Origin of the sequence: Mesorhizobium sp. B2-4-3, from assembly GCF_006442815.1 — a bacterium.
Taxonomy (GTDB): Bacteria; Pseudomonadota; Alphaproteobacteria; order Rhizobiales; family Rhizobiaceae; genus Mesorhizobium.
Window position 1 is genome coordinate 57672 of the sequence record NZ_VFVL01000017.1, and the last position, 56749, is coordinate 114420.

General features: G+C 64.9%; 52 protein-coding genes (2 of these 52 only partly in view). 33 read left to right on the plus strand and 19 right to left on the minus strand.

Annotated features, from left to right (window positions below):
* On the minus strand, positions 1-659 hold the 5' end (the start) of the coding sequence (locus FJ956_RS17295) for a TIGR03808 family TAT-translocated repetitive protein (RefSeq protein ID WP_140676837.1). 718 nt of this gene lie to the left of the window's left edge; the window shows 659 of its 1377 coding nt (coding positions 1-659); its start codon is at positions 657-659; the stop codon falls past the left edge of the window.
* A gap of 106 nt (positions 660-765) precedes the next feature.
* Between FJ956_RS17295 and greA the strand changes: the two genes are divergently transcribed.
* Positions 766-1248 carry a transcription elongation factor GreA gene (greA, locus tag FJ956_RS17300; protein WP_140676840.1) on the plus strand — a complete coding sequence of 161 codons (483 nt, stop codon included), beginning with the start codon at positions 766-768 and terminating at the stop codon, positions 1246-1248.
* Here the strand turns inward: greA and FJ956_RS17305 are convergent.
* From FJ956_RS17305 to FJ956_RS17315, 3 genes are read right to left on the minus strand one after another with little or no spacing between them, the layout of a single operon-like run.
* Complete coding sequence (locus FJ956_RS17305; protein ID WP_246672057.1) at positions 1245-1487, minus strand: AbrB/MazE/SpoVT family DNA-binding domain-containing protein; 243 nt, start codon at positions 1485-1487, stop codon at positions 1245-1247. The genes greA and FJ956_RS17305 overlap by 4 nt on opposite strands.
* A 60-nt stretch (positions 1488-1547) precedes the next feature.
* A complete protein-coding gene (gene scpA / locus FJ956_RS17310) occupies positions 1548-3671 on the minus strand; it encodes a methylmalonyl-CoA mutase (RefSeq protein WP_140676843.1) in 2124 nt (707 codons plus the stop codon).
* Entirely contained in the window at positions 3668-5110 is a 1443-nt protein-coding gene (locus tag FJ956_RS17315; RefSeq protein WP_140676846.1) for a methylmalonyl-CoA mutase subunit beta, read from the minus strand. Before FJ956_RS17315 ends, scpA begins: the two co-directional genes overlap by 4 nt.
* 252 nt (positions 5111-5362) lie before the next feature.
* On the opposite strand from FJ956_RS17315, the gene FJ956_RS17320 reads away from it, so the two are divergent.
* The 7 genes from FJ956_RS17320 (at position 5363) to FJ956_RS17350 (ending at position 13923) form a co-directional block, all read left to right on the plus strand.
* Positions 5363-6886: a helicase HerA-like C-terminal domain-containing protein gene (locus FJ956_RS17320; protein ID WP_140676849.1), complete on the plus strand. Its 1524-nt coding sequence runs from the start codon at positions 5363-5365 to the stop codon at positions 6884-6886.
* A 395-nt stretch (positions 6887-7281) separates the two neighbouring features.
* Positions 7282-7704, plus strand: coding sequence for an AraC family transcriptional regulator (locus tag FJ956_RS17325; protein ID WP_246672058.1), 423 nt, complete (start codon positions 7282-7284; stop codon positions 7702-7704).
* A 197-nt stretch (positions 7705-7901) separates the two neighbouring features.
* Entirely contained in the window at positions 7902-8357 is a 456-nt protein-coding gene (locus FJ956_RS17330; RefSeq protein WP_140676855.1) for a hypothetical protein, read from the plus strand.
* Positions 8354-12079, plus strand: a complete 3726-nt coding sequence (locus FJ956_RS17335; RefSeq protein ID WP_140676858.1) for a YadA-like family protein — start codon at positions 8354-8356, stop codon at positions 12077-12079. Before FJ956_RS17330 ends, FJ956_RS17335 begins: the two co-directional genes overlap by 4 nt.
* Before the next feature lie 8 nt (positions 12080-12087).
* The gene (locus FJ956_RS17340) at positions 12088-12660 is read left to right on the plus strand and encodes an invasion associated locus B family protein (RefSeq protein WP_140676861.1); all 573 of its coding nucleotides are present in this window, start codon (positions 12088-12090) and stop codon (positions 12658-12660) included.
* A 12-nt stretch (positions 12661-12672) separates the two neighbouring features.
* Complete coding sequence (locus FJ956_RS17345; RefSeq protein ID WP_140676864.1) at positions 12673-13398, plus strand: hypothetical protein; 726 nt, start codon at positions 12673-12675, stop codon at positions 13396-13398.
* A 51-nt stretch (positions 13399-13449) separates the two neighbouring features.
* Positions 13450-13923 (plus strand): DUF4189 domain-containing protein, encoded by a 474-nt coding sequence (locus tag FJ956_RS17350; RefSeq protein WP_140676867.1) that lies wholly within the window; start codon positions 13450-13452, stop codon positions 13921-13923.
* A gap of 69 nt (positions 13924-13992) precedes the next feature.
* On the opposite strand, the gene FJ956_RS17355 is transcribed toward FJ956_RS17350, so the two are convergent.
* Positions 13993-14643 (minus strand): LysE family translocator, encoded by a 651-nt coding sequence (locus FJ956_RS17355; RefSeq protein ID WP_140676870.1) that lies wholly within the window; start codon positions 14641-14643, stop codon positions 13993-13995.
* Positions 14644-14707: 64 nt separating this feature from the next.
* A complete protein-coding gene (locus FJ956_RS17360; protein ID WP_140676873.1) occupies positions 14708-15331 on the minus strand; it encodes an FMN-binding negative transcriptional regulator in 624 nt (207 codons plus the stop codon).
* Positions 15332-15408: 77 nt separating this feature from the next.
* Between FJ956_RS17360 and FJ956_RS17365 the strand changes: the two genes are divergently transcribed.
* On the plus strand, positions 15409-16836 hold the full coding sequence (locus tag FJ956_RS17365) for a PLP-dependent aminotransferase family protein (RefSeq protein WP_140676876.1): 1428 nt from the start codon (positions 15409-15411) through the stop codon (positions 16834-16836).
* A 13-nt stretch (positions 16837-16849) separates the two neighbouring features.
* Here FJ956_RS17365 and FJ956_RS17370 read toward each other — a convergent pair whose 3' ends face one another.
* Positions 16850-17671 (minus strand): L,D-transpeptidase, encoded by an 822-nt coding sequence (locus tag FJ956_RS17370; protein ID WP_140676879.1) that lies wholly within the window; start codon positions 17669-17671, stop codon positions 16850-16852.
* 172 nt (positions 17672-17843) lie between these two features.
* A complete protein-coding gene (locus FJ956_RS17375; RefSeq protein ID WP_140676882.1) occupies positions 17844-18509 on the minus strand; it encodes a haloacid dehalogenase type II in 666 nt (221 codons plus the stop codon).
* 151 nt (positions 18510-18660) lie between these two features.
* Here FJ956_RS17375 and FJ956_RS17380 point away from each other — a divergent pair, with 151 nt between their 5' ends.
* The 4 genes from FJ956_RS17380 (at position 18661) to FJ956_RS17395 (ending at position 21990) form a co-directional block, all read left to right on the plus strand.
* Positions 18661-19539, plus strand: a complete 879-nt coding sequence (locus FJ956_RS17380; protein WP_140676885.1) for a branched-chain amino acid aminotransferase — start codon at positions 18661-18663, stop codon at positions 19537-19539.
* A 210-nt stretch (positions 19540-19749) separates the two neighbouring features.
* Positions 19750-20352, plus strand: coding sequence for a superoxide dismutase (locus FJ956_RS17385; RefSeq protein WP_140676888.1), 603 nt, complete (start codon positions 19750-19752; stop codon positions 20350-20352).
* Positions 20353-20596: 244 nt separating this feature from the next.
* On the plus strand, positions 20597-21034 hold the full coding sequence (locus FJ956_RS17390; protein ID WP_140676891.1) for a cytochrome c: 438 nt from the start codon (positions 20597-20599) through the stop codon (positions 21032-21034).
* A gap of 8 nt (positions 21035-21042) precedes the next feature.
* The gene (locus FJ956_RS17395) at positions 21043-21990 is read left to right on the plus strand and encodes a cytochrome c (protein ID WP_140676894.1); all 948 of its coding nucleotides are present in this window, start codon (positions 21043-21045) and stop codon (positions 21988-21990) included.
* A gap of 11 nt (positions 21991-22001) precedes the next feature.
* Here the strand turns inward: FJ956_RS17395 and FJ956_RS17400 are convergent, their stop codons facing one another.
* The 3 genes from FJ956_RS17400 to FJ956_RS17410 all read right to left on the minus strand — a co-directional run bounded on the left by FJ956_RS17400 (position 22002) and on the right by FJ956_RS17410 (position 25609).
* Positions 22002-22811, minus strand: coding sequence for an LON peptidase substrate-binding domain-containing protein (locus FJ956_RS17400; protein WP_140676897.1), 810 nt, complete (start codon positions 22809-22811; stop codon positions 22002-22004).
* Between the two features lie 201 nt (positions 22812-23012).
* Positions 23013-23402: an SET domain-containing protein-lysine N-methyltransferase gene (locus tag FJ956_RS17405; protein ID WP_140676900.1), complete on the minus strand. Its 390-nt coding sequence runs from the start codon at positions 23400-23402 to the stop codon at positions 23013-23015.
* Positions 23403-23497: 95 nt separating this feature from the next.
* Positions 23498-25609: a S9 family peptidase gene (locus FJ956_RS17410; RefSeq protein WP_140676903.1), complete on the minus strand. Its 2112-nt coding sequence runs from the start codon at positions 25607-25609 to the stop codon at positions 23498-23500.
* A gap of 133 nt (positions 25610-25742) precedes the next feature.
* Between FJ956_RS17410 and FJ956_RS17415 the strand changes: the two genes are divergently transcribed.
* Positions 25743-26087, plus strand: coding sequence for an SH3 domain-containing protein (locus tag FJ956_RS17415; RefSeq protein WP_181170187.1), 345 nt, complete (start codon positions 25743-25745; stop codon positions 26085-26087).
* 412 nt (positions 26088-26499) lie between these two features.
* Positions 26500-26925, plus strand: coding sequence for a MucR family transcriptional regulator (locus FJ956_RS17420; RefSeq protein ID WP_027164827.1), 426 nt, complete (start codon positions 26500-26502; stop codon positions 26923-26925).
* A gap of 80 nt (positions 26926-27005) precedes the next feature.
* Here FJ956_RS17420 and FJ956_RS17425 read toward each other — a convergent pair whose 3' ends face one another.
* Together FJ956_RS17425 and FJ956_RS17430 are read right to left on the minus strand one after the other, a co-directional pair.
* Entirely contained in the window at positions 27006-27434 is a 429-nt protein-coding gene (locus tag FJ956_RS17425; protein ID WP_140676909.1) for a SufE family protein, read from the minus strand.
* Positions 27435-27606: 172 nt separating this feature from the next.
* A complete protein-coding gene (locus tag FJ956_RS17430) occupies positions 27607-28002 on the minus strand; it encodes a DUF5330 domain-containing protein (protein ID WP_140676912.1) in 396 nt (131 codons plus the stop codon).
* Positions 28003-28557: 555 nt separating this feature from the next.
* Between FJ956_RS17430 and FJ956_RS17435 the strand changes: the two genes are divergently transcribed.
* The 3 genes from FJ956_RS17435 (at position 28558) to FJ956_RS17445 (ending at position 31481) form a co-directional block, all read left to right on the plus strand.
* Entirely contained in the window at positions 28558-30294 is a 1737-nt protein-coding gene (locus tag FJ956_RS17435; protein ID WP_140676980.1) for a PAS domain-containing sensor histidine kinase, read from the plus strand.
* Complete coding sequence (locus tag FJ956_RS17440; protein ID WP_140676915.1) at positions 30269-31060, plus strand: peptidoglycan-binding protein; 792 nt, start codon at positions 30269-30271, stop codon at positions 31058-31060. The genes FJ956_RS17435 and FJ956_RS17440 overlap by 26 nt, the downstream gene beginning before the upstream one ends.
* Before the next feature lie 73 nt (positions 31061-31133).
* A complete protein-coding gene (locus FJ956_RS17445; protein ID WP_140676918.1) occupies positions 31134-31481 on the plus strand; it encodes a DUF1491 family protein in 348 nt (115 codons plus the stop codon).
* 5 nt (positions 31482-31486) lie between these two features.
* On the opposite strand, the gene FJ956_RS17450 is transcribed toward FJ956_RS17445, so the two are convergent.
* The 5 genes from FJ956_RS17450 to FJ956_RS17475 all read right to left on the minus strand — a co-directional run bounded on the left by FJ956_RS17450 (position 31487) and on the right by FJ956_RS17475 (position 37155).
* Positions 31487-32494 carry a DUF2336 domain-containing protein gene (locus tag FJ956_RS17450; RefSeq protein ID WP_140676982.1) on the minus strand — a complete coding sequence of 336 codons (1008 nt, stop codon included), beginning with the start codon at positions 32492-32494 and terminating at the stop codon, positions 31487-31489.
* Positions 32495-32889: 395 nt separating this feature from the next.
* A complete protein-coding gene (locus FJ956_RS17460) occupies positions 32890-33438 on the minus strand; it encodes a DUF1254 domain-containing protein (protein WP_140676923.1) in 549 nt (182 codons plus the stop codon).
* Complete coding sequence (locus tag FJ956_RS17465; RefSeq protein ID WP_140643545.1) at positions 33431-34015, minus strand: DUF1214 domain-containing protein; 585 nt, start codon at positions 34013-34015, stop codon at positions 33431-33433. Before FJ956_RS17465 ends, FJ956_RS17460 begins: the two co-directional genes overlap by 8 nt.
* 178 nt (positions 34016-34193) lie before the next feature.
* Positions 34194-36350 (minus strand): penicillin-binding protein 1A, encoded by a 2157-nt coding sequence (locus FJ956_RS17470; protein ID WP_140676925.1) that lies wholly within the window; start codon positions 36348-36350, stop codon positions 34194-34196.
* A 166-nt stretch (positions 36351-36516) separates the two neighbouring features.
* Positions 36517-37155, minus strand: a complete 639-nt coding sequence (locus tag FJ956_RS17475; RefSeq protein ID WP_140676927.1) for a TetR/AcrR family transcriptional regulator — start codon at positions 37153-37155, stop codon at positions 36517-36519.
* 111 nt (positions 37156-37266) lie between these two features.
* Here FJ956_RS17475 and FJ956_RS17480 point away from each other — a divergent pair, with 111 nt between their 5' ends.
* The 3 genes from FJ956_RS17480 to FJ956_RS17490 all read left to right on the plus strand — a co-directional run bounded on the left by FJ956_RS17480 (position 37267) and on the right by FJ956_RS17490 (position 41790).
* Positions 37267-39678, plus strand: a complete 2412-nt coding sequence (locus tag FJ956_RS17480; protein WP_140676929.1) for an FAD-dependent oxidoreductase — start codon at positions 37267-37269, stop codon at positions 39676-39678.
* Between the two features lie 12 nt (positions 39679-39690).
* The gene (locus FJ956_RS17485; protein ID WP_140676931.1) at positions 39691-41244 is read left to right on the plus strand and encodes a trimethylamine methyltransferase family protein; all 1554 of its coding nucleotides are present in this window, start codon (positions 39691-39693) and stop codon (positions 41242-41244) included.
* Positions 41245-41382: 138 nt separating this feature from the next.
* Positions 41383-41790: a DUF3168 domain-containing protein gene (locus FJ956_RS17490; protein WP_140676933.1), complete on the plus strand. Its 408-nt coding sequence runs from the start codon at positions 41383-41385 to the stop codon at positions 41788-41790.
* An 80-nt stretch (positions 41791-41870) separates the two neighbouring features.
* On the opposite strand, the gene FJ956_RS17495 is transcribed toward FJ956_RS17490, so the two are convergent.
* Positions 41871-42257: an ester cyclase gene (locus FJ956_RS17495; protein WP_140676935.1), complete on the minus strand. Its 387-nt coding sequence runs from the start codon at positions 42255-42257 to the stop codon at positions 41871-41873.
* Positions 42258-42511: 254 nt separating this feature from the next.
* On the opposite strand from FJ956_RS17495, the gene FJ956_RS17500 reads away from it, so the two are divergent.
* The 12 genes from FJ956_RS17500 to FJ956_RS17555 all read left to right on the plus strand — a co-directional run.
* Positions 42512-42811: a hypothetical protein gene (locus FJ956_RS17500; RefSeq protein WP_140676937.1), complete on the plus strand. Its 300-nt coding sequence runs from the start codon at positions 42512-42514 to the stop codon at positions 42809-42811.
* A gap of 64 nt (positions 42812-42875) precedes the next feature.
* Positions 42876-43541, plus strand: coding sequence for a response regulator transcription factor (locus FJ956_RS17505; protein WP_027164846.1), 666 nt, complete (start codon positions 42876-42878; stop codon positions 43539-43541).
* Positions 43542-43563: 22 nt separating this feature from the next.
* The gene (locus tag FJ956_RS17510) at positions 43564-44952 is read left to right on the plus strand and encodes an ATP-binding protein (RefSeq protein ID WP_181170188.1); all 1389 of its coding nucleotides are present in this window, start codon (positions 43564-43566) and stop codon (positions 44950-44952) included.
* Positions 44953-45080: 128 nt separating this feature from the next.
* The gene (locus FJ956_RS17515; protein ID WP_140643565.1) at positions 45081-45518 is read left to right on the plus strand and encodes a hypothetical protein; all 438 of its coding nucleotides are present in this window, start codon (positions 45081-45083) and stop codon (positions 45516-45518) included.
* Positions 45519-45735: 217 nt separating this feature from the next.
* Complete coding sequence (gene ccmI, locus FJ956_RS17520) at positions 45736-46872, plus strand: c-type cytochrome biogenesis protein CcmI (RefSeq protein WP_140676941.1); 1137 nt, start codon at positions 45736-45738, stop codon at positions 46870-46872.
* 4 nt (positions 46873-46876) lie between these two features.
* The gene (ccmE, locus tag FJ956_RS17525; protein ID WP_140676943.1) at positions 46877-47317 is read left to right on the plus strand and encodes a cytochrome c maturation protein CcmE; all 441 of its coding nucleotides are present in this window, start codon (positions 46877-46879) and stop codon (positions 47315-47317) included.
* 65 nt (positions 47318-47382) lie between these two features.
* Entirely contained in the window at positions 47383-49368 is a 1986-nt protein-coding gene (locus FJ956_RS17530; protein WP_140676945.1) for a heme lyase CcmF/NrfE family subunit, read from the plus strand.
* Complete coding sequence (locus FJ956_RS17535; RefSeq protein ID WP_140676947.1) at positions 49365-49829, plus strand: cytochrome c-type biogenesis protein; 465 nt, start codon at positions 49365-49367, stop codon at positions 49827-49829. The genes FJ956_RS17530 and FJ956_RS17535 overlap by 4 nt, the downstream gene beginning before the upstream one ends.
* Before the next feature lie 407 nt (positions 49830-50236).
* A complete protein-coding gene (locus FJ956_RS17540; protein ID WP_140676949.1) occupies positions 50237-51793 on the plus strand; it encodes a Do family serine endopeptidase in 1557 nt (518 codons plus the stop codon).
* 311 nt (positions 51794-52104) lie between these two features.
* Complete coding sequence (locus tag FJ956_RS17545; RefSeq protein WP_140676951.1) at positions 52105-52779, plus strand: response regulator transcription factor; 675 nt, start codon at positions 52105-52107, stop codon at positions 52777-52779.
* 7 nt (positions 52780-52786) lie between these two features.
* A complete protein-coding gene (locus FJ956_RS17550) occupies positions 52787-54268 on the plus strand; it encodes a HAMP domain-containing sensor histidine kinase (protein WP_140676953.1) in 1482 nt (493 codons plus the stop codon).
* 12 nt (positions 54269-54280) lie between these two features.
* Positions 54281-56749: the 5' portion of a bifunctional [glutamine synthetase] adenylyltransferase/[glutamine synthetase]-adenylyl-L-tyrosine phosphorylase gene (locus FJ956_RS17555; protein ID WP_140676955.1), read on the plus strand. 498 nt of this gene lie beyond the right edge of the window; only the first 2469 of its 2967 coding nucleotides appear in the window; the start codon lies at positions 54281-54283; its stop codon lies beyond the right edge, outside the window.

The following is a 56749-nucleotide window of genomic DNA, read 5'->3' on the forward strand; positions in this document are numbered from 1 at the left end:
TCCTCCGCCGCCTGCCAGCGATGCACCAGGATACCGCCATTGGCGCAGTCCGAAACGCTATTGCCCGAAATCTCCAGACCCCCGGCCTCGACCGAATAGATGCCGGCGTCTGCGGCGCCAGAAATATCGCAGCGGCCGACACGGCCGACGGCATGCTCGAGCGCCAGCCCGTTCTTGCCGCTGCCGGTCACCTGGCAATTGTCGATGACGAGATGGCCGACTCGGCGCAAATCGAGCAGCCCCTGCGTGTAGTCGGCCAGCCAGCGATTGGCGCCGTCGAGCACCAGGCCGCTGAGCTCGATATGCTCGGCCTGTTCGGCCATCATCAGGTGGCCGTTGCCGCCATAGACGATGCGCGTCGCGCCGGGCACGCCCGACAGGCGCACGCGCGCGGGCAGCTTGAGGTTCGAGACGAGATAGGTGCCGGGCGGCAGGAACACCGGCTGGTCGCGATCGCTGGCCTCGGCCAGCATCTTGGCGAAGACCTTGCTCTGGTCGTCGACCGCGCCCGGCTGCACGCCGATCTCCGTGGCGTTGATCGAGCCGCGCATAGCGGCCATTTCGATGCCGGGCAGCGATTTCGCCAATGCCTTGCCGGCGAAGAGGCCGGCGGCGGCGAAGCCGGCGGTCCGGGCAAGCAGCGTTCGTCTGTTCAACATCGGCACAGGTCCTGGCGTTTCGCCCTGTCTGTCGCAGGAATCGTGCCAAGCCGGGCTCATCGGCAAACCGCTTGTGCAGTCGCCTCGCCAAGCCTAAGTTCACCGCATGAGCAGAGCTTTCACGCGCGAAGAAGACAGCGAAAACGCCATTGCCGGCGTCGGCGAACGCCCGGTCAGCACGCACCGCAATCTTGTGACGGAGCGCGGCCTGGCGATGATCGAGGACAACCTCGCCGATCTGCGCGACCTGATGGCGAAGGCCGAAAGGAAAGGCGACCGCGAGCGCCTCGCTGTCGTGTCGCGCGACCTGCGCTACTGGACCGCGCGGCGCGAAAGCGCGGAGCTTTCGGTGCCGGAGCCGGGCAGCGACGTGGTGCGCTTCGGCATGGGCGTCACGCTGGAAGGCGACGATGGCAAGAAGGTGCATTGGCGCATCGTCGGCGAGGACGAGGCCGATCCTTCGAAGGGCAGCATTTCCCATGTCTCGCCGATGGCGGTGGCCCTCTTCGGCAAGAAGGTCGGCGAGATCGTCGCCGTCAACGGCAAGGAATGGGAAATCGTCAAGCTCTCGGACAAGGCCGAGAGCTAGCAGCCGAGCCTACTTGCCAGCTGCTGTAACCCAGCTTCGTATTTGTCCATGACATCGCGAGCGGCGTTCATTTGCCGTTTGCGGTTGTCGTGGCGGATTGGCCTTAGAATGAGGCCGTCCTCGGTTTCGATGATCTGGAGCTCATCGCCGACTTGAAGATCCAAGCTGTCAAGCATTTCGCGTGGCAGCAGCAGGGCCCCCGATCCGTCCTCAAGCCCGTGGATGGTTGTCTTGAACACGATCGCGCCATGGTTGTATCTATTTCCATAGAACAACCTTTCTGCCAAATCAGCAAGCCCTCACTGATCGGCCAGCAACCGATCCATCAGCCGGTTCGCCGCTTCCGGTATCACCGTCCCCGGCGGGAAGATTTCCGCCGCGCCTGCCGCCAGCACCGCGTCATAATCCTGCGGCGGGATGACGCCGCCGGCGACGATCAGCATGTCGGCATGGCCGCGCTTCTTCAGCGCTTCCTTGAGCTCGGGGATCAGCGTCAGGTGCCCGGCGGCTAAAGAGGAGGCGCCGATGATGTCGACATCGTGCTGCACCGCCAGCTTGGCGATCTCGTCCGGCGTCTGGAACATCGGCCCGACGGTCACGTCGAAGCCCAGATCGGCGAACGCGCTGGCGATCACCTTTTGGCCCCGGTCGTGGCCGTCCTGGCCCATCTTGGCGACCAGGATGCGCGGCTTGCCGCCGGATTTCTTCTCGAACGCCTCGATCTTCTCCTGCAGCGGGCCGAGTGCCGGGTTGTCGCCGAGCGCGTCGCGATAGACGCCGGAGATCGTCTGCACCGCCGCCGTGTGGCGGCCGAAAACCTTTTCCAGCGCCAGCGAAATCTCACCCACGGTGGCGTTGGCGCGCGCGGCGCGGATCGCGAACTCGAGCAGGTTCTCGCCGCCCTCGGCCGCACGGGTCAGCGCTGCCAGCGCGTCTTCCAGCGCCGCGACGTCGCGCGTGCCTTTGAGCCGCTGCAGCTTCGCCAATTGCCTGGCCTTCACCTCGGCATTGTCGATCTTCAGCACATCGACTTGGATATCTGCTTCAGGCCGGTGCGCGTTGACGCCGACCAGAATTTGCTCGCCGGAATCGATGCGCGCCTGGGTGCGGGCGGCCGCTTCCTCGATGCGCAGCTTGGGAATGCCTTGCTCGATCGCCGCCGCCATGCCGCCGAGGCTTTCGACCTCCTCGATATGGGCCAGCGCGCGCGCCGCCAGATCATGCGTCAGCCGCTCGACATAGGCCGAGCCGCCCCACGGATCGATCATGCGCGTGGTGCCGGATTCCTTCTGCAGGATGAGCTGCGTGTTGCGGGCGATCCGCGCCGAATGGTCGGTCGGCAGCGCCATCGCCTCGTCGAAGGAATTGGTGTGCAGCGACTGGGTATGTCCCTGCGTCGCCGCCATCGCCTCGATCATGGTGCGGGTGATGTTGTTGTAGGGGTCCTGCGCCGTCAGCGACCAGCCCGAGGTCTGGCAATGAGTGCGCAGCGACAGCGAGCGCTCGTCCTTCGGCGCAAAATTCTTCTTCATCAGGCTCGACCACAGCAGCCGCGCGGCCCTGAGCTTGGCGACCTCCATGAAGAAGTTCATGCCGATCGCCCAGAAGAAGGAGAGGCGCGGCGCGAAACGGTCGATGTCGAGACCGCCCGCAACGCCGGCGCGCGCGTACTCGATGCCGTCGGCGATCGTATAGGCAAGCTCGAGGTCGGCCGTCGCGCCGGCCTCCTGCATGTGATAGCCGGAGATCGAGATCGAGTTGAATTTCGGCATATGCCTGGAGGTGTAGGCAAAAATGTCCGACACGATCCGCATCGAAGGTTTCGGCGGATAGATGTAGGTGTTGCGGACCATGAACTCCTTCAGAATGTCGTTCTGAATGGTGCCAGTGAGATCCTTCTGCGCGACGCCCTGTTCCTCCGCCGCCACGATATACAGCGCCATGATCGGCAGCACCGCGCCGTTCATGGTCATCGACACCGTCATTTCGTTGAGCGGAATGCCGTCGAAGAGCTGGCGCATGTCGAGGATGGAATCGATCGCCACGCCCGCCATGCCGACATCGCCGGCGACGCGCGGATGATCGCTGTCATAACCACGATGCGTGGCGAGATCGAAGGCCACCGACAGGCCTTTCTGACCGGCGGCGAGGTTGCGCCGGTAGAAGGCGTTGGATTCCTCCGCCGTCGAGAACCCGGCATACTGCCGGATCGTCCAGGGCTGCTGGACATACATTGTGGGGTAGGGGCCGCGCACGAAGGGCGGCAGGCCCGGATACGTGTCTAGATTGGCGAGCCCCTTGAGGTCGCCTTGGCCGTAAAGATGCTTCACGGCGATGCCTTCCGGCGTCATCCGCTGGCCTTTGAGCTCGACCGGCGCGCGACGCGGCGCCGACCAGCCGATCCGGCTGAAATCCGGGATCATGATCCGGCTCCGATCGACTGATCGATGCGCACCGGAAACAGCGGCTCGCAGGTCGCGACACCCTCCGTCAGCGCCGGACGCCGCTCCCCCGGCAGCGTCTCGATCGGCCGCTCCGCCTGCGCGCGGTAAAGCGTCGTGCCGACAATGCCGCGTTCGCCCGACCGGTAGGCGCCGTTGCGCTTGGCGGCGGCCGTCTGCACGCGGTTCTGGATATAGCCCTGCTGCAGGCTGGCGAGCACGCCGCCCTCGGCCTCGATGCGCTGGAATTCTTCCCAGGCAGCAGTGCAGAGATCGTCGGTCAGCGCTTCGACCGCGCCCGAACCGCTGGCGGGGTCGGCGACATAGCCGATATGGCTCTCCTCGGCCATGATCAGTTGGGCGTTGCGGGCGACGCGGCGGGCAAAGCCGGCCGGCAAGCCATGCGCGATCGTGTGCGGCAGGATCGAGATGGAATCGGCGCCGCCGGTTGCCGCCGCGAAAGCCGCGATCGCCGTGCGCAGGATATTGGTCTCCGGGTCGGCCATCGTCATCATGCGATACGAGGTCTCGGCGTGGATGCTGGCGGTCGAGGCCGGGATCGAGCAGGCTTCCTGGACCCGCGCCCAGAGCTTGCGCAACGCCCGCACCTTGGCCATCGACAGGAACTGGTCCTGGTCGACGCTGAGCGCGAAGCCGATATGCGGCGCCGCATAGACCAGCGGCTGGCGCGCCTTCTCGAACATCCTGAGATAGGACACGACGGAGGCCATCATCGTGCCGAGCTCCTGCGCCTCGGTGGCGCCGGCATTGTGGAAGACGCGGCCGTCGGCCTCGAGCAGCACGCCCGGCACGCCCATCGAGAAGAAATGCGCCAGCGACTGCGGCATCGATTCCTGCAGCGCCTCGATCGAGGTGCGCAGCCGCCCGGTTCCGGCGAAGATCGCCGCCGGGTCGATGCCGAAGGAAAGGTTGAGCTTGGCCGGATCGGAGCGGCGCCGGGTCAGGAAGGCGAGCAGCCAGTCGGCCACGGCGCGGCTCCAGGGATGCGCGTCGATGCGCACCTGCACGCGGTTGAGCGGCACGCCGTCGAGCACCCGTTCCAACGCTTCCGCGGTGCGCGGCAGGCCGTAGCCGAAGGCATTCGGCGCGCCCTCGAAGACCAGCGACAGGCCGGTGGCGCCTTGGGCGATGTCTTCCAGGGCTTGCGCGCCGGCCCGGGCAATGTCCGGATCGTCGACGCGCTGGCTGACGATCCAGGGCGCGGTCGGATTCGTGCGCGGCAATGGCTCGGCGGTCGCCGAGCGTTGTCTGAGCGGCTCGACGCGGATGCCGTCATCGGTGCGGGAGACGAGCTTTTCCTCGAAGGAACCGCCGGCAAGCGCCTTTTCCGCCAGCGCCTGCCAACGCTTGGCGTCCGGGTTCGGAAGGTCGACATCCCTGGTCAAGGCGCCGGCGCCCATCGCTCTCCTCGCTTCTCGGCCGCATCAGGCGGGTCCAGCCAATCTAAGGTCAGGAACCGGATATCACAATGCGTCATCCGGCCTTGTTCTCTCCCGGCCAGCCAATCGATTGCCAAACATGCGCGCAATCCGCAAGCGCCAAAGGCTAAATTCGCTGCGCCCCAAAATCGATGCCGGGCATTGCCGCATGCGACGAGCGTTACTATACCTCCGAATGAGGCCTTTGAGCGGAACAGATTGCGGAGACCGGATATGGTTGACGAGACCAGCATCTTCATTGGCGCCAGCCGCAAGCCCGGCGATTCCTATCAGCGCGCCGAAGAGCTGCTGCTGCGCTACGGCAACCGCCACGGCCTCGTGACCGGGGCCACGGGCACCGGCAAGACCGTCAGTCTGCAGATCCTGGCCGAGGGCTTTTCCAATGCCGGCGTGCCTGTCTTCTGCGCCGACATCAAGGGCGACCTTTCCGGCATATCCATGATGGGCGAGGCCAAGGATTTCCTGGTCAAGCGCGCCGAGCAGGTGAAGCTCGATCCTTACCAGTTCCAGGAATTCCCGGTCATCTTCTGGGATCTGTTCGGCGAGCAGGGCCATCCGATCCGCGCCACCATTTCCGAGATGGGGCCGCTGCTTTTGTCGCGGCTGATGAACCTCACGGAAGCGCAGGAAGGCGTCATGAACATCGCCTTCCGCATTGCCGACGAGGAAGGCCTGTTGCTGCTCGATCTCAAGGACCTGCAGGCGCTGCTCGCCAACATGGCCGACCGCGCCGACCAGCTCAGCGCGCGTTACGGCAATGTCACCAAGCCTTCGGTCGGGGCCATCCAGCGCACGCTGCTCGTGCTGGAGAGCCAAGGTGCGGCAAACTTCTTCGGCGAGCCGGCGCTGCGCATCGCCGACATCATGCGCACGACGCGCGACGGCCGCGGCGCGATCAACGTTCTGGCCGCCGACAAGCTGATGATGAACCCAAGGCTCTACGCCACCTTCCTGCTGTGGCTGATGTCGGAACTGTTCGAGGAACTGCCCGAGGTCGGCGATCTCGACCGGCCGAAGCTGGTGTTCTTCTTCGACGAGGCGCATCTTTTGTTCGAGGACGCGCCGAAGGTGCTGATCGACCGCGTCGAGCAGGTGGTGCGGCTGATCCGCTCCAAGGGCGTCGGCGTCTATTTCGTCACCCAGAACCCGCTGGATATTCCCGAGAAAGTGCTCGCCCAGCTCGGCAATCGCGTCCAGCATGCGCTGCGCGCCTATACGCCGCGCGAGCAGCAGGCGGTGCGCACGGCCGCCGAGACCTTCCGGCCCAACCCCGATTTCGATTGCGCCACCGCCATCACCCAGCTCGCCACCGGCGAGGCGCTGGTCTCGATGCTGGAGGACAAGGGCGTGCCGGCCATGGTCCAGCGCACGTTGATCCGGCCGCCGTCCTCGCGGCTCGGACCGATCACGCCCGACGAGCGCCGCAAGATCATCGCCGAGAGCCCGGTCGCCGGCCAGTACGACGAGGCCGTCGATCGCGAATCGGCCTTCGAAATCCTGCAGAAGAAGACCAAGGAGGCGCAGGACGCCGAGGCGCAGGCAAAGCAGCAGAACAGCGGCGGCTCGCGCTGGACCATTCCCGGTTTCGACGATGTTTTGGGAACCGGCAACCGGCGGTCCTCCAACCGCCAGACCGTGGCCGAAGCCGCGATCAAGTCGGTGGTGCGCTCGGTCGGCTCCTCCGTCGGCCGCGCGATCGTTCGCGGGATTTTGGGAAGCCTGGCGCGAGGGCGCTGAAGCGGAGAGGCGGCACCGCGCCGAGCGCGATGCGAATCACGCCCCGCAACCTTTGATATCGGGCGAGACCCGCTTGCCGTCGGGCGAATCCGTCACGGAAATGCGCCGCTCCGGAAAGCTATCCTCGTTACCTCGCGACGATCAAATCTTACCCGTCGACGAGTGAGCCGCATGAGCGGCAGCTAAAACTTTTCGCAAGGGAACTTTTCCCGGCAGAACCGCAATTTCATGAAATACCGGACGCGCCAAATCATGGCCTTTGACGGGCTGTTGCCGGGGGGCAAACGCGATAGCGCCGACAGCACGTGCGATCACGAATCATTGTGGCCAGGGAACCAAAAACGCCCGCTCAGGTTGGGCCAAAGCTGCGGAGGGCTGAGCATCAGGAGTCCAAGTTGCGGCGCGATGACGATCTGCAAGCTTGGTATTCGGAAATTCCTGCTGAAAGGCGGCCACTGCTGAACGCGAAAGGCGGGCTGTCGATCGGCCACACTCGCCTAGTGGCGCAATTCTTGAGCGAGAACTTCTCGCGCAAGCTTTCGCTCGCCGAGATGGCGGCTGTGTGCGGGCTGTCGCCCTACCATTTCGCCCGTGCTTTCTCCAGGACGTTCGGCGTGACGCCGCATCAATATGTTCTGGTTCTCCGCCTCGACCTTGCCGCAAAGCTGCTTGCCGAGAGCCGCATGTCGATCACGGACATTGCCGATCTGAGCGGATTTTCGAGCCAAAGCCACTTCACCACCATGATGAGGAAGTACCGCCATGTGACGCCTCAGCAGGTGCGGACAGGGCAACGCAGCTCTCGATCCGGGGAGTAAGTCAATACTAATTTAGTAATAGACAAACTGAACGTTTGCTAATTAAAGTTATTGCTGAAGTAACTCACCGTTAACTACTGGTATTTCACGCAGTATTTTTAAATAGAACAGCAATTTATTGGAATACCTGAGTCGAAAAACATGGCTTCTTGAGGCGGTTCCGGCTTTCCCGGATTCTGATTTGGCTGCGGGGGCATATGAGCGACGACACGGCCATCGGCCGAAGCCTTTCCGAGGAGATCGGCTACTGGCTGGAGTCGGCATCCAGGACGCTTGAGAAGCGCTATGGAAATGGCGTGCCCCTGGCCAAGCAGGACATGCTGCTGGCCCATTATCTCTACGGCCTCACGGCCGTTGTTCACGCGCATGGCGCTCCTGCCGCTCATCTGGCGGCGGTGCGATCCTATCTCGAGCGGCTGATCCCGCCGGAGCGGGTTGCGGCGGCGCTCCAGGCTGTGCCCGAGGCGGCTGACGCCTGGCTTGAAAACACGCTCGATCGCGTCGAGGCGATCGGGGAAAAACAGGGCCATGCGCTGCTCGCGCGCGGCGCCGACGTGATCGTCCCATTTTCGAGCAGACACTCATCAGTGGCAGGGTCGGCGGAACCTGCCGTGATCGAGCGCGACCCACCAAAGGAGGCATTCTCGCAATGAACTTCAGGCAACGACGTATCACCCATCGCGGGTCGGCCCGATTTGCTGGAAACTGGGTCTCCGGCGCCGGCGACAGCCGCTCGCTCCGTCGCCGCCTGATGGCGGCGCTGCGCCTGGCGCATCGTGTGCTCGGCATGCGCCGGAAAGGTCTGGGGCTTGGTGCGCTTGGCGCCGGCAACATCCTTGCGGCGGCGCTGGGTGCGATTGTATTGGCAGGCATCGCTACGCCGGCATTCGCACAGGTTTTCGGCGGCGGCGGCACGGCAAACGGCGTGCGTGGTATCGCGTTTGGATCCGGAGCCGTGCAAAATGGAGCCGATTCCATTGCCGAGGGCACCAATGCCAGCGCGGGCAGCCAGAATGCCGTCGCGATCGGCTTTGGAACGATCGCCTCCGCGATAAATTCCATCTATCTTGGCTCGCGCACCGCCCCTGGAACAGGCGTCACCGCTCAGAGCGCCATCGGCATCGGCACGGATGTGACAGCGTCCCAGGTCGACGCCATTGCGATGGGGCGTTCGTCTGTTTCGTCGGCACAGTATGCGATCGCCATCGGCCTGAACGCGAAAGCCACGGGCACCGGCGGCGCGATGGCGCTGGGCCAAGGCACGATCTCAAGCGGCGTCAATTCCGTCGCGCTCGGCGTCACGGCCAGTGCCACCGGGGCTGGCGCCAACGCCTTGGGCACCTTCTCCGTTGCTTCGGGAGGGAATGCCACTGCCCTCGGCACCAGTTCCTCGGCCAGCGGCAACTATGCCACGGCCGCCGGCTGGGGATCTGTCGCCAACGCGATCCGGTCGACGGCCTTGGGCGTCAGTGCGCAAGCCACCGGGACTGATAACACCGCCGTCGGCTCAAACGCTCAGGCGACCGGTACGAGCGGTTCGGTAGCGCTAGGCGTATCGGCCACGGCGACCTTTACCAACGCTGTGGCGCTCGGCTTTGCGTCAAATGCGACCGGTCTGTCATCTTCCGCCCTCGGCCAGGGATCTCAGGCCACTGCGGATTTTGCGACGGCAGTGGGTCGCGGCACGCAGGCCGCGGCGCTGAACGCCACCGCTCTGGGTAACCGGTCGCAGGCTCTGGCAGCCTCGAGCCTGGCGATGGGCGATACCGCGAATGCAAGTGCTGCCAGCGCCATCGCCGTTGGAACCAATGCCAGGGCGGATTCCGCCGAGGCCGTCGCCATGGGCACCAATGCGGTTGCCACCGGTGGCAAGGCCGTCTCCATCGGCTCCGGCAACACCGCCTACGGCAACGGCGCGGTTTCGATCGGCGATCCGAGCTATGCCAGCGGCACCGGCGCCTTCACCGGCGGCGCCAACAACATCGCCAACAGCGACGGCACGGCAACCGCCACGGCCGGGAACATGGCCGCGGGTGCCGTCGCCATCGGCAACAACAACAAGGCGATCGGGCAGGGCTCGGTGGCGCTGGGCAACGGCTCCACCGCTGGTGCCGCCGGTCTCGCCGGCAATGTCGCCCTGGGCGACGGCGCGACCGCGGCGGCGAAATCCGGCGACGTCGCGCTGGGCTCCGGCTCGGTGACCGTGGCAGCCGTCGGCACGAGCGGCACGACGATCGGCGGCACGGCCTACAGCTTCGCTGGAACGACTCCGACATCCACGGTCAGCATCGGCGCTCCGGGCGCGGAGCGGACCCTCACCAATCTCGCGGCGGGCCGGCTCAGCAACGCCTCGACCGACGCCATCAATGGCTCTCAGCTCTTCGCGACAAATCAGCAGGTGACGCAGAACACGACCGATATCGCCAACATCGGAAATACGATCACCGACATCAACACCGGCGGCGGCATCAAGTACTTCCACGCCAATTCGACGCTTGCCGATTCCCAGGCTCTGGGGACGGATTCGGTCGCGATCGGCCCCAATGCCGTGGCCAACAACGCCGGCGATGTGGCGATCGGCCTGAACTCCGTATCCGGCACCACGACGGTCGTCGGCGGCACGACGATAGGCGGTGTGAACTACACCTTTGCCGGCGGAACCCCGGCGGGCGCGTTCTCGGTCGGCTCGGTCGGCGCGGAGCGCCAGATCCAGAACGTCGCGGCCGGGCGGTTGAGCAACTCCTCGACCGACGCGGTCAACGGCTCGCAGCTCTTCGCCACCAATCAGCAGGTGACGCAGAACACCACCGACATCGCCGCCAACACCGCCGATATCGCCGCCAACACCGCCGACATCACCACTCTCGGCAACACGATCAACAATTTTGCCGGCGACACCTCGACGGTCTACACCGACGCCAATGGCGACGGCATCCGCTACGTGCGCACCAATGACAGCACGCTGCCGGTCACCGACGCCTTCGCGCAAGGGGTTGGTTCCTCGGCGCTCGGCTACCAGGCGACGGCGTCCGCCGCCAATTCGCTGGCTCTCGGCCGAGGCACCGCGGTCACCATCGCCGACGGTGTGGCGCTCGGCTCCGGCTCGGTTTCGGACCGTGCGGTCGCGCCCGCATCGGGATCGATCCTCTCCGGCACCGGCCTCATTCCCTACAACACCGCGGACATGACCCTGCTCGGCGCCGTCTCGGTGGGCACCTCCACCGCCTATCGCCAGATCATCAACGTGGCCGACGGCACTCAGGACCAGGACGCCGTCACGCTCCGTCAGTTGAAGGGCGCGCTGAGCTCCTTCGCGGTGACGGGGACCATGTACTTCCACGCCAACTCGACCGCGTCGGACTCGCTGGCGGCCGGCGCGGAGTCGGTCGCGATCGGTCCGCGCACGACCGTCAATGGCGACAACGGCATCGGCATGGGCAACGGTGCCATCGTCCAGCAGACGGCGCCTGGCGGCATTGCGATCGGCCAGAACGCGACCTCCAACCAGGCCGACAGCATCGCCTTCGGCACCGGCTCGACGGCGAACGGCGCCCAGTCCATGGCGCTCGGCGCCGGCGCCAAGGCCAATGAGCCGGGCAGCGTCGCGCTCGGCGCCGGTTCGACGACCGCCGCTGCGGTCGCCACCGCCGGCACGACGATCAACGGCGTCAACTACACCTTTGCCGGAACCGCTCCGACGAGCACGGTGAGCGTGGGCGATGTCGGCAAGGAGCGCACCGTCACCAATGTGGCGGCGGGGCGGATCAGCCAGACTTCGACCGACGCCATCAACGGCAGCCAGCTCTTCGCGACCAACCAGGCCGTCGAAGCGATGCAGGGAAGCGTCGGCGACCTCAACGAGTTCGCGGTCCAGTACGACAAGAACGGTGACGGCAGCAAATCCAACTCGCTGACGCTCGTCGGCGGCGACGTGAATGCGCCCGTCGTCATCCACAATGTCGGCGCCGGCGTGGCCGACACCGATGCAGTCAACGTGCTACAGTTCAACAATGGGCTGGCGACAACGCTCGACAACTCCAAGACCTACACCAACCAGGTGGCGGCCACCACGCTGCAGCAGGCCAATGCCTACACCGACTCCAAGCTCAGCCAGCTCAACATGGATATGGGCGAGGCTCGGGGCGAGGCGCGCCAGGCTGCCGCGATCGGCCTCGCGGCCGCCTCGCTGCGCTACGACGACCGACCGGGCAAGCTAAGCGTGGCGGCCGGCGGCGGCTACTGGCGCGGCGAAGGCGCAGTTGCGTTCGGCGCCGGTTACACCAGCGAGGACGGCCGGGCGAGAGCGAACGTCTCGGGCACGACGGCCGGCGGGCACTGGGGTGTCGGCGCGGGCGTCAGCTTTACCCTGAACTGAGTCTGTTGATGACCAGGCAGACGGTCCTTGCCGTAATATCCGGGACTTGCCTCCTTCTGTCCGGCCCGCACGCGGCCGGGCAGGAGGCGGCCCAGCCTGCCTATCGGATAAAACCTTCCGACGTCGCGGTGCCGGCGGACGTGAAGCTTGGCCAATATCAGCGGACCACGCGCCCGTTCGAGAACTGGACGCTGATCTGCGACGAGAACCTGCAGGCCAGGAAGAAGGTCTGCAACATCAGTCAGTCCTTCATCGATCAAGGCCAGGCGCTGGTCTTCAGCTGGTCGCTGGCGGCCGACGAGAAAGGCAAGCCCTTCATGATCTTGCGAACCCCGAGCGCGGCAGGTGAGGGCAGCAAGCTTTCGCTGAGACTTGCCGGCCGCAAGCAGCCGGTCGACGTTCAACTGCAGGGTTGCGACGCGTCGGTCTGCGTCGGCTACGTGCCCGTCGGCCCGGTGCTTCGCGAGCAGATCGGCAAAGAGACCACGGTGCAGGTTTCCTATTCGCTGCCGTCGGGAGCGACCGTGAGCCTCGATGCCCCGTTCAAGGGACTCAAGACCGCGCTGTCGACCATCAACTAGAAAGACTTTGAGATGACACGCCAATCCATCGAGGACAGAATCCTGACGCACGCCCAGCCGGTCGCGCTGCCGGAGCCGCCGGCAAGTCCGCCGCCACGGCGTTCGCCAGGCTGGCGCCTGGTGCGAAACACGGCGCTGCTCGGCGCGTTCGCGGTCTTGGTCGCGGCGGCGGTGGTCCTGTCGTTCCGTCTCTATCCCGCGCTTGGGACATTCGTCGCGGGCACGGCCTCCGCGCAAGCGCAGGCGCCCATGCAGGGCAAGCCGGCGGAAGCCGTGCCCGCGCCGGCCGACGTCTCGGCAAGCAAGAATCCGTTTCAGGCGCATGTCGCGCAGGCGGGCGTCCGCACCTGCGCCAATCTCTTTGCCACGCTGGGGCAGGCTCTGACCGCCGGATCGACCTATGCGGTCCAGACGCAATGGGACAAAACCTCGCCCGACACCCACGCCGTGCAGGCAGTCGCCGGGATGAGCTACAACCTGCCGGACTACAAGACGCAGGCCGCGGGCGTCGTTTTTGCCTCGCCCGTCGGCCAGAGCTGCGAGGGCGGCTTCGTGCGCGTGGCGCCGTTCCCGCGCTCTTGCCAGGAAGTCGCCGGAACGCTCCCGAAGGGCAGCCTTCCGGCGGACAATCTTTCGAACACGATGCTTTTCAACCTGGCCGACAATGGCGGCCAGGCGCTGCTGGTCCCAACCGGCAACACTTGCATCGTCGTCTCGGTCGCGCGCATGGGCGGCTAGCGGCCACCGGGGCATGGATCATTTGAAAGCTGCAACTGGGAGCCACGAAAAATGCCGATAGACCGTCGTCTCTCATTCCCGCTGCTGGCGGCCTTGATCGGATTTACGATCGCGAGCCAAGCCGCGGACCTTGTGGCGCCGCCGCCGGCGCAGACCGGCGAGGAAAAGGGCATCTGGGGCGCCATTGCCTATTCGCCGGGCGACGGCCGTCACGGTTTCTTCTGGGGCGCCGACAAGCGGCAGGAAGCGGAAGACATCGCGCTCAAGCATTGCGAGAATGCGGACGGCAAGGGCTGCCGGGTGGTCGAGGTGTTCCGCAATCATCGCCATTGGGACGACGATGACGGCACCGGCTTTCCCTATGAGCACTGCGCGGCGCTCTCGGTCGGCAAGAGCCGTGGCGCGGCGACGCCGTTCTGGAGCGCAGCGTCGGCCACGACCCGCCGCGAAGCCGAGGAGAAGGCGACAGCCCAGTGCGGAGGCGAGAACAAGGAGTGCAAGATCCGCGAATGGGTCTGCACCTGACAGGGGGCAGCCGCTGGATATTCCGTCGTGTCCGGATGTCGGCGAGCGACGCGGCGTGTGGCCTGGCAATCAGAGCGCAGGGCGCTTGGCGATGGCAAGGCCGATGCCGAGCGCGATCATCGCGCCGCCTGACGCCTCGCGCAGGCGCCGTATCACATTGGTGCGCCCGGCAGCACCCTCCCTGATGCGGCTCGCCGCAAAAGCGACCACGACATCGGCCAGTGTGTTGAGCGTCACCGATATGAAGCCAAGGACCATGAATTGCAGGGCGACGTGGCCGGCGCCCAGGTTCACGAATTGCGGAATGAAGGCCAGGAAGAAGGCGGCCGTCTTCGGGTTCAAGGCTTCGACCAGCACACCTTCGCGAAACGCCCGGCCAGCGCCGACGGCAGGCGCCGGAGTCCCGCCTTGCAGCATCGTCTTTGCCTCGCGGCGCGCGGACTGGAAGGTGCGGAAGCCCAGCCAGACGAGGTAGACCGCGCCGATCAGCTTCAGGGCCGTGAACAGCTCCGCGCTGGCGAGCACGATGGCTGAAACACCCAGGCTGCCGGCAAGCACGTGGACCATGCCGCCGAGGCCCGTCCCGAAACTCGAGGCAATGCCTTCGGCGCGGCCTCCGGCGAGCGTGCACGCGGCGACATAGAAAATGCCTGGTCCGGGCGTGATGGCAAGTAGGAATGCAGCGGCGAAGTACAAGGCGAACTGGGTCAAATCCGGCATGATGGACTCTCTTGAAAGTGCAGGGCCGGGTTTCACACCGGCCAGTGTTCAGACCGGCCAGTCTTCAGACCGGAATGAGCGGAGCGACCTCGCGGTCGGACGGCCGCTCGCTCGATGACAGGCCGGACACGACGCCGGCGCGATCGGCCGCGTTGCGGTTCTGGCTCATCTTGCGCTTGCCTTCTAGCTTCGTGATCGGCATGCGCAGACCGACAATGCCCTTCAGCTGCGACTGGATGAAATCCGCCGGTGCGTCCGACACAGTCCAGGGTGCGGCGCGCTCGCCCTCGTGCAGGTTGGTCAGGCGGGTCACCACCTCGAGCAGCCTGTCGGCATCCTCGAAGAACTCGATCGGCCCATGGGCGTGGACGGCGACATAGTTCCAGGTCGGCACCACCTTCCCGGTCTCCTGCTTGGTCTGATACCAGGCCGGCGTCACATAGGCGTCCGGGCCCATGAACATCGCCAGGCCGTCGCCCACCGGCGGCATGCGCCATTGCGGGTTTGCCTTCGCGACATGGCCGTAGATCACGCCATGCTGGCCCTCGTTCTCGTCGAGGAAAAGCGGCAGAGGCGTCGCCAGCGGGCCATCGGCCGTGGCGGTGACCAGGATTGCCAGCCGCGCGGCGCGTAGCGTGGCCATCAGGCTCTCTTGATCGTCGTCGCGGAATGCAGGCGGAATGTACATGATGAAAACTCCTTGCGCTGCACAGCAAGATGCCGGAAGTCTGGCTTGCTTGGAATATCCAGTTCTGAAGGTTTTTGATGGTCCAGTTGGAGCAGGACGGCGTCGCGCGGCGGATCATCGCGGCGATCAAGGAGCAGATCCACAGCGGCGCCTATCGGCCAGGCGATCGCCTGCCGTCGACGCGGGCTTTTGCGACCGAGTGGGGCGCCTCGCGAACCACGGTGACTGCGGCCTACAGCCAGCTCGATGCCGAGGGCTACCTGATCATCAGGCAAGGGGCGCGCGCCATCGTTGCTCCGGGGTTGGAGAGGGCGTCGGGAGAGGCGCCCGTCGCAGCCGCTTCGCCACGCAACCTCTCGGCATTCGCACGACGGTTGCTGGCCTTGCCTGCGCCTACGGAAGGGCAACCAGCCAAGCTTGCGGATTTCCGCTATGGCGAGCTTTCCGGGGCGGACTTCCCGGTGCTGGCCTGGCGGCGGGCGTCGAACAAGGCGATCCTGCGGCGCGGCGCGCGGCTGCGCTACGGCGATCCTCAGGGGTCTTCTGTTCTACGCAATGCGCTTCAGGCCTATCTCTGGCGGGCTCGCGGCATTAGTTGCACGCCGGACCAGATCGTCATCGTCAACGGCTCGCAGCAGGGGTTGGACCTCTGCGCGCGGCTGTTGCTCGACCCCGGTGACCCCTTTGTGATCGAGAACCCCGGCTATCTATTGGCACGCCACGCCTTCGTGGCGGCCGGAGGCGTCGCCGTGCCCGTTGCCGTCGACGCGGATGGGCTAAGGACGGATGCGCTGCCGCCGGCCCGTCTCGCCTACGTGACGCCTTCGCACCAGTTTCCGCTCGGCGGCGTGCTTTCGGCGACGCGGCGGCGTTCGCTGCTGGCCTGGGCCGCCGGCACGGGGGCCTTTATTGTCGAAGACGATTATGACGGCGAATACCGTCACGACATCAGCCCGATCCCGCCTCTGCAGGCGCTCGACGCGGATAGCGTCATCTATGTCGGAACGCTGTCCAAGACGCTCTCGCCGACCTTGAGGCTCGGCTATCTCGTCGTTCCCTTGAGCCTGCGCCGGGCGTTCGGCGAGGCCAAGCGCCTGACCGACCGGCATGCTCCGATGCTGGAACAGGACGTGCTGGCCGAGTTGCTGGCGAGCGGCGCCTACGAGCGCCACGTGCGCAGCATTCGCAGGAAGAACGCCGAGCGCAGGGGCATCCTGCTGCAGGCTTTGACTGAACATCTGGGGCCAGGGGTCACGGTCGCGGGAGCAGATACCGGCCTGCATGTCGTTGCTTGGATGAACGGTATCGACGCTGGACGCGAACCGGCGATCATCGCCGCGGCGCGCACCGCCGGTATCGGCCTCTATCCGGTGTCGCCGCTCTACGATCCGAGCGGGCCTCGGCCGGAAACGGCCGGCTTCATTCTTGGCTATGCGGGGCTCGACGCGGATGCGTTGCGGCGCGGCGTTGCGGTGCTGGCGACGATACTCGCCGAGCACCGCTGACGAAACCAACCGCTTAGAAAATCTCGTTGGTGAGCCGCTTCACCGGACCGAGCAGGATCGAGCCCGTCGGCACGCCATTGTCGATCGGGATGGCCTTGCGCTCCGGCATGTCCTCTTCCGGCGCGCCGATATTGGCCGTCACGACGACGGGGGTCTTGGTCGGCACGCGGTCGTAGAGGTCGATGATGTCCTGGTTGATCAGGCGCACGCAGCCCGACGACACCGACTTGCCGATCGACCACCATTCCGGCGAGCCGTGTAGGCGGTAGAGCGTGTCCTGGTTACCCTGGAAGAGATAGAGCGCACGCGCCCCGAGCGGGTTCTTCAGGCCACCCGACATGCCGCCATTCTTGGCGCTGAATTGCGTCAGTTCCGGCTGGCGGGCCACCATCTCGTCCGGCGGCGTCCATTTCGGCCATTTCTGCTTCCACTGCACGACCGCGTCGCCCGACCATTCGAAGCCGGCGCGGCCGAGGCCGACGCCGTAGCGGATCGCCTGGCCGCCCTCGCGCACCAGATAGAGGAAGTGGCCGGTGGTATCGACGACGATGGTGCCCGGGCGCTGCCCGGTCGGATCGGGAACGATCTGACGCAAGAATTTGTGATCGATCTTGTTGACCGGGATGGCCGGCAGGTCGAAGCCATTGTCCGACATCGCGCCATACATCGTCTCGTAGTCGCCGAGCGGCGGCTCGACATAGGCCGGCGGTGGCGGCTGGACGGGTGCTGGGGCCGGACCGGTGGTGGTGCACGCGGACACGGCGGCCGAAGCAGCGCCAAGGGCTGTAAAATTGAGGAAGCCACGGCGGCTGAGGCGGAAGGAAGCGTCTGACATGGTTGCCTTTTCTAGGTCTCAATTCGCAAGAAAACATGAATCCGCGGGCACGTCGCCGACGGCATTCATAACAGTCGGCGGCGATAGGCGGTTCCAATTCTGGCCTGAGGGTGGACAGAAAAAGGCGAAGCTGTGACCGCGCCACAGCTGTTGCGCTGCAGCAACAGCGGCGTCAGACCTCTGCCAGGAGACCTTCGAGCGAAGGCAGGATCAGTCCCGGCGGGAGATCGCGGTACTCGTCCGGCTGGTTGGTCCGGTTGATCCAGACCGTGCGAAAACCGAATCTCGTCGCGCCGGCGATGTCCCAGCGGTTGGACGACTGGAACGAGACCGCGCCCGGGTAAAGCCGCCAGCCGGTGACCACCATGTCGTACACCGACGGGTCGGTCTTGAAGCGTTTGACCTGGTCGACCGAGAAAACGTCGTCGAGGATCTGGTCGAGCGCCGCGGATTTGACCGCCGCGTCGAGCATTTCCGGCGAGCCGTTGGAGAGGATCGCGAGCTTCGCGCCCGAGGCCTTGAGCGCTTTGAGCACGGCGGGCACTTCCGGATAGCAGTCGAGCCGCCAATAGGCTTCGAGCAGCTTCGTCCGCAGCCCCGGATCGGCCGAGGGAACCTTGCGCAACGCAAAGTCGAGCGCCTGCTCGGTCAATTGCCAGAAATCGGCGTAAGCGCCCCCCATCAGCGTCCGCACCCAGGAATATTCGAGTTGCTTGGCGCGCCAGATTTCGGAGAGAAGCTGGCCGTCCGGCCCGATCTCGCCGGCATGCCGGCGCACGGCGGCGTGCACGTCGAACAACGTGCCATAGGCGTCGAAGACGTAAGCCGCATGGTGCATGTCTCAAGTTTTGCGGCGCGCAGGCTTGCCGCGCAAGCATTGATTGCGGCCAAGTGCCTCTGGCCTCAACGATTTTTGGCCATGTCGGTTGACGTCAACCGTCAAAGCATCGTCCTATGGCGGCCTGAAATCACTCATTTGGACGGCGAGCATGACACTGGCGGCGGCGGCGCAGACCGCGACTTGGACCTATGTGGACGGCGACTGGTACGAGGGCAACGTCGCCATTCTCGGACCGCGCAGCCACGCCATGTGGCTGGGCACCAGCGTCTTCGACGGCGGCCGCTGGTTCGAAGGCGTGGCGCCCGATCTCGAGCTTCATTCCGCCCGCGTCAACGCCTCGGCGACGGCGCTTGGCCTGAAACCCTCCATGACCGCCGAGGAGATCGTCGGCCTGACCTGGGATGGGCTGAAGAAATTCGACGGCAAGACGGCGGTCTATATCAGGCCGATGTATTGGGCCGAGCATGGCGGCTATATGGGCGTGCCGGCCGATCCGGCCTCGACCCGCTTCTGTCTTTGCCTCTACGAATCGCCGATGATTCCGCCGTCCGGCTTTTCGGTCGGCGTCTCGCCGTTCCGGCGCCCGACCATCGAGACCATGCCGACCAACGCCAAGGCCGGCTGCCTTTACCCCAACAACGGTCGCGCCATCCTGGAGGCCAAGAACCGCGGCTTCGACAATGCGCTGGTGCTCGACATGCTGGGCAATGTCGCCGAGACCGGAACCTCCAACATCTTCCTGGTCAAGGACGGCCACGTGATGACGCCGGCCCCGAACGGCACGTTCCTCTCCGGCATCACCCGCTCGCGCACCATCAACCTGCTCGGCGACTACGGTTTCAGGACCACCGAAAAGACGCTGTCGGTTCGCGATTTCCTTGAGGCCGACGAGATCTTCTCGACCGGCAACCACTCGAAAGTGGTGCCCGTCACCCGCATCGAAAACCGCGATCTGCAGCCCGGACCGGTGGCCAAGAAGGCGCGCGAGCTCTATTGGGAATGGGCGCATTCGACGTCCGCCGCCTGAGCCGCCGGAGCGTTTCACCGCTTCACGCAAACGGCGAACAGCTCCGCCTCGTTATTTTTGCGCAATTCCGGGCGGAAAACCGTTTCGCACTTTTCCCGGAATTGCTCTAAAAAGTCGCTCGGCGCTCCATTCCGGAGTTGCCCCGATCCATTCCAGACCTATCTTAGCCCGGTAGTATCACCGGACTTTTTCCTCGAGGGAGTACCATCCATGGCTTTTGAGTTGCCCGCTTTGCCTTACGACTACGAGGCCCTGCAGCCTTACATGTCGAAGGAGACGCTGGAGTATCACCACGACAAGCACCACAAGGCCTATGTCGACAACGGCAACAAGCTGGCGGCCGAGGCCGGAATGGGCGACCTGTCGGTCGAGGAGGTCGTGAAGCAGTCCTTCGGCAAGAATGCCGGGCTCTTCAACAACGCGGCCCAGCATTACAACCACATCCATTTCTGGAAGTGGATGAAGAAGGGCGGCGGCGGCAATAAGCTGCCGAGCGCGCTGCAGAAGGCGGTCGACAGCGATCTCGGCGGCTACGACAAGTTCAAGGCCGATTTCATCGCCGCCGGCACCACCCAGTTCGGCTCCGGCTGGGCCTGGGTTTCGGTCAAGAACGGCAAGCTGGAAATCTCCAAGACCCCGAACGGCGAGAACCCGCTGGTCCATGGCGGCTCGCCGATCCTCGGCGTCGACGTGTGGGAGCACTCCTACTACATCGACTACCGCAACGCGCGGCCGAAATACCTCGAAGCCTTCGTCGACAGCCTGATCAACTGGGACCACGTCCTGGAGATGTACGAGAAAGCCAAAGGTTGAGCGATTTTGAAGAAAAGCCCCGGCACGCCGGGGCTTTTCTTTTTCGGCAGGACAAGCCCGGCAAAATCGTCACGGCGAAGGGAATAATCCCGCCGCGGCGCCCGTTAGCGTTCAGAGCAATTCCAGGAGAAGTGTGGAACGGTTTTCCGTCCGGAATTGCCCCAACCAGGAGATAGAGCATTTCACCGTGAACGGTGAAATGCCTCAGTCGCGTACCCTCTTCCTTCACCGTGGAGCCAATTGAATGAGAAAGCTTGTCATCGCCATCTCCTTGCTCGCCTTCGCCGGTTCGGCCGCTTATGCCGATCCGATCAAGGATCGCCAGGCCCTGATGAAGGAGCGCGGCAAGCTCGCCGGGCAGATCTCGAAGGTCGTCAAGGGCGAGGAGCCTTTTGACGCCGCCGCGGTGCTGACGGCATTGCAGGCCCTGGAGGCCAATGCCGAGAAGTTCGACGCCGACAAGCTGTTCCCGGCCGGCTCCGACAAGGGCGACACCACGGCCGCGCCGAAGATCTGGGAAGACATGGCGGGCTTCAAGGCGACCGGAGACAAGTTCCTGGCCGACGCCAAGGCCGCGGTCGCTTCCCCGCCGTCCGATGTCGACGCGCTGAAGGCGCAACTCAACACGCTGGGCGGCGATTGCGGCACCTGCCACCAGACCTACCGGATCAAGAAGAGCTGATCGCCTAAATGGCCTGGCTGAAGAAGCTTGTCGGCGCCTTCATCGTGCTAGGCGGCGCCGCGGCTGCCGCCGGCTGGGTCCTGTCGGCGCCGGCCAGGCTTGACGCCGCGACCATCGCCGAACTCGGCCCCGGCGACGCCGCCAAGGGCAAGCGCATCTTCTACGCGGGGGGGTGCACCTCCTGCCACGCCAAGCCTGGCGCCCAGGGCGACGCCCGCCTCGAGCTCGTCGGCGGTCTGGAACTCAAGACGCCGTTCGGTACCTTCGTGCCGCCCAACATCTCGCAGGACCGGAAGGATGGCATCGGCGCCTGGAGCGAGGAGGACTTCGCCAACGCCATGCTGAAGGGCGTCTCGCCCTCGGGCGAGCATTTCTACCCGGCCTTTCCCTATGCCTCCTACGCGCGCATGAAGCCGGCCGACATCGCCGACCTCTACGCCTTCATGAAGACGCTGCCGGCGGTTGCCGGCAAGGCGCCGGACCACAAGCTTTCCTTCCCCTTCACCGTCCGTCGCGGCATTGGCCTCTGGAAGCTTGTCTATCTCAGCCCCGAGCCGGTGATCGTGCTGCCAGAGGGCGCGCCGGACAAAGTTCTCGCCGGCCGCTACCTGGTCGAGGGACCTGGCCATTGCGGCGAATGCCACACGCCGCGCGATTTCGCCGGCGGCATCAGGAAAGGCGAGTGGCTGGCCGGCGCCGTGGCGGCCGAAGGCTCGGGCGTCGTGCCCAATATCACCCCTGACGGGAAGAGCATCAAGGACTGGTCCGAAGCCGACATCGCCAACTACCTCGAGACCGGTTTTACACCCGAGTTCGATTCCGTCGGCGGCGCCATGGTCGATGTGCAGCGCAACATGACGCAACTGACCGCCGACGACCGCGCTGCGATCGCCGCCTACCTCAAGGCCGTCCCGCCGCACCCGAACGGCTATCCGGCGCGCAAGCCGGCGAGTTGAGGACACCCGGCTTATTGCCCGGGCTGGGCGGTATTTATCAGATCGAGCACCTTTTCCAACCGTGCCACGACATCGCTGGTTTCCAGGATCTGCTGCTTCTCATCAATGCCTATCGACAGCAATTGGGCGACTGAATCCGCCAACAGGCCGGGATTTTCGGTGGAAGGAAGGCCGAAGCGGACTCGCTGACGCACTGGCAGTGGGGAAAGGTCGATGTTGGCGTGGATTCGGTATGCCTCAAGAACCGTGTGGGAAAGTGAGGTAGCTTCTTCCGACTGGCTACACTGCTCTTCAATCGGCTCTATCTCGGCAGCCAGGAATTCGCCGTCGATCAGGCGTGTGATGGCTGTGCGTTGAAGGCCGGACACGGTGACCTTGAGAACGCCATCCATTTGTGTCTGGCTATTTATCACGCTCGCCGTAACGCCTATCGGATAGAGAGATTGAGTGCCGGGGTCGTCTTCGGCGCCATGCCTCTGGGCGACTACCATAACCCGACGATCGCCGGCCATGGCGCGTTCAACGGCGCGCCGGGTTTTGTCGCGCGCCACGAAGACCGGCGCGACCGTTTGCGGGAACAGCACAAAATCCCGCATGGGAAAAACGGGGACTTCTGTTTGCGTAGGCCCTGAAGGGATCACACCTGGCGGCACTCCCGGCGCCATTCCCTGAATCCTTGCGGCCAGCACGTTCCAGTCGCGGAGACCAAGAATCTTGGCGATCAACTCCAGGCTGTCGCTGTGGGAAAGAGAAACGGATCTTGCGGCCAGCGCTTCGCTTAGTGTTCGCGCCATAGCCTTGGCGTCGCGGAAATCGCGCATGAAATCATCCTCTGCATAAACGAACGGAAAGCGTCAGGGGCTTGCGTTGCTGACCCGTTCGTTCGGGCAAAGGGGAGCCGAAATTGGCTCGATACATTCACCGTACCCAGGAGGGTGCAAGCAGCAGGTTGTATCCACCGCTCGGGAAGGTGCGCCGAAGGTCTGGTGCTTGTCAATCCTGACCTCGAATTTCAGCGCTCTCTACGGGTGGCGATCGCCCAGAAAATCGAAGCCGTCTTCGAAGAAGTGGTTGTAGTTGCAGGTCAGTTCTTCGCCTGGCGCGATGTCGCGTAGCGCGTAGGTCTCCTCGGGCGAGGAGACGTCGCAGTTCGGGTCGTCGTCGTGGTTCATGTAGCGCGCGTCGTCAGCCTCGAAGACGATGAAGCTCGGATCGTGCCGGTCCGGATAGGAATAGCGGTCGAGATAGGATTTCACCGGGCCGATCTGGGCCTCGTAGGTGTCGACCGGGATCCGGCGGTCGAACCTTGGGTCGAGCTTCCAGACCAGCGTGCCCTTGGCGATGTGGCTCCTGGCGAAGACGCCGATGCCCTGAATGGCGGATTTGTCGAGATACGTGTCGACGAGCAGCATGAGGATCCTTGCGGGTGAATGGTCGCGGCCGGAGAAGCCATGTCGAAAAGGGCGGCACTGGGTAACGCGCGCCCTTGCCGATTGCGAGCGGAAAATCAGGCCTTGCCGGTCACTTTCAAGGCATAGGCGTAAATGTAGGCGATCTCCTCCAGCCGCGAGAAGCGACCCGACGCGCCGGCATGGCCGGACTCCATGTTGATCTTGAACAGCACCGGGTTGCCGCCTGCCTTGCGGTCGCGCAGCCGCGCCACCCATTTCGCCGGCTCCCAATAGGTGACGCGCGGGTCGGTCAGGCCCGCCAGCGCCAGGATCGGCGGATAGTCGTGCGCCGCGACATTGTCATAGGGCGAATAGGCCGCGATCGTCCCGTAGTCGGCGGCTGAGGCGATCGGGTTGCCCCATTCCGGCCACTCCGGCGGCGTCAGCGGCAGGCTGGCGTCGAGCATGGTGGTCAGCACGTCGACGAACGGCACCTCGGCGACGATGCCGCCGAAATCCTCCGGCGCCATGTTGGCGATCGCCCCCATCAGCATGCCGCCGGCCGAGCCGCCCTGCGCGACGATGCGGTCGTGCTTTGTATAGCGCTCGGCGACGAGATGGCGGCCGCAGGCGATGAAATCGGTGAAGGTATTCATCTTCCTTGCCCGCTTGCCGTCATCGTACCAGCCATAGCCCTTGTCCTTGCCGCCGCGCACATGCGCGATGGCATAGACGAAGCCGCGGTCGACCAGCGACAGGCAGTTGGTGTTGAAGGCGGAAGGAACGGTGATGCCGTAGGAACCATAGCCGTAAAGCAGGCAGGGCGCCGAACCGTCCAGCGGCGTATCGCGATGATAGAGCAGCGAGATCGGCACCAGCTCGCCATCGGCGGCGGGCGCCATCAGCCGGCGCGTGACATAGTGTTCTGGATCGTGGCCGGAAGGCACTTCCTGCGTCTTCAAGAGCACGCGCTCGCGGCTGCGCATATTGTAGTCGAACACCTGCGCCGGCGTCGTCATCGATGAATAGGTGAAGCGCATCGTCTCCGTGTCGTATTCGTAGGAGCCGGAGAGGCCGAGCGAGAAAGCTTCCTCGTCGAAGGAGATGAAATGTTCCTCGCCGCTTTCGCGCTCGCGCACGACGATGCGCGGCAGGCCATCCTTGCGCTCGAGCCTGACCATATGATGCTTGAAGCCGAGCACCGAGAGGATCAGCCGGCCGGGCTGGTGCGGCACCAGTTCCTGCCAGTTGGCGCGCACCGGATTGTCGACCGGCGCGGTCATGATCTTGAAGTCCTTGGCGCCGTCGGCATTGGTGAGGATGAAGAAGACGTCGCCGCCTTCTTCCAGGTCGTATTGCAGGCCGGTCTCGCGCACCGCCATCAGCTTGGGCTCGGCCGATGGATCATTGGCGGGCAGCAGGCGGTATTCCGAGGTCTCATGGTCGTTGATACCGATCATGATCCAGTCATTGGCGCGCGTGCCGCCGACATCCATGAAGAAGCCCGGATCGGTCTCCTCATAGATCAACCGGTCGTTCTCCGATTTGTCGCCGAGCGCGTGGAAGAACACTTTTGACGGGCGATGATTGTCGTCGAGATGGGTGTAGAAGAAGCCGCTATCGCCGGCATTCCACACCCCGCCGCCGCCCGTGTCCGGGATCTGGTCGGCAAGTTCTTTGCCGCTCGCAAGATCGCGCACGCGCAGCGTGAAGAACTCCGAACCCTTGTCGTCGAAGGCCCACAGAAGCTTTCCGTGGTCGGCCGAATGGTCGACGCCGCCGAGCCTGAAATAGGCCTTGCCTTCGGCTTCCTTATCGCCGTCGAGCAGGATCTCCTGGGTGCCGCCGCCGCGCGGCATGCGGAAATAGCGCGGCTGCTCGCCGCCCAGCCGGAAGGAAGAGCCATAAGCATAGGGCCCGTCCTTCATGGGCACCGTCGAGTCATCCTCCTTGATGCGCCCCTTCATCTCGGCAAATAGCTTGCCGCGCAGCTCCGCGGTGCCGGCCATCAGCGCCGCCTGATAGGCGTTCTCGGCATCGAGATGGGCGCGGATGCGGCCGTCGAGGAGGGAAGGGTCCCGGAACACGGCCTGCCAGTTGTCGGCCCGCATCCAGGCATAGTCGTCGCCGCGGGTGATGCCGTGATGCGTGTCGGAAACCGGCTGTTTCTCAGGCGTCGGCGGGTTGGCGGCCGGGAAGGCGGAAGTCAAGGCGGAAGCTCTGGTCATTACGTCTCGCTGCGGAATTTGCTTGAATGACGAATGAACACGCCGCTCAGCGGCGGTTCAAGGGGCGCGGTCCAAGGTGGTCTACAGAAGCTAAGTTGAAGGGGGAAAGATGAAATCCTGTGTTTCTACCGCAATGTCTGTCGCCGTCCTCGCGGCAGGTCTGGCTTTTTCCAGTCAGTCTCATGCAACCGTCTTTGCCGCCTGGCAAGTGGCGGGCGTGCCGTTCGGCGACACGCTCAATGCACGAAAGTATCCGTCCAACGCATCGCAAAAACAGGCCGCCTATCCGAACGGCACTGTGCTGCAGATGACCGGCCGCTGCACCGGCGGCGTGAACCTGCTCGATATCGCCCGCCAGCCGCAATGGGAGCAGCGCCAGGCGATCCGCTATCGCTGGTGCGAGATATGGCACGACCCGGCGCAAAATGGCCATTTCGTCACCGGCTGGGTCTACGGCAAATATATCGCCCCTTACTAGGGATATCGTTCACCCAGGATCCGGATCGGCAGGGCGGCGTCCTTGCGCTTTGTTGCGCCGCAGGATTCATCGCGCCGGCGCGACAGGCATCCAAGCATTGGCCAAGCATTGAGCGCCGTGTCGAGCGGCGATCGGATGTCTAACATACGGATGACGTAACGTCACGGTATGCTGGTCTGGCCAGAAAAATCTCGCGAAGTTACACGGTGCACGAATTTTTGAAGCTGAATCAGCAATATTTGATGAATATCGGCGAATATAAGTCAATATGCGAATTGACTTACTTGCAATGCGGCGCCATTAAGATAAGGCGATGCGAATCGCAGGCTTTCCTGCACGAAATTCGCGCGATGCCCGATCCCACAAAAAGGGCGCAGTTTTAGAAACAAACTCTCGTTGGGGCCTTAGCACTATGGAAATCGTCGAAACACCTTCGAAAAATGGTGATGCACTGATCGAGCTGACCGCCGATGTGGTCGCCGCCTATGTCAGCAACAACCCGGTTCCGGTTGGGGAACTGCCGAACCTTATCGCCGACGTCCACGCCGCGCTGGGCCGCGTCGGTGGCTCGCCGGAGCAGCCGTCGGCCGAGAAGCAGAAGCCGGCCGTCAATCCGAAGCGCTCCGTCCATGACGACTACATCGTCTGTCTCGAGGACGGCAAGAAGTTCAAGTCGCTGAAGCGGCACCTGATGACCCACTACAATCTCACGCCGGAAGAGTACCGTGAGAAGTGGGGCCTGGATGCCAACTATCCGATGGTCGCCCCCAATTACGCGGCCGCCCGCTCGCAGCTCGCCAAGAAGATGGGTCTGGGCCGCAAGCGCAAGGGCCGGTGATAGGTCTCAGCTCGTCAAGCAGTTCGACGGCGCCCTTGCGGCGCCGTTTTGCTTTCTTGATGGGAGCGATATGGGCCGGATCAGGCTGTCTGCTTCAGCGCCGCTTCCGCATCGCGCCTGATGCGCTTGACCATCGAACGCAGGCCGTTGGCGCGTTGCGGCGACAGATGCTCGTCGAGGCCGAGTTCCTTCAGGGTCGCTTCGGCGTCCGTGTTATGGATTTCGCTTGCATGCCTGCCTGAAAACAGCGCCAGCATGATGGCGACGAGACCGCGCACGATATGGGCATCCGAATCGCCCTGGAAGCGGATCACCGGGTCGGCGCCCGCTCCCTGCTCGGTGGTCAGCCACACCTGGCTCACGCAGCCGGGCACCTTGTTCGCCGCCGTGCGCTCCTCGTCGGGGAAAGGCGGCAGGCCCTCGCCGAGCTCGATCACATAGCGATAACGGTCCTCCCACTCGTCAAGCAGGGAAAAGTCGTCGCGGATGGTCTGGATCGAGGTGGCCATTGACCCGCATATAGTGGCCCGGCCCGGCCGCGTCACGGAAAAAGAAAGACGCCGCGGGCGTCGAGAGGTCGGACGAGCCCGCGGCGTTAGAGCAATCCAAGGAAAAGCACGTAGTGGTTTTGCGTCCGGAATCGCGCCAAAACCAAAGAGCCGAGCGAACGGCTGGAAGAATTCAGTTCTTGGCGGTCAGCATCACCGGAATGTTGACCTTGGCGGGCAACACGATGTCCTCGGCGACGCTGCCGGTGGTCGTGACGGTACCATCCGCGACCTTCGTCTCGGGCGCGACTGCCTGCCCGGGCTGTTGCTGGTCGTCGATCATGGCCGCGGCGATCTTGGCCGTTTCCTTGGCGCGAACGGTGATGGTGTACATGGCCGATTTGCCGGTCTCGCAGACATCGGGCTTGCGCTCGCAGAGCCCCGCAATGTCGCCGACCGCCTCGCGCGCCGCAAACAGCGCTTGGATCGGTCCGACGCTCTGCTGGCCGTCCTCGCCCGGGCCGACGCCGAGCGGCAGCGCAAGCAGCACCAGCGAAAACCAGAAAGCCATCCTGATCAGAAAGCCCATCTTACTTGCCTCTCATCCGGGATGGATGATGCATCCATCCGTGACGGATCATGCATCCATCGGCATGACCTCTTTTATGGGCACGATAGTGGCACGGTCACGCAAAGGACGGCTTGCATCGAAGCCGCGAATTTTCCTCAAATTTTAGGCAAATTCGAAAGGAATTGGTTTTGAAACGGACTTGTCTCGAATCTCATCGAGCACATTAACTTTACGATAACCATATATCATATTGTAATTGCACGATTTTATTCTAGCTAGAGGTTAGCCGGATCAAGTTTCGGTCCGTTTTGGCACAAGCCTCGCGGCTAACCCGCCGTTTACCATGGCACTAACTCGGCGTGCTTTGCGGGGTCGGCATCACAATATTTGTCCTGGGGCGGTCGCCGGCTTCGCCAGCCTTATCCATTCCTTAAACGCTGGATGCGAGTTTCAAGCCAATTGATGAGTCACCTGCCAGGCAGGCGTTTTTTACGACCGGGTACGCGTGCGTTGAGTTCGATTTCAGCCAGATACGTTCAATTGCCTGGCGCGGTTGCCGCCGGCTGCGAGCGCATGGTTCACCCGACCGTGACGGGTGAGGCGGAACGACTGCGCCAGCGTCGCTTCATCGGCGTCATGCTCGCCGCGCCTTTCCTTGCCGCGGGTGCGGCGGTCACGCTCGTCACCGCGAATCTCGGCGCGGCCGTCACGGTAGCGGCGATCTTTGCCGCTTTTGGCCTGTGCTGGTTCGCGGCGCTTCTGGTGGCCGCCACCGGCCACATGACGCTTGCCGGCCGCATGGCGGTCGCGCTCGGCGGCCTCGCCCTTGCCGGCGCCGTTGCGGCGGCGGGCGGATTGGCCTCGCCGGTCGCGCTGCTTGGCCTGGCACTGCCGGTCGAAACCTGGTGGGTCTCGGGATCGCGGCGCGCTGCGCTGTGGGGCGCGCTGGCGGCGCTTGCCGCTATCGTGCTGCAGCCCTTTGCCGGGCAGTTCCTGCCGCTCGGCGAAATCGCCACCTGGCATTGGCTGCTGCCGTTGGCCTGGGCGCTGACGCTGGTGCCGCGGGCCGCCGCCATCGCCAACCCGGCCGGTTTGCAACTGGCTGAGCCTGCCGGCGATCGTCTCGAGGACGTCATCGACGCCGTCGTGCTGCGCGCCGGCCGCCAGGGCGAGGTGCTCGACGCGTCCGCCAGGGCGCGTTCGACCCTCAAATTGGCGCCGGAGCTCCTGCTCGGCACCGGTCTTTTCGATCGCGTCCATCTTTCCGACCGCGTCGCCTATCTCACCGCTTTGGCCGACATGCGCGAGGGCGCGCCGAAGCGCCGGCTTGATCTGCGCATCCGCTTGCCGCGCGAGGGAGCCAGTGCGACCGACAATTTCCGCCCGTTCAGCCTCGAGCTGTTGCGCGGCGAAATCGACCGCGACGTGTTCACCCTGGTGCTGCGCGAAGACGACGATGTCGCGGCGCTGCGCGAGGAGCTTGCGCAAGCCAGGGAGGCCGCTGCGGCCGCCGAAGTGGCCAAGGGCCGCTTCCTGGCGGTGGTCAGCCACGAGCTGCGCACGCCGCTCAACGCCATCATCGGCTTTTCCGACATGCTGCTGCATGAGATGTTCGGCGCCTTCAAGGATCCGCGCCAGAAGGAATATGTCGGCCTGGTCAGGGAGTCCGGCCAGCATCTCCTGTCAGTCGTCACCTCGATCCTCGATGTCTCGCGCATCGAGGCGGGCGCCTACGCGACCGAGCTGGAGCCGTTCCGCTTCGTCGAGGCCGTCGACATGTGCCGCTCGATGATGCGGCCGCTGGCCGACCCCAAGAGCATAGTTCTTGCCACGCAGATCGCCCCGGATGCGGGCGAGATCAATGCCGACCGCCGGGCGGTCCAGCAGATCCTGATCAATCTCGCTTCGAACGCCGTGAAGTTCACGCCCGACGGCGGCAGCGTGGTGATCGGCGCCAAGCGCGTCGGCTCGCGCCTGCATTTTTGGGTGAGCGACACCGGCATCGGCATCGCCGAGGAGGACATGGCCAATCTCGGCAAGCCGTTCATGCAGATCCAGAACGACTACACGCGCCGTTTCGAGGGAACCGGGCTCGGCCTGTCGCTGGTCAAGGGCCTAGTGGCGCTGCACGAGGGCACGATGTCGATCGAGAGCGCGCCGGGTGAGGGCACCACGGTGACGATCGGCCTGCCGGTGAACGGGCCGAAGCGGCGTTCCGGTGCGCCATCCGGCGTGCTGGCCATGCCGGCGGCCAAGCCGAAGGGGGACGCAGATGGGGACAGCAATGGCTCGCTCCGCAAAACGGCCTAAGGTGGTCGAACCAGAGCGCGGCGTTCTTGCCGAGGGCGCCGTTGCCGTCGGTCAGTTGATCGCGAGCAATCCGGTCCTGGTCGGCGGCTCGACCGCTTTCCTGGTGACGCTGTTCTACGTCTCGGCCAACGCGCTCTGGTATCAGCCCTTTCCGCATGCCGGCGCCTTCTTCGCCACCCGGACCATCGTGAATTTCCCGCATACCGTCTCCGACGAACCGGAAACCACCATCAACATCGTGCGCCAGGCGCCGGCGCAGCCGGTGGCCAAGCCGGATCCGGTCGTCCAGCAGGTGCAGGGCATTCTGAAGGACCTCAGCTTCTACGATGGCACGGTCGATGGTCTCACCGGACCGGCCACGCGCAAGGCCATCCAGGCCTATCAGTTGAAAGTTGGGCTGCCGGGATCGGGCGACATCGACACGGCGCTGCTCGACCAGCTTGGCGCTCGCCAGACCACGGCGGCCATCCCGCACCCGGCGCCGCGCCCGGTCGACGCGGCAGCCGCGACGCCGTCGGCCAAGCCATCGGTAATTCCGGTTTCGGCCCCGGCCAGTGACCCCACATTGTCTCCCGACGCCCGCATCGTCAGGATCCAGGCCGGCCTGAAGGCTTTCGGCAATAGCGATATGCAGCTCGACGGCAAGGTCGGCGCCCGCACCAAGTCCGCGATCAAGGAATTCCAGGCCCTCTTCGGCCTTCCCGAAACCGGCGAGCCGGACGAGGCCGTCTATGTCAAGATGCGCGAGATCGGCCTGACGAACTGAGCGGCGACGTCCGATCATTTCGGTTCCTTCATCCTTGCTATAAGGAACCGCGCATGCCATCCGGAACCTTGCCATGCGCGTGACCACCGATCTCTGGGTCTCGGCCCTTGTGCGCCGTGTCTTCAGTGCCGGCGGCTTCGCCGCTGTCGTCAAGCGCGGCGCGACCGAGGCAGGCGCCGTCTTCGTGCTGTCGCGCGGGCGTCTGGGAGAGGTGACCTTCTACGGGCCGGCGCCGCAGACGAGCTACGATTCGGCCAAGCCTGATGAGCGCTTCTTCGCCGTGCTCGGTACGAGCGACGATGGCTCGGCTTTCGATGCGCGGCTGGAGCGGGAGAGGAAATTCGATCCCGACATCTGGGTGGTCGAGATAGAGGGCGGGACCATTCCCGTCGAAGAGCTTCTTTCCGTGAAGGCGGATTAACCGCGTCAGGACGCCTTGAGGCCGGCGCTCGCCTCGTCGCTGTTCGAGGCTTCGCGGCTCTCGATGTCCACCGCATCGGCAGCATTGCTATGGATCGCCCGCGAAAGGGTCTCGGCCTTCCAGGCGCGTACCTTGTCCAGCGCCGCCTCGCGATGCATCAGCCTGTAGCGGTCGAGGAACAGGCGGATCGCCTGCGGATGCGGGAACTCGCCGGGATAGACCGCGACCGCGATCAGGAATGCCCTGTCTTCGCTGAGGTCGAGAGCGCGCAGCGCCGCAAGCAAGGCGGCATAGCTCGACTGCCCGGTCACCGAACGGGCAGTCGCGAAGTCGATATGCAGCGCGTCGGCAAGCGCGGTCTGGAAGAAGGCCGCGTTCCCCGTCAGCGCCGTCTCGCGCAGTTTCACATAGGCCGGCTGGCCGAGGAAGGTGTTGACATCGGCGCTGTCACCGGTCGGGCGCATCATCGACCGCAGGCGGCGCCGCGCATCCTCCTCTGCATGGCCGGGCGCGGGGCGGCCGGTATCCGCCTTGGCCACCGGCTCGGGTTTCGGCGCAAGCCTGGTGACCGTCTCGGGCGGCCGCGTCTTGACCAGCGTCGGTCTTTCCAGCGCGCGGATCAGGTCGGCGATCGTCGGGTTGAGCTCCTTGCGGCGCGCGATGGCGCGCGCGTGCGGCAGCCCGTGCCTGCCGATCAGCGCGATGAGGTCGATGTCGCTCAGCGCGTTGGAGCGGATGAGCAGGGGGGCTGCTGTCTCGACCGGTTCTTCGGCCAGCCGCCGCACCAGCGCGGTTGGGGCATATTCGCATTCGGATAGGGCGGCGGCGACGTAGCGGCGCGACTCGACCGAGACCCCGTCGAACAGCGGCAGCGTCAGGTCTTCGAGTTGGGCGATCTCGCGGCGCGAAGGGCGCGTCAGCGAGCAGAAGGCCGACACGGCGGCGCGGAACAGCCTTTCGGCCTTTCCAGCTTCGGTCCGGATAGCGATTTGCCTGAAATCCGAAGATGACACGGAGGATACGCCCGACACTCGACACACTCCCGAACCGCACGATCCGGCCGCGCCGGTTTCGCACCTTCAGGAAACAAACATCAAATTAGCCGCGATCCGTTAGCGCTCCGTTAACCCTCTACGCCCCTTAATCAACTTTGGAGGCGTTGCGTTGTGCTCCGGGGAAACCGAGAGGGAATGCGCGAACCATGGGCATGGTCCTGTCTTTTGTGCCGCGAGCGGCACCTGTAAATCGAGCAAGTCACGACACCACGACGGCGGCGGCGGTCATCATTTTCCCCGGCGTCCGCTATGAGTTGCATCCGCAGGCTGGTGAGGCACGGCCCGGCGAGAGCGGCCCCGACAGGCCGGGCTCCCCGCCGCCTGCCAAGCCGCATCACTGATCGGCGCCTTTCTCAGTAATCCTGCAATTCGCAGGCGCTCTGCTCGAGGAAGCGCGACACGATCGGCTTCCAGCTATCGTCCGGCACGAAGGCGCGGACGACGAAGATGCCTTCATCGATCGGCGCCTCGACGAAGATCGCGCCCTGCAGATCCTCCGGAAGGTCGCGCCGCACGTCGATCATCTGCGCCGGCGTCAGCACGATGGCATCGAGTTTTTCGCCATTGGCGTTGTGGTCGTTGAAGGAATAGATGTTGTGGCCGCTGCGGTCATAGACCGAGGCCGACCAGAACGGCACGTCGCCGGGCGCCTTGATCCTGACCAGTCCGTCCGTGAGATCGAATCGGCAGGCGGCGGCGTAAAACAGCGGATCGACCGATTTCACCACCGGCGCGCCGCCGGCCTCGGCATCGAGCCGCGTCATCTTGTAGAGGTCCGAAGCCATCGCCAGCCGCGACCAGGCATCGCGTTCGGAAAATTCCGGCACCAGGAACAGCACCGCGATGTGCACGATGCCGGCGCCGAGCAGGCCGAGTATGAGGGCGTGCAGCAGGCTACGCATTGCAGCCCGCCTTCAGGATGCGCGGCAGCGTGACGTCCGACAGGCCGGTGCTCGAGGCGATCGGCGTGTCGTAGAAGGTCAGCACGAAATACATCTTGCCGGAGCCGCCGGTCAGCAGCCAGTTGCCGGGAGCCGGGCGATTGCCGACGGAAATGACGACGGAATTGTCGGGCTGGCGCAGCACTTCGTAGGATTGCAGCGCCGACTGCCTCGGCTTGCCTGTGTCGATCACGCCAAGCGACTGGTCGGCGGCATAGAGCGTCCAGAAGCGGGCGGTGGGATAACCGCCTTCGATCGTGTAGGCGCATTCGCGTTTCAGCGGCTCGCCCGCGTCGTCGCGCTCAGCCACGAAGGCAAGCCCCTCGGCCTGGCCGAGCGCCAGCACACCCTCGCGTGCCACGCGCGCCTTGGAATAGGGGTCGGCAGCCAGCGTCCCGACTTCCGGGAAGGCGGTCCATTGGCCGATGCGGATCGCGCCGACGCCGTCCTGCGCGTTGAGCGCATACCAGACGCTGTAGCCGCCAAGCCCGATGGCCATGGCAAGCGAAAGCAGCGTCAGGATGGCGTTCTTGAGCATGAGAGCCGCAAACAGAGGAGGTTGCCCGGGATATCGCGGCGCGGGGTGCCGTGGCAAGCCGGCTTCACGCGCGGGGGGCTGGATCAGGACGACGTTGCGCTGAAAAATCGTCTTGATCCAATTTTTGTTGGAGCATGATCTTATCCGAAAACCGGTTCCCACTTTTCGGGACTATGCTCTAAAGCGCCGAAAGCGTCTCCGGCAGAGCGGGCGCATCGAGCACCGGCGCGGCCTGGAACACCTTGGTCATGTCCCGCAGCGTCTGGCTGGTGCGGCTGGAAAGCACCGGCGGGCGTTCGGCCTCCGCCTGCGCCGCCGCCGCGTCGGCTTCCTTCTTGGCCGCTTCCTCGGCCTTGGCCGCGACCTCCGGATCGACCCATGGATGATCGATACCGGGGATCGGCTTCAGATCGATGTTCTGGTGCGCGTAGACCATCAGCCGCTGCCAGACCATCGCCGGCAGCGAGCCGCCTGTCATCTTGTTGGTCGCCGTGAAGTCGTCATTGCCGAGCCAGACGGCGGCCGTGTAATTGCCGGTGAAGCCGACGAACCAGGCGTCGCGGTAGGATTGCGTCGTCCCGGTCTTGCCGGCAACGACGATGTTCGGAAGCTGGGCGCGTCTCGCGGTGCCGATAACCGGCACCGCCGCCAGCATGGTGTTCATGTATTTCAGCGCCTTTTCCGACAGCACGCGATGCGGTGGCGGCGCGTCCTTGGCCCAGTCATAGACCACGTCGCCGGTGCGGGTGACGAGCTGGGTGATGCCGTGGCGCGAGCCGACGAAACCGTTCTGCGCAAAGACGCTGTAGCCCGTCGCCTGGTCCATCACCGTCATGCCGGATGTGCCGAGCACCATGGTCTTGTGCGCTTCCAGCGGCGATTCCACGCCCATCGATTCGGCCATCGCCTTGATCGGACCGATGCCGAGGTAATCCTTGGCGAGCCGCACCGGCACCGTGTTGATCGACTTGGCGATCGCCGTGAGCAGCGTCACGTTGCCCGCCGATCCGCCGCTGTAATTGTGCGGCGACCAGTTGCCCCAGCTGATCGCGCCGCCGGAAACCACCGAGTCCGGCGTGAAACCGTGCTCCATCGCCGTGGCATAGACATATGGTTTGAAGGACGAACCGGTCTGGCGCAGAGCCTTGGTGGCGCGGTTGAATTGGCTGGTGCCGTAATCCCGGCCGCCGACGATGGCGCGCACCGCGCCGTTTGTCTCGATCACCACCACCGCGCCTTCGGTGACGTTGTATTCCTTGCCGAACTGGCGAAGATGGAACTCGACGGATTCCTCGGCCGCCTTCTGGATGTTGGCGTCGAAAGTCGTGTGGGCGACCAGCGAGTGCTGGCCGGGCTTGGCGATCTTCTTGACCTCGTCGAAGGCCCAGTCGAGGAAATAGTCCGGGCTCTTCTGCTCGCCGCGGTCGACGACGTCGGCCGGATGGAGCCGCGCCTGCAGCACCTGGCCTTCGGTCATGAAACCGGCATCGACCAGGTTTGACAGCACGACATTGGCGCGGGCGCGGGCCGCCGGCAGGTTGATGTGCGGGGCGTATTTGGTCGGCGCCTTGAACAGCCCGGCCAGCATCGCCGCCTCGGCAAGGCTCAGGTCCTTGACGCTCTTGCCGAAATAGAAATCCGCCGCCGCCTCGATGCCGAACGTGCCGCCGCCCATATAGGCGCGGTCGAGATAGAGTTGCAGGATCTCTTTCTTGGACAGGTTCGCTTCCAGCCATAGCGACAGGAAAGCTTCCTTGATCTTGCGCTCGAAGGTGCGCTCGTTGGACAGGAACAGGTTCTTGGCGAGCTGCTGCGTGATGCTGGAGCCGCCCTGGACCACGGAGTTGGCGCGCACATTCTCGAAGACCGCGCGCGACAGGCCCAGCACATCGATGCCGTAATGGTCGAAGAAGCGCCGGTCCTCGGTCGCCAGCACCGCCTTGATGACGATGTCCGGCATCTCGTCGACCGGCACGGAATCGCGCTGGATGATGCCACGCTGGCCGATCTCGTTGCCGTAGCGGTCCAGGAAGGTGACGGCGAAGTCACCCTGGCTGCGCCAGTCGCCGGTGGTGATGTCGAAGGCGGGCATGGCGAGCGCGAGCAGCACCACGAAGCCGCCGGCGCCCATGGTGAAACCTTCGCTCAGCAACTCGATGATGGCGCGGCGCCAGCCATGCACCCGGAAACGGCGGGAAAAGATGGTCGCCGCTTCCCAGAATTCGCGGGCCTTGAAGCTGATCTCATAGAGCGAGGAATCGAGCCATGCGTCGACGCCGAGCAGCGCCGAAGCGACCCGGCCTCTTCTCTTGCTTGGTTTCGAAGGACTTGCCATTCCAGACTTCCGCCCCAACGCACTTTCGCCCGGAAACTGCAAGGCAGTTCCGAGCGCCTCCCCCTGCAAGACTAATCGACCATTTTAGCACCGCTCACAAGGGCAGCGAAGCAACAGCTCAAGCTTTGTCGATTGGTGGCGCCTTGGCCGTGGACGGCCGACTATATCACCGCGCCGCGATGAAGCGCATGAAATGCGCCACATCCGCCTCGGTCGGCTCCTGGCCGGTGAAGGAACGCAGATAGGCGGCGAGATGGCTGACGCGCGCCTCCACCGGTTCCTTGAGGTCGAGCACGTAATAGCCGATCTGCATGTAATAGAGGACGCGGGCGCGGATGAAGGCGTCCTCGCCGTCATAGCCGTGCCGGCGGTACATGTCGCGGATGGCGCTGAGGCGCTCGTCGTCGGCCCTGTCGATCATGCGCCGCACGTCGTCCGAGCGCCTTGCCCATTCGCGGACGGCGAAATCGAGCCGCGGGTCGAACAGGCGCTCGTCGGCCCAGCATTCGAAGACGTTCATCACGCCCATGATGATGGTGTCGGCGGGCCGGCGGGCACGCTCGACGATCGCCGTGGTGTTGGTGTCGTGCCAATGCGCAAGCAACTGGTCGAGCAGGTCCTGCCGGCTTTCGAAATACCAGTAGAAGCTCGAGCGCGAGACGCCGAGCTTCTGTCCCAGCGTCAGCACGCGCACGCTTTCGATACCGTCGGAAATCAGCGTCCGCAGCGCGAGATTGATCCAGTCGGCGCGCGTCACCTTGATATTGCCGGGCGCCGGCTCGTCCTGGGGAGCGGTCATGATCATGACCGAACAAGTGGCACGGCGCGGAGCGGCGCGCAAGTTCTGGACAGAAGTGTCTAGACACATGTGTACAGGATATGTATCTTGAGAGCCTCCAACGAGAGGGAGAGGCTCGTGAAATCGCATTACCGGGCAGTCGTCATCGGGGGAGGTGTGGTCGGCGCTTCGGTGCTCTACCATCTCACGCGGTTTGGCTGGAGCGACGTCGCGCTGATCGAGCGCGCTGAGCTGACGGCTGGCTCGACCTGGCATGCGGCCGCCGGGTTCCACGCGCTCAACGCCGATCCCAATGTCGCGGCGCTGCAGGACTACACGATCAAGCTCTACCGCGAGATCGAGGCCGAGTCCGGCCAGAATGCCGGGCTGCACATGACCGGCGGCGTCAACATGGCGAGCGACCCGCAGCGTTGGGAATGGCTGAAATCGGCCTGGGCGGTGTTTCAGTCCGTCGGCATCGAGACGGCCCGACTGGTGACGCCCGAGGAGATCAAGGAGATATGCCCGATCGTCGATGTCAGCGACGTGCTCGGCGGGCTCTATGATTCCAACGAGGGCCATCTCGATCCCTATGGCACCACGCACGCCTATGCCGGCGCCGCCAGGAAGCGCGGCGCCGATGTGATCCTGCGCAACCGCGTCATCGAGCTGAAACAGCGCGCCGATGGCGGCTGGGACGTGGTCACCGAAAAGGGCACGATCGTCGCCGAGCATGTCGTCAATGCCGGCGGCCTGTGGGCCAAGCAGGTAGGGTTGATGGCCGGCGTCGACCTTCCGGTGACGCCGATGGAGCATCATTATTTCGTCACCGAGGACATTCCCGAAGTCGCCGCCCTCGACAAGGAGCTCGGCTTGGCCGTCGATCTCGACGGCTTCTCCTACCTGCGTCAGGAGCGCAAAGGCGTGCTGCTCGGCGTCTACGAGCAGAACCCGAAACACTGGAGCATGGACGGCGCGCCCTGGGATTACGGCATCGAGCTGATCCCCGAGGACATCGACCGCATCAGCCCGGAGCTCTCCAAGGCCTATCAGCGCTTCCCCTGCCTGGCGAATGCCGGCATCCGCAAATGGGTGAACGGCGCCTTCACCTTCACGCCGGACGGCAATCCGCTGGTCGGCCCGGTCAGGGGGCTGAAGAACTACTGGGTCGCCTGCGGCGTCATGGCCGGCTTCAGCCAGGGCGGCGGCGTCGGCAAGTCGCTGGCCGAGTGGATGATCTACGGCGAGCCGCAAGCCGACATCTTCGGCATGGACATCGCCCGCTATGGCGCCTTCGCCGCCAACCGCGAGTATCTGCGGCAAACCACGGGCCAGTTCTATGCCCGCCGCTTCGTCATGACCTTCCCCAACGAGCGCCTGCCTGCCGGCCGACCGCTGAAGCGTCCGGGCGCCTATGACGGCATGAGCGCCGCCGGCGCCGAGTGGACGGCGTCCTGGGGCCTGGAGATCCCGGCCTATTTCGCGCCGATGGGATTCCGCGAGGAGACGACGCTGAAGCGCTCCAACGCTTTCGAGATCGTCGGCGACGAGGTGCTGCAGGTCCGCAGCGCCGCCGGCCTCGTCGATACGACGGCCTTCTCGCGCTATGCCGTGTCAGGCCCCGGCGCCGAGGCCTGGCTCGACCGGCTGCTCGCCTGCCGGCTGCCGAAGCCCGGCCGCGCGAAGCTGGCGCCGATGCTTGGGTCCGACGGCCGGCTGAAGGGCGATCTCACCGTGCTCAACTGGGGCGGCGGCGAATACTGGATCATGGGCTCCTACTATCTGCGCGAATTCCACATGCGCTGGTTCGAGGCGCACATCGCCGAAGGCGTCTCCATCACCGACATCTCGGACGCCATGTCCGGCTTCCTCGTCACCGGTCCGAACGCACGCCGGATCGTCGAACGCACCACGCATCAGGACGTCTCGGCGGCCGCCCTGCCGTTCATGGCTTGCGGCGCGTTCGACATCGGTATGGCACGCGCCCGGGTGGCGCGGCTGTCCATTGCCGGCGAGCTCGGCTTCGAGATCAACTGCCCGGCCACCCTGCATTCGAGCCTGCGTGAGACGCTGCTTGCCGCCGGCGAAGACCTCGGCCTCGCCGAGATCGGCTATTACGCGCTGAATTCGCTCAGGCTGGAAAAGAGTTTCGGCATCTGGTCGCGCGAATTCACGCAAGGCTACACGCCCGGCCAGGCCGGGCTCGACCGCTTCGTCGCCTTCGACAAGGGCGATTTCATCGGCCGCCAGGCCGCGCTCAAGGAGCGCGAGACTGGCGTCTCGCGACGGATCGTGACGCTTGAGGTCGACGCTGTCGACGCCGATGCCAGCGGCTTCGAGCCGGTCTGGTCCAAGGGCCGGCGCGTCGGCTTCGTCACCTCCGGCGGCTACGGCTACACGGTCGGCAAGAGCGTCGCCCTGGCGTTGCTCGATGACGATTTCGCCGGGGAGGGGACGGAACTTTCCGTACACATTGTCGGGGTCGAACGGCCGGCGCGCGTCATCGCCGCCTCGCCCTACGACGCCGAAGGCAAGGCGATGCGGCAATGAGGAGGAACCGCCATGATTGACGAGGCCGCACGTGATCTCAGGCGCGAGCGCCGGCGGGGACGCATCGGCGAGGCGGGCAGCGAATCCAGTCGCCATCCGAATTACCGGTCGCTGAAGAACCCCTTCCTGCCGCAGCCGATCTTTTCCGACGACCAGGTCGCCGCGATCCATGCTACCGCGCTGCGCGTGCTGGAGGAGCTCGGCATCAAGGTACTGCTGCCCGAGGCCCGTGCCATCTACGCCAGGGCCGGCGCATTGGTCGACGAAGACAGCCAGATGGTCAGGATCGGCCGCGACATGGTCGAGGCAGCACTTGCCGCGGCGCCGCGCTCCATTCCCGCCCTTGGCGGCGATAGCTCGCGCGATCTGACACTCGAGCTCGGCTCGATGACCTTCCTGGCCGGCTCCGGTGCTCCCAACATCACCGATCTCGAGCGCGGCCGCCGGCCGGGCACGCTCCAGGCCTTCGAGGAATTCATCAAGCTGATCCAGCATTTCGACGTGCTGCATATGCTCGGGCCCTGCGTCGAGCCGCAGGACATCGACAACCGCTTCCGCCACTATGCCGCCAACCGGGCGCAGCTGACGCTGTCGGACAAATTCCCCTTCATCTTCGCGCGCGGCACGCTGCAGGTCGAAGACGGTTTCGAGATGATCCGTCTGGCGCGCGGCCTTTCGCAGGACGAGTTCCGCGCCGGCGCCCATTGCTACACCGTCATCAACACCAACTCGCCGCGCCAGCTGGATATTCCGATGGCGCAAGGCATCATCGATTTCGCCAAGGCTGGACAGGTCCTGGTCATCACGCCCTTCTGCCTGGCAGGCGCCATGGCGCCGATCACGGTTGCCGGCGCGCTGACCTTGCAGCATGCTGAGGCGCTGGCCGGCCTGACGCTCGCGCAGATCGTGCGGCCTGGCGCGCCGGTGGTCTATGGCTCCTTCTCGTCCAATGTTGACATGAAGTCCGGCGCTCCGGCCTTCGGCACGCCGGAACACATCAAGGCGACGCTTGGGGCGGGGCAACTCGCCCGCTACACCGGTCTGCCTTGGCGCTCCGGCGGCGGCAGCGCCGCCAACGTCTCTGATGCGCAGGCGGCACACGAGACGCAGTTCGCGCTGTGGGGCTCGGTGCTTGCCGGCGCGACCGTCTGCATCCACGCTGCCGGCTGGCTGGAAGGCGGCCTGAGCGTTTCCCTGGAAAAGCTGATCACCGACATCGAAGCGCTGCAGACGGTCGCTGAGCTTTGCGCCACGACGCCGGGCGATGCCGACGCGATCGGCTTCGAGGCCATCGCCGAAGTGCAGCCCGGCGGCCATTTCTTCTCGGCCGCGCACACAATGGCGCGCTACCGCACCGCCTTCTACGAGCCGGTGGTGGCCGACTGGTCGAATTTCGGCAATTGGACGCAAGCCGGCGGTAAGACGGCCACGGAGCGCGCGACCGGCATCTGGAAGCGGATTCTTTCCGATTTCCAGCCGCCGGCCTCGGCCGCCGCTACCGCGGGCCTGCTCGACGAGTTCATTGCCAAGCGCACCGAGGAAGGCGGCGCGGCTCCGGTCTCATGATTTGACGAAAACGTAATAAATTCGAGACCTTCGCCCTTCACGCTATAGTCAAACCGATTCGCGATCTGGCATCGGGTCGCGAGCGCGGCTACGTTGTCGGGCCGCGGCGCGGAGACATATGTTGGCGATGGACGGTAGATGACGGCGCCTGGCGATCTGATGCAGGCCTTGTTCCTGAGGCTGAAGACCGATGCGTCGCTATCGGTGCTTCTCGGCGGCGCTGGCCTGCTCGAGCAGGCCAGTGACAGGGCCGCCTTTCCGAACGTCACATACGGCCGTACCAGTGCCTTCGACCTGGACACCGGCGCCGATAACGATGGCGACCAACTCATCACTTTGCACGTCTGGTCGAAGGCCCAAGGCGAGGCCGAGACACGCCTCATCATGGACAGCATCAAGGCGCGCCTCGATGGCGCAGCACTTTCCATCGGCTCGCGCGGTCAGACGCGCCTGTCGCTGGAATTCGCCGAGGCTCGCTATGACGAGGACCTTGCGGTCCATCATGGATTGCTGCGCTTCCGCGCGCTGACGCAGGAAGCCGCCTGATCCGAGCGATCCCGAACCGAAGGTCAGCGCAGCAAAAAGTGGGAGCCGGTTTTCGGAAAAGATCACGCTCCAACAAAGAGTTAAAGCTGCGCCTGGATGGCGGCCTTGTCGATGACCGACCACACTTCCCTTATGCGGCTGTCGTGGAACTCGTAGAAGACGTTCTCGGCGAAGGAAACGCGCTTGCCGTGGACCGGCAGGCCGAACAGCACGCCCTTGGGATGGCAGTCGAAATGCAGGCGTGCCGCCACGCGCGGCGGCTCCGAGATCAGAAGCTCGATGTTGAAACGCAGGTCGGGAATGGCCTCGAAATCGCCTTCCAGCATGCGGCGATAGCCTGAAAGCCCGATCGTCTCGCCATTATACTGCACCTCCTCGCCGACGAAGCGGCCGAGATTGTCCCAGTCCTGCTCGTTCAGGCAGGCGATGTAGCCCCGGTAGAGATCGGCAATATCCTCGCGCGTCATCGCGTGCTCCCATGGTCGTCCGGCGTTCCTATACTAGCTAAGGCTGGATGGAGCATCCGCACCCGAAAAGCGTAGCGGGCCGACTGATTTTCCGGCTATGAATTTGCACCTGGGGCCTGAGGGAGCCCCTGGCGACTGCACTGGCGTCCACAGGGGCGCATTCTTTTGTCTCGCGCAGGGGGAATGGCGGGCATGGATTTTCGATTGTTCACCGTTCATTTCACGTTCAGCCCATATGCGTTAGAACCGTGATCATGAACAACCTTGGCCCCCATCTCCGCAAAGCAGTGCTGGCGCTTGCCGCAGCCGGCCTCTTTGCGTCGCAGACGACGGCAATGCCGGTCATCGACCCGTCGGTCGACCAGCCGGTCGTGCTTGCCGCCGGCGATTGCTACGCCATCGGCCAGCAGGTCGCCGCGCAGAATGGCGGCACGCTGGCCAAGGCCTCGCAGGCGACGCGGGGCGGCCAGCAGGTCTGCGTCATCGTCGTGCTGGTCCCCGGCAAGGACGGACAGCGTCCGCGCCGCTCGGAAATCGTCGTCCCGATGGGCTGACCTCACTCGTTTCCCAGGCCGGCGGAATCGGCCTATACGTCTCCCCAGCAACAGGCTTCAACCCATGCGCGTGCTCGTCGTCGAGGATGACAAGGATCTCAACCGGCAGCTGGCCGACGCGCTGGTTGACGCCGGCTATGTGGTCGACCGCGCCTATGACGGCGAGGAGGGGCACTTCCTCGGCGACACCGAACCTTACGACGCCGTGGTCCTCGATATCGGCCTGCCGCAGATGGACGGCATCAGCGTCGTCGAGCGCTGGCGCCGCGGCGACCGCAAGATGCCGGTGCTGATCCTGACCGCGCGCGACCGCTGGAGCGACAAGGTGGCCGGCATCGACGCCGGCGCCGACGACTATGTCACCAAACCCTTCCACATCGAGGAGGTGCTGGCCCGGGTACGGGCGCTGATCCGGCGTGCGGCCGGCCATGCTTCGTCCGAGCTCACCTGCGGGCCGCTGCGGCTGGACACCAAGGCCTCCAAGGCCGACGTCAACGGCGTGCCGCTCAAGCTCACCTCGCACGAGTTCCGGCTGCTCGCCTATCTGATGCACCATATGGGCGAGGTGGTGTCGCGCACCGAGCTGGTCGAGCATCTCTACGACCAGGATTTCGATCGCGATTCCAACACTATAGAAGTGTTTGTCGGCCGGCTTCGCAAGAAGATGGGCATCGACATGATCGAAACCGTGCGTGGCATGGGCTATCGCATGCGTGAGCCGGAGGCGTGACGCGGAACCGCTGAAGCCAACGATGAGAACGTGGCTTTCAAGGCTGCGGCCCTGGCCGCGCTCGCTGACCTTTCGCGTCATCGCCTTTTCCACCATCTGGGCGATCCTGACGCTGGTCGTCATCTTCACCCTCATCACCACGCTTTACCGCCAGGCCAGCGAACGCGGCTTCGACAGCCTGCTTTCGGCGCATCTGTTCAACCTGATCGGCTCCGTCGGCATTTCCGACAACGGCGCGCTGACCGGCTCGCCCGACCTGGGTGACCTGCGCTTTTCCGAGCCGAATTCCGGCTGGTACTGGTCGGTCGAGCCTGCTTCCGAAGGCGTGCATGGCGAAATCCATTCCTCCTCGATGACGACTTCGCTCTTGTCGCCGAGTGTCGCGGAGGTACCGTTCAACTCGAACTTCCAGCGCAGCTACTCGATGGAGGGCATAAAGGGCGAGCAGCTCGAAGTGTTCGAGAGCGAGTTCGTGCTGGACGCGAAGAACCGCGCCGCCCGTTTCCGCGTCATGGGCAATCACAGCGAGCTCGAGCAGGAGATCGCCAGCTTCCAGCGCCGCCTGCTCACCTATCTGTCGCTGTTCGGCGTCGGCATGATCGCCATCAACGCCATCGCCATCCTCCTGGGTCTCCAGCCTTTGCGCCGGGTCCGCAATGCGCTGGCCATGGTGCGCGAAGGCACCGCCCAGCGGCTCGACGGCAGCTTCCCGGCCGAGATCGAGCCTTTAGCCAACGAGACCAATGCGTTGATCGAGAACAACCGGCGCATCGTCGAGCGCTCGCGCATCCAGGTCGGCAACCTTGCCCATTCGCTGAAGACGCCGCTCGCCGTGCTGATCAACGAGGGCCGGGCGCTCGGCGGCGCCAAGGGTCAGTTGATCGCCGAGCAGGCCGCCTCCATGCAGAAACAGGTCGACCACTATCTGCAGCGCGCCCGCGTCGCTGCGCAGCGCGACAGCGTCGTGTTCCGCACGCCGGTTTCGCCGCTGGTCGAGCGCATGGTGCGCGTGCTGCGGAAACTCAACCCGCAAACCAGGCTGACGCTGTCGCTGCCGCCGGCGGAGATCGTCTTTGCCGGCGAGCGCGAGGATATGGAGGAATTGCTCGGCAATCTGCTCGACAATGCGATGAAATGGGCTAAAGGCGCCGTCGCCGTGACGATCGCCACTATTTCGGGAAGCGGCAACCTGTTTGAAATCGTTATAGAGGATGACGGCCCGGGCATTCCCGAGGACAGCGCGCGGGAGGTGTTGAAGCGTGGCAAGAGGTTGGACGAGACGAAGCCGGGAACAGGGCTCGGGCTCGCCATTGTCGCCGACCTCGTCAACGAGTATGGAGGCTCGCTGGCGCTGGAACGGTCCGGCATGGGCGGCTTGAGGGCGGTGGTGAGATTGCGGAGCCTTCAATGATGTTTTTTATCGATTTGCGAGCAGGGGCTGGCGGCCAAATTTCCGACAAATATCAACACTATGGGCTCGATATCCTCCCCGATGACGCAGCTTCCAGCTCATCCCGCTCAAGACAACCGGTTGTTGGCATGAAGATCCGCGTCGCGCTCGTTTCCGCCCTGCTCGCCGTTTCCGGCTGCACGACGCTCGGCAGGGGCGGTCCAACCTCTCCGGTCACGCCTGTTTCCACGCCGCCCGCCGGCGGCAAGGTCTCGACCGGCATCGTTTCGGCCATGAATGGCGGGCTTATCGGCGGATCGGTCGGCTCGGGCCTCAGCGATGCCGAAAAGCGCAAGGGCCTGGAAGCGGAGTACAAGGCGCTGGAATACAACACCAGTGGCCAGAAAGTGACGTGGAAGAGCGACAATTCCTCGCATTATGGCGAGGTCGTCGCCGCCCAGCCCTACCGGGTCGGCTCGCAGGATTGCCGCCAGTACACTCACACCGTCTATACCAGCGGCGCGGGCGTCACCGCGCGCGGCACCGCCTGCCGCAACGCCGACGGCAGCTGGACGCCCCTGACCTAGAGCAGTTCCAGGAAACGTGTGAGCGGTTTTCCGTCCGGAATTGCGTAAAAACAAAGAGATAGGTTCCGTGAACCGGTGAAACGCCCTAGAAGCGGAATCGGGTCGCCCGTTATTCGGTCAAATTGACCTCGATCAAGGTCGAACGGCGCGTCTGCCGTCAAAGCGTCGCACGATGGTCGTGTTGGCAGGGCAGGGCTCTGCCGCTATTGGAATAGACATGCTGTTCTGGGTCATAGCCGCAATCCTCACGCTGGGCGCCAGCCTGGCGGTGCTGTTGCCGCTCACTGGCGGCATGAAGGGCGCCTCGCCGGCCGGCGATCACGATCTCGAAGTCTATCGCGACCAGCTTTCCGAGCTCGACCGCGACATGGCGCGCGGCCTGATCCAGCCGGGCGAGGCCGAGGAGGCGCGTGCCGAGATCGGCCGGCGCATCCTGCGTCTGGGCGCGGCTGCAGAGCCCGGCGCTGCAACGCCCAGGCCCGCGCGCGGCGCCAGATGGGTCGCCAGCGTGGCCGTGCTTGCGGTTCCCCTGTTGAGCTGGGGGCTCTACGGCATGCTCGGCTCTCCCGATCTGCCCTCGCAGCCGCTGGCCGAACGTCTGGCCAAGAACCCGGCCGATGCCTCGGTCGACGAGCTGGTCGCCCGCGCCGAAGCCCATCTCGCCGCCAATCCGTCGGACGGCAAGGGCTGGGACGTGCTGGCGCCGATCTATCTTCGGCTGCAGCGCTTTCCCGACGCCGTGACCGCCTATCACAACGCCATCCGCCTCGACGGCGACAGCGCCGTGCGCCAGTCGGGTCTCGGCGAGGCGATCGCCAGCGCCGCCGGTGGCATCGTTTCGGCCGACGCCCAAAGCGCCTTCGAGGCTGCCCTGAAGCTCGATCCGGCCAACGCCAAGGCGAATTTCTACCTTGCGGTGGGCCTCGCCCAGGAAGGCAGGAAGCCCGAGGCAGTTGCTGCCTGGCAAAAGATGCTCGGCCAGCTGGCGCCGGATTCGCCCTGGCGCAGCGCCGTTCAGCAGGCGCTTGCCGAGGTGGGTGAGCCCGCGGTCGCCGAGGCCGCGCCGGTAAACGGGCCGGATGCGCAGCAGGTGGAAGCTGCCCAGCAGATGTCGCCGCAGGATCGGCAGGCGATGATCGAGACCATGGTCGCCGGGTTGGACGACAAATTGAAGCAGAATCCCCGCGACGAGGAAGGATGGATGCGGCTCATCCGTTCCTATGTCGTGCTCGGCAAGGCCGACCAGGCGCGCAATGCGCTCGGCCGCGCTGTCGCCGCCTTTGGGGCGGACAGTGAACAAGCCAGGAAATTCACCGCCTTCGCCGCCTCGCTCGGCGTGACGGCGACGGAGTAAGGCAATGACGCGCAAGCAGAAGCGATTGTCGGTGATCGTGGCGGGGCTGGCTTTCCTCGGAGCCGCTGCCGGCCTGACCTTCTATGCGCTTGGACAGAAGGCCTCCTATTTCTACATGCCGGCCGACCTGGCCACCGCGAGCGTGCCGCCCGGGCAGCGCATCCGGCTCGGCGGTCTCGTCGAGAAGGGCACCATCGTGCGCGGCCAGGGCGCCACCGTCGCCTTCTCGGTCACCGACAAGCAGAAATCGGTCAAGGTCACCTATACCGGCATCCTGCCCGACCTGTTCCGCGAGGATCAGGGCGTCATCACCGAGGGCGCTTTCGGCCCGGACGGGGTGTTCGTCGCCGACAGCGTCCTGGCCAAGCATGACGAGCGTTACATGCCCAAGGAAGTCGCCGACGGCCTGAAGGCCAAGGGTGTCTGGCAGGAAAGCACAAATTGATGAGCAGGTTCCGCAAAAGTGCCATGCGGTTTTGCGATCAGAACCTGCGAGAGAACAGGTAACCAATGGTTGAGACCGGACATTTCGCGCTCGTGCTGGCCTTCGCGCTGTCGCTGGTGCAGATGCTGGTGCCGCTCGTCGGCGCCCGCACCGGCAATCAGCGCCTGATGGCGGTCGGCGGTCCGGTCACGGTCACCGGCTTCGCGTTGACCGCGCTGTCCTTCGCCGCCCTTGCCAGCGCCTATGCCGGCTCCGACTTCTCGGTGGCGAGCGTGTGGGAGAACTCCCATTCGCTGCAGCCGATGATCTACAAGATCACCGGCACCTGGGGGAACCACGAAGGCTCGATGCTGCTGTGGGTGCTGATCCTGACCTTCTTCGGGGCGCTTGTCGCTGTCTTCGGCAACAATCTGCCGTCGACACTCAAGGCCAATGTGCTGGCCGTGCAGGGCATGATCGGCGCCGCCTTCTTCCTGTTCATCCTGGCGACATCCAACCCCTTCGTCCGCCTCAACCCGGCGCCGATCGAGGGCCGCGACCTCAATCCGATCCTGCAGGATCTCGGCCTCGCGATCCACCCGCCGATGCTCTATCTCGGCTATGTCGGCTTCTCGATCTGTTTCTCCTTCTCGGTCGCGGCGCTGATCGAGGGGCGCATCGACGCCTCCTGGGCACGCTGGGTGCGGCCGTGGACGCTGGTCGCCTGGATGTTCCTCACCGGCGGCATCGCCATGGGTTCCTACTGGGCCTATTACGAGCTCGGCTGGGGCGGCTTCTGGTTCTGGGATCCGGTCGAGAACGCCTCCTTCATGCCCTGGCTCGCCGGCACTGCGCTGCTCCATTCGGCCATCGTCATGGAGAAGCGTTCGGCGCTGAAGATCTGGACGCTGCTGCTCGCCATCCTGACCTTCTCGCTGTCGCTGCTCGGCACTTTCCTGGTGCGTTCCGGCGTGCTGACCTCGGTGCACGCCTTCGCCACCGATCCGGCGCGCGGCGTCTTCATCCTCTGCATCCTGACGCTGTTCATCGGCGGCTCGCTGGCGCTGTTTGCGCTGCGCGCCTCGCGGCTGACGGCGGGCGGCCTGTTCCATCCGATCTCGCGCGAGGGTGCGCTGGTGCTGAACAACCTCTTTCTCACCACCGCCACGGCGACGGTGCTGGTCGGCACGCTCTACCCGCTGGCGCTGGAGGCGCTCACCGGCGGCAAGATCTCCGTCGGCGCGCCGTTCTTCGACCTGACCTTCGGCCCGCTGATGCTGCCGCTGCTCGCGATCGTGCCGTTCGGCCCATTGCTCGCCTGGAAGCGCGGTGACGTCATTGCCGCTTCGCAGCGGCTGATGGCGGCCTTCGCCGTGGCAATCGCCGCGATGCTGGTCACCGGCCTGTTCATCGACGGCGCCTCGGTGTTCGCGGCACTCGGCGTCGGCCTCGCGGTCTGGCTGGTCGTCGGCGCGCTGACCGACCTTGCCGTCAAATCCGGTTTCGGCTCGGTGGCGCCGGCCATCATGCTGCGCCGCTTCGCCGGCCTGCCGCGCTCCGTCTTCGGCACGGCGCTTGCCCATCTCGGCCTCGGGCTGACCTTGCTCGGCATCGTCGGCACGCTCTGCTTCGGCACGGAGAAAATACTCTCCATGCATCCCGGCGAGACGGTGGATCTCTCCGGCCACACGCTGCGCTTCGAAGGGCTGTCCCCGCGGAAAGGTCCGAATTTCACCGAGGATCGCGGCCGCTTCCTGTTGATGGGCGCCGACGGCAACGCCGATGGCGCGATCACCTCGGCAAAGCGCTTCTATCCGGTGCGCCAGACGGTGACGACCGAGTCCGGCATCAGGACGATTGGGTTGAGCCAGCTTTATCTGTCGCTGGGCGACGAGAACAATGACGGCTCCGTCGTCGTGCGCCTCTGGTGGAAGCCGCTGGTGACGCTGATCTGGGGCGGCGGGCTGGTGATGATGGCGGGCGCCGCCATGTCGCTGCTCGACCGCCGCCTGCGCGTCGGCGCGCCGGCCAAGCGGCGCAAGCCGGCCGCGGCCCTGGCGACCCCGACATGAAAGCGAGGTTTTCTCTCGTTTCGCTGGTCCTGCTGCTGGCGCTGTTTTTCGCCGGTGTGGCCCAGGCGGTGAAACCGGATGAAGTACTGCAGGATCCGGCCTTGGAGGCGAGGGCGCGCGCGCTGTCCGAAGGCCTGCGCTGCATGGTCTGCCAGAACCAGTCGATCGACGAATCCGACGCCGATCTTGCCCGCGACCTGCGCGTCCTCGTGCGCCAGCGCCTCGTCGCCGGCGACACCGACCAGCAGGTGATGGACTATATCGTCTCGCGCTATGGCGAGTTCGTGCTGCTCAAGCCGCGCTTCAGCCTGCGCACCGCGCTTTTGTGGGGTACGCCGGTGCTTCTGCTTCTGGCCGGCGGCCTGTTCATTGTACTCAACGCCCGCTCGCGCCGCCCGGCGTCGGGTAGCACCCTGAGCGCCGAGGAACAGGCGGCGCTGGACAAGATGCTAAGCGAATAACATGAATTGCGGGCCTCGGAGGTTGGCCGAGACCCCCTGTGTCGTCGTCATCCACGGGCGAAGCAAGGAGCGAAGCGACGCGCGCAGACCCGAGGATCCATTCCGTGACTTCGAGGCGTCGCGGCCGTCCAGAATTTCTACTCTGCTGCAACCCTCGCGCGAGGTAACGGCATGGATTCCAGGGTCTGCGCGACGGAGCTTCGCTCCTGCTTCGCCCTGGAATGACGAAGTCTCGGGTGCTTTCGCCAAGCCTTCGAGCCCGACATGCCTGTGGTCATCGTCGCCGATCCCCAACATTACAAAACTTTCATGTACCGGAAATGGCGCCGTAATGTGCGGCTCTCTAATCCTCTTGCCCGAGGATGCTTCGCCTGAGCGCATCCGCGTCGATAGAGGATAAGAAACCCATGAATAATGCCCCCAATTCATTTTCCAGCACCCGCAAGCGTCTGATGGCGGCTGCAGCGTCCCTGGCCGTTATCGGTGCGGTCGGCGCGGGCGCGCTTGCCACCGGCACTGCCCCCGTGCTGGCCGATGCCGTGCGCGTCGAAGCCCCGCAGGTGCCGAGCTTCGCCGACGTCGTCGAGCATGTCTCGCCGGCGGTCGTCAGCGTCAAGGTGAAAGCCAAGATCCAGTCGACGGCCGACGATGGTTCCGACGATCAGGACGGTTTCGACAACCTGCCCGACAATCCGCAGCTGCGTCGCTTCTTCAAGGAATTCCGCGGCTTCGGCGACCAGGGTCAGGGTGGCCAGTTCGGCATGCGCCGCTTCGACCACCGCGACCATGGCAATGGCCAGCCGCGTCCGATCGCCCAGGGCTCGGGCTTCTTCATCTCCGAGGACGGCTATCTCGTCACCAACAACCACGTCGTCTCGGAAGGCTCGGATTTCAGCGTCGTCACCAATGACGGCAAGGAGCTCGACGCCAAGCTGATCGGCACCGATCCGCGCACCGATCTCGCCGTGCTCAAGGTCGATGGCGGCGGCAACAAGTTCACCTATGTCGACTTCGCCGACGATTCCAAGGTCCGCATCGGTGACTGGGTGGTCGCCGTCGGCAATCCGTTCGGCCTGGGCGGCACCGTCACCGCGGGTATCGTCTCGGCACGCGGCCGTGACATCGGCGCAGGCCCTTATGACGACTTCATCCAGATCGATGCCTCGGTCAACCGCGGCAATTCGGGCGGTCCGACCTTCAATCTCAACGGCCAGGTGATCGGTATCAACACCGCCATCTTCTCGCCGTCGGGCGGCAGCGTCGGCATTGCCTTCGACATCCCGGCCTCGACCGCCAAGCAGGTCGTCCAGGATCTGATGAAGAGCGGTTCCGTCCAGCGCGGCTGGCTCGGCGTCGAGATCCAGCCGGTCACCTCGGATATCGCCGAATCGCTCGGCCTGAAGTCGGACAAGGGCGCGCTGGTCTCGAGCGCCCAGGATTCCGGCCCGGGCAAGAAGGCAGGCATCGTCGCCGGCGACGTCATCACCCAGATCGACGGCAAGGATGTCGCTTCGCCCAAGGAGCTCGCCCGGATGATCGGTGCATTCGCGCCGGGCAAATCGGTCGACGTCACCGTCTGGCGCAATGGCAAGGACGAGACGGTCAAGGTCGATCTCGGCACGTTGCCGGCAAGCGACAAGCAGGCTTCGAACGACGACAACAACAAGCAGTCGGCGCCCGCCGCCAAGGCCGACACGCTGGCCGATCTCGGCCTGACCGTCACCAAGGCGGAAAACGGCAAGGGCCTCGTGGTCACCGACGTCGATCCCGACAGCGACGCGGCCGACCGCGGCATCCAGCCCGGCGACGTCATCACCTCGATCAATTCGAACGACGTGAACACCACCGACGACGTGTCCAAGGCGATGACGGATGCCGCCAAGGCCGGCCGCAAGGCCGTGCTGATGCAGATCACCCGCGACGACTCGAACCGCTTCGTCGCGCTGCCGGTCGGCAAGGGCTGATCTTCAACTTTCGACTTTTCCCTGCGGCGGTATCAACACCCCCGAGCCGCCGCCGGGAAAACATGGGGCCGAGCACGTAAGTCAGTCACCGTGTTTCGCTCCTGGCGGCAGCGGGTTTCCCATCACCCGCTGCCGCTTATCGCATGTCACCCAAAAGTGGGCACCGGTTTTGGGATCACGACATGCGGAACGAAATGCATGTCGCCCAAAAGCGGTTGCCGGTTTTGGGAAGAAGACATGCGACTAATGAAGACAAGGCATGAAGAATGACTGCCTCTCAAACTTCCGGTGAAATCGCGTATAACGGCTCCATGAAGATTCTCGTCATGGAAGACGATCGCGAGGCAGCGGATTATTTGCAGAAAGCCTTCGCCGAGGCGGGCCACACCGCCCATGTCGCCGGCGACGGCGAGACCGGCTTCGCGCTCGCCGATGCCGGCGACTATGACGTGATGGTGGTCGACCGCCTGATGCCGCGCCGTGACGGCCTGTCGGTGATCGCCGCGCTTCGCTCGCGCGGCAACACCACGCCGGTGCTGATCCTTTCGGCGCTGGGCGAGGTCGACGACCGCGTCACGGGCTTGCGTGCCGGCGGCGACGATTATCTCACCAAGCCCTATGCCTTTTCCGAATTGCTCGCCCGCGTCGAGGTTCTGAACCGCCGCGCCAGCGCGCGCGAGTCCGAGACCGTCTACCGTGTCGGCGATCTCGAGCTCGACCGGCTGTCGCATTCGGTCAAGCGCGCCGGCCGCGAGATCACGCTGCAGCCGCGCGAGTTCCGCCTGCTCGAATATCTGATGCGCCATGCCGGCCAGGTGGTGACGCGCACCATGCTTCTGGAAAATGTCTGGGACTATCATTTCGATCCGCAGACCAACGTCATCGACGTCCACGTCTCGCGCCTGCGCGGCAAGATCGAAAAAGGCTTCGACAAGCCGATCCTGCACACGATCCGCGGCGCCGGCTACATGCTGAAGGGCAGCTAGGGAGCAAATGGCTCTTTCCCTGCCGGCCATCATGAAGACGACGGCGGCCCGGCTTTCGGCGCTTTATCTTCTGCTTTTCGCGCTCTGCGCCGTGCTGCTCGTCTTCTACATGACGTCGCTGTCGGCGCGCATGCTGACCGCGCAGACGCAGGAGACCATCAACGACGAGGTGCTGGGCCTGGCCCGCGCCTATCAGCGCGGCGGCCTGCCGGTGCTGGTGCGCGTCGTCGAGGCCCGCTCGCGCCAGCCCGGCGCCAATCTTTACCTGATCGCCGACGCCAATGGCCAGATCCTGACCGGCAATGTGCAGAGCCTGGAGCCGGGGGTCATAGAGACCGAGGGCTGGACGACCGAACCGTTTTCCTACCAGCGCTTCGGCGAGGGCGAGCTCGATCGGCTGCGCAGTGGCGGTTCGGACCAGTCCACGCCTCCAGCCAACGAGGGCAGCAACAGTCCCCAGTCCACGGGGCAAAAGGGCCACAACGCCATCGCGCTGGTGCTGAGGCTGCCCAACCAGATGATCATGCTGGTCGGCCGCGACCTCGGCGAGCCCGAGCGCTTCCGCGCCGTCATCAGCCGCGCGCTGACCCTGGCGCTCGGTATGATGGGTCTTGGCGGCATCCTGATCTGGTTCTTTGTCGGGCGCGCCGCGCTCAAGCGCATCGACAGCGTCTCGGACGCCAGCCGCCGCATCATGGGCGGCGATTTGTCCGGACGGCTGCCGGTCACCGGCGCCGGCGACGAATTCGACCGCCTGTCGGAAAACCTCAATTCCATGCTGGCCAGGATCGCCATGCTGAACGAGGGGCTGAAGCAGGTCTCCGACAACATCGCCCATGATCTGAAGACGCCGCTGACCAGGCTGCGCAACCGCGCCGAGGCGACGCTCGCCGGCAGGCACAAGACGCAGGATTACCGTCAGGCGCTGGAAGGCACGATCGCGGAGTCCGATCAGCTCATCAAGACATTCAACGCCATCCTGATGATCTCGCGCCTGGAGGCTGGCTATTCCTCGGAACAGACCGGTCCCGTCGATCTCGCCGCGACGGTGAGCGACGTCGTCGAGCTCTACGAGCCGGTGGCGGAAGAGGCGGGCGTCGCGCTGGAAGCGACCGTGTCCGAGGCCTTTACGATCAACGGCAACCGCGAGCTGATCGGCCAGGCGCTGTCCAACATCGTCGACAACGCCATCAAATACTCGACCGACGCAGCCGAGACGCCGAAAGTGCGGGTGGTGCTGAAGCGCATCGGCAACGAGATCAAGCTTGCCGTCACCGACAATGGCCACGGCATTCCAGATGATGCCGATCGCGCCCGCGCCACCGAGCGCTTCGTGCGCCTGGAAAAGAGCCGCTCGCAGCCGGGCTCGGGTCTCGGTCTCAGCCTCGCCAAGGCAATCATGACTTTCCACAACGGAAGGCTTGATCTTTTACCCGCCAATCCCGGATTGTCCGTGGTCATGAGTTTCCCGTTGCGGGAGACGCATTGACGGCGCGGATAAATGGCGAAGAAGAAAATCGAATCCGAATTCCGGCTTAGCCCGACACTGGCGCTCCGCCCCCTGGACGCGAAACGTGCCCGGCGCGAATTGTCGGAAATCGCCGACGCCGCCGAGGAGGAGGGGCTTTCCCGACTCGCTGCGTTCCTGGCGGGCGAGGGGCCGCCGCAGGACCTGCTGGCGGCCGTCTTCGACCTCTCGCCCTTCCTGCGCGACGTGGCGCGCCGGCGGCCGGCGATCCTCGATACGCTGTTCGACCTGACGATCGAAGCGCGGCTCGATGCCATCGGCGAAGCGATAGGCGGCGCGGCGAGGGCGGATGACGCCTCGGAAGCGAGCCTGATGATGGCGCTCAGGCAATGGAAGACCGAAGCGCATTTCCTGATTGCGCTGGCCGATCTTTCAGGCGAGGCGGAGACCTCCGTGACGGTGCGCCGCCTCAGCGATCTTGCCGACGCCTGCTCATGCGCCGCCGTCGATTTCCTGCTGCTCGACGCGAACCGGCAAGGCAAGCTCAAGCTGCCGAATCCGGCGCAACCAGCCAAAGATTCAGGCTGGATCCTGCTCGGCATGGGCAAGCTCGGCGCGCATGAGCTGAACTTTTCCTCCGACATCGATCTCGTCGTCTTCTTCGAGCCGGAGGCGCCGGCCGTCATCGATCCGCTCGACGCGACCGAGCTGTTCTCGCGGCTCACGCGTCGTCTCGTGCGCATCCTGCAGGATCGCACCGAGCATGGCTATGTCTTCCGCACCGACCTGAGGCTCCGCCCCGATCCCGGCTCGACGCCGCTGGCAATCCCGGTCGAGGCAGCGCTTCGCTATTACGAGGCGCGCGGCCAGAACTGGGAGCGCGCCGCCATGATCAAGGCGCGGCCGGTGGCGGGCGATCTTGCCGCGGGCGCCGCCTTCCTCAAGGAATTGCAGCCCTATGTCTGGCGCAAATACATGGACTATGCGGCGATCGCCGACGTCCATTCGATCAAGCGCCAGATCCATGCCCACAAGGGCCATGGCGAGATCGCGGTGAAGGGCCACAACGTCAAGCTCGGCCGCGGCGGCATCCGCGAGATCGAGTTCTTCGTCCAGACCCAGCAGCTCATCGCCGGCGGCCGCTTCCCGGAGCTGCGCGGCCGCGAGACTGTGCCGATGCTCGCAGCGCTCGCCGCGCGCGGCTGGATCACCGCTGACGCTCGCGATGCGCTCACCCGCCAATACTGGTTCCTGCGCCGTGTCGAGCACGCCATCCAGATGGTCGCGGACGAGCAGACGCACATCCTGCCGGAAGAAGACGAGGAGCTCAAACGCATCGCGCTGATGCTGGGTTTTGCCGGCGAGGCGGAATTCACGCAGGCCTTCCGCGCCTCGCTGCAGCAGGTCGAGCGCCACTACGCGGCGCTGTTCGAGACCGCGCCCGAGCTCTCGGCCGGCGTCGGCAATCTGGTCTTCACCGGCGATGTCGACGATCCCGACACGCTGCAGACGTTGCATGGCCTCGGCTTCCAGCGGCCGAGCGACATCTGCCGCGTCATCCGCGGCTGGCATTTCGGCCGCTACCGCGTCACCCAGTCGGCGGAGGCGCGCGAGAGGCTGACCGAACTGACGCCGGCACTGCTGAAGGCCTTCGGCCAGACACGGCGCGCCGACGAGGCGCTGATGCGCTTCGACGAGTTCCTTGCCGGCCTGCCGGCGGGCATCCAGCTTTTCTCGCTGCTGCAATCGAACCCGGCGCTCTTGAAGCTGATGGCGACCATCATGGGCGCGGCGCCGAGGCTGGCTGCCATCATCACCCGCCGCCCACATGTCTTCGACGGCCTGCTCGACCCGGCGCTGCTTACCGAACTGCCGGACCGCGCCTATCTTTCGGCGCGGCTTGCCGCCTTCATCGAGGGCGATCGCGCTTATGAGGACGTGCTCGACCGCCTGCGCATCTTCGCCTCCGAGCAGAAATTCCTAATCGGCGTGCGCCTGCTTGCCGGCTCGATCGATCCCGCGCGCGCGGGTCGCGCCTTTTCGGACCTCGCCGATCTCACCATCGAGGCGGCGCTGAACGCGGTGATCGCCGAATTCGCGCTGCGCCACGGCTGGATCGCCGGCGGCAAGGTGGCGCTGCTCGGCATGGGCAAGCTCGGCAGCCGCGAGATCACCGCCGGTTCGGATGTCGATCTCATCCTGCTCTACGACCACGACGCGGATGCCGAGGACTCGGATGGCGAGAAGCCGCTGGCGCCTTCGCACTACTACACCCGCATGACGCAGCGCCTCATCGCCGCCGTCTCGGCGCCGACGGCCGAAGGCGTGCTCTATGAGCTGGACCTGCGCCTGCGCCCTTCGGGCAACAAGGGGCCGGTCGCCACCCATATCGATGCGTTCAAGAAGTATCAGCGCCAGGACGCCTGGACCTGGGAACACATGGCGCTGGCACGGGCCCGCGCCGTCGGCGGCGATGCCGAACTCTGCGCCGAGCTCGAGACG

Coding starts and splice junctions, on each gene's coding strand:
- FJ956_RS17420 (WP_027164827.1), top strand. CDS start 26,500: ATGGAAATCGTCGAAACACCTTCGAAAAATGGTGATGCACTGATCGAG.
- scpA (WP_140676843.1), bottom strand. CDS start 3,671: ATGATCCCGGATTTCAGCCGGATCGGCTGGTCGGCGCCGCGTCGCGCG.
- ccmE (WP_140676943.1), top strand. CDS start 46,877: ATGACGCGCAAGCAGAAGCGATTGTCGGTGATCGTGGCGGGGCTGGCT.
- FJ956_RS17445 (WP_140676918.1), top strand. CDS start 31,134: ATGCGCGTGACCACCGATCTCTGGGTCTCGGCCCTTGTGCGCCGTGTC.
- FJ956_RS17425 (WP_140676909.1), bottom strand. CDS start 27,434: ATGGCCACCTCGATCCAGACCATCCGCGACGACTTTTCCCTGCTTGAC.
- FJ956_RS17360 (WP_140676873.1), bottom strand. CDS start 15,331: ATGTACATTCCGCCTGCATTCCGCGACGACGATCAAGAGAGCCTGATG.
- FJ956_RS17330 (WP_140676855.1), top strand. CDS start 7,902: ATGAGCGACGACACGGCCATCGGCCGAAGCCTTTCCGAGGAGATCGGC.
- FJ956_RS17395 (WP_140676894.1), top strand. CDS start 21,043: ATGGCCTGGCTGAAGAAGCTTGTCGGCGCCTTCATCGTGCTAGGCGGC.
- FJ956_RS17510 (WP_181170188.1), top strand. CDS start 43,564: ATGAGAACGTGGCTTTCAAGGCTGCGGCCCTGGCCGCGCTCGCTGACC.
- FJ956_RS17430 (WP_140676912.1), bottom strand. CDS start 28,002: ATGGGCTTTCTGATCAGGATGGCTTTCTGGTTTTCGCTGGTGCTGCTT.
- FJ956_RS17460 (WP_140676923.1), bottom strand. CDS start 33,438: ATGCGTAGCCTGCTGCACGCCCTCATACTCGGCCTGCTCGGCGCCGGC.
- FJ956_RS17370 (WP_140676879.1), bottom strand. CDS start 17,671: ATGTCAGACGCTTCCTTCCGCCTCAGCCGCCGTGGCTTCCTCAATTTT.
- FJ956_RS17505 (WP_027164846.1), top strand. CDS start 42,876: ATGCGCGTGCTCGTCGTCGAGGATGACAAGGATCTCAACCGGCAGCTG.
- greA (WP_140676840.1), top strand. CDS start 766: ATGAGCAGAGCTTTCACGCGCGAAGAAGACAGCGAAAACGCCATTGCC.
- FJ956_RS17390 (WP_140676891.1), top strand. CDS start 20,597: ATGAGAAAGCTTGTCATCGCCATCTCCTTGCTCGCCTTCGCCGGTTCG.
- FJ956_RS17410 (WP_140676903.1), bottom strand. CDS start 25,609: ATGACCAGAGCTTCCGCCTTGACTTCCGCCTTCCCGGCCGCCAACCCG.
- FJ956_RS17495 (WP_140676935.1), bottom strand. CDS start 42,257: ATGACGCGCGAGGATATTGCCGATCTCTACCGGGGCTACATCGCCTGC.
- FJ956_RS17500 (WP_140676937.1), top strand. CDS start 42,512: ATGAACAACCTTGGCCCCCATCTCCGCAAAGCAGTGCTGGCGCTTGCC.
- FJ956_RS17475 (WP_140676927.1), bottom strand. CDS start 37,155: ATGATCATGACCGCTCCCCAGGACGAGCCGGCGCCCGGCAATATCAAG.
- FJ956_RS17485 (WP_140676931.1), top strand. CDS start 39,691: ATGATTGACGAGGCCGCACGTGATCTCAGGCGCGAGCGCCGGCGGGGA.
- FJ956_RS17515 (WP_140643565.1), top strand. CDS start 45,081: ATGAAGATCCGCGTCGCGCTCGTTTCCGCCCTGCTCGCCGTTTCCGGC.
- FJ956_RS17545 (WP_140676951.1), top strand. CDS start 52,105: ATGAAGATTCTCGTCATGGAAGACGATCGCGAGGCAGCGGATTATTTG.
- FJ956_RS17540 (WP_140676949.1), top strand. CDS start 50,237: ATGAATAATGCCCCCAATTCATTTTCCAGCACCCGCAAGCGTCTGATG.
- FJ956_RS17350 (WP_140676867.1), top strand. CDS start 13,450: ATGCCGATAGACCGTCGTCTCTCATTCCCGCTGCTGGCGGCCTTGATC.
- FJ956_RS17550 (WP_140676953.1), top strand. CDS start 52,787: ATGGCTCTTTCCCTGCCGGCCATCATGAAGACGACGGCGGCCCGGCTT.
- FJ956_RS17470 (WP_140676925.1), bottom strand. CDS start 36,350: ATGGCAAGTCCTTCGAAACCAAGCAAGAGAAGAGGCCGGGTCGCTTCG.
- FJ956_RS17320 (WP_140676849.1), top strand. CDS start 5,363: ATGGTTGACGAGACCAGCATCTTCATTGGCGCCAGCCGCAAGCCCGGC.
- FJ956_RS17405 (WP_140676900.1), bottom strand. CDS start 23,402: ATGCTGCTCGTCGACACGTATCTCGACAAATCCGCCATTCAGGGCATC.
- FJ956_RS17415 (WP_181170187.1), top strand. CDS start 25,743: ATGTCTGTCGCCGTCCTCGCGGCAGGTCTGGCTTTTTCCAGTCAGTCT.
- FJ956_RS17440 (WP_140676915.1), top strand. CDS start 30,269: ATGGCTCGCTCCGCAAAACGGCCTAAGGTGGTCGAACCAGAGCGCGGC.
- FJ956_RS17380 (WP_140676885.1), top strand. CDS start 18,661: ATGACACTGGCGGCGGCGGCGCAGACCGCGACTTGGACCTATGTGGAC.
- ccmI (WP_140676941.1), top strand. CDS start 45,736: ATGCTGTTCTGGGTCATAGCCGCAATCCTCACGCTGGGCGCCAGCCTG.
- FJ956_RS17355 (WP_140676870.1), bottom strand. CDS start 14,643: ATGCCGGATTTGACCCAGTTCGCCTTGTACTTCGCCGCTGCATTCCTA.
- FJ956_RS17345 (WP_140676864.1), top strand. CDS start 12,673: ATGACACGCCAATCCATCGAGGACAGAATCCTGACGCACGCCCAGCCG.
- FJ956_RS17365 (WP_140676876.1), top strand. CDS start 15,409: ATGGTCCAGTTGGAGCAGGACGGCGTCGCGCGGCGGATCATCGCGGCG.
- FJ956_RS17530 (WP_140676945.1), top strand. CDS start 47,383: ATGGTTGAGACCGGACATTTCGCGCTCGTGCTGGCCTTCGCGCTGTCG.
- FJ956_RS17385 (WP_140676888.1), top strand. CDS start 19,750: ATGGCTTTTGAGTTGCCCGCTTTGCCTTACGACTACGAGGCCCTGCAG.
- FJ956_RS17490 (WP_140676933.1), top strand. CDS start 41,383: ATGACGGCGCCTGGCGATCTGATGCAGGCCTTGTTCCTGAGGCTGAAG.
- FJ956_RS17535 (WP_140676947.1), top strand. CDS start 49,365: ATGAAAGCGAGGTTTTCTCTCGTTTCGCTGGTCCTGCTGCTGGCGCTG.
- FJ956_RS17375 (WP_140676882.1), bottom strand. CDS start 18,509: ATGCACCATGCGGCTTACGTCTTCGACGCCTATGGCACGTTGTTCGAC.
- FJ956_RS17340 (WP_140676861.1), top strand. CDS start 12,088: ATGACCAGGCAGACGGTCCTTGCCGTAATATCCGGGACTTGCCTCCTT.
- FJ956_RS17335 (WP_140676858.1), top strand. CDS start 8,354: ATGAACTTCAGGCAACGACGTATCACCCATCGCGGGTCGGCCCGATTT.
- FJ956_RS17400 (WP_140676897.1), bottom strand. CDS start 22,811: ATGCGCGATTTCCGCGACGCCAAGGCTATGGCGCGAACACTAAGCGAA.
- FJ956_RS17315 (WP_140676846.1), bottom strand. CDS start 5,110: ATGGGCGCCGGCGCCTTGACCAGGGATGTCGACCTTCCGAACCCGGAC.
- FJ956_RS17465 (WP_140643545.1), bottom strand. CDS start 34,015: ATGCTCAAGAACGCCATCCTGACGCTGCTTTCGCTTGCCATGGCCATC.
- FJ956_RS17435 (WP_140676980.1), top strand. CDS start 28,558: ATGGTTCACCCGACCGTGACGGGTGAGGCGGAACGACTGCGCCAGCGT.